The sequence below is a fragment of the Pseudomonas sp. NyZ201 genome (assembly GCF_049860765.1).
GTDB lineage: Bacteria > Pseudomonadota > Gammaproteobacteria > Pseudomonadales > Pseudomonadaceae > Aquipseudomonas > Aquipseudomonas bharatica.
On sequence record NZ_CP187557.1, the window covers coordinates 1568500 to 1626170 of the forward strand.

The 57671-nt window shown below is 63.3% G+C and carries 51 protein-coding genes (1 of these 51 running past the window's edge); 30 read left to right on the plus strand and 21 right to left on the minus strand.

From position 1 onward, the window contains the following. Positions 1-640, plus strand: partial view of a UTRA domain-containing protein gene (locus tag ACPFMA_RS07225; protein WP_064304978.1) — the 3' portion only. The gene continues 74 nt to the left of window position 1, outside the view; the window shows 640 of its 714 coding nt (coding positions 75-714); its start codon lies off the left edge, out of view; its stop codon occupies positions 638-640. Here the strand turns inward: ACPFMA_RS07225 and ACPFMA_RS07230 are convergent. The 7 genes from ACPFMA_RS07230 to minC form a co-directional block, all read right to left on the minus strand. After that, entirely contained in the window at positions 637-2790 is a 2154-nt protein-coding gene (locus tag ACPFMA_RS07230) for a mechanosensitive ion channel family protein (protein ID WP_009407477.1), read from the minus strand. The genes ACPFMA_RS07225 and ACPFMA_RS07230 overlap by 4 nt on opposite strands. A gap of 49 nt (positions 2791-2839) precedes the next feature. After that, positions 2840-3010 (minus strand): hypothetical protein, encoded by a 171-nt coding sequence (locus ACPFMA_RS07235; RefSeq protein WP_009407479.1) that lies wholly within the window; start codon positions 3008-3010, stop codon positions 2840-2842. Positions 3011-3140: 130 nt separating this feature from the next. Beyond that, positions 3141-4430 carry a M18 family aminopeptidase gene (locus tag ACPFMA_RS07240; protein ID WP_009407481.1) on the minus strand — a complete coding sequence of 430 codons (1290 nt, stop codon included), beginning with the start codon at positions 4428-4430 and terminating at the stop codon, positions 3141-3143. Positions 4431-4581: 151 nt separating this feature from the next. Beyond that, positions 4582-5217 carry an RluA family pseudouridine synthase gene (locus tag ACPFMA_RS07245; RefSeq protein ID WP_425929905.1) on the minus strand — a complete coding sequence of 212 codons (636 nt, stop codon included), beginning with the start codon at positions 5215-5217 and terminating at the stop codon, positions 4582-4584. Between the two features lie 93 nt (positions 5218-5310). Beyond that, positions 5311-5568, minus strand: coding sequence for a cell division topological specificity factor MinE (gene minE, locus ACPFMA_RS07250; protein ID WP_009407485.1), 258 nt, complete (start codon positions 5566-5568; stop codon positions 5311-5313). A gap of 3 nt (positions 5569-5571) precedes the next feature. After that, entirely contained in the window at positions 5572-6384 is an 813-nt protein-coding gene (minD, locus tag ACPFMA_RS07255; RefSeq protein ID WP_009407487.1) for a septum site-determining protein MinD, read from the minus strand. A gap of 102 nt (positions 6385-6486) precedes the next feature. Further along, positions 6487-7245 carry a septum site-determining protein MinC gene (gene minC, locus ACPFMA_RS07260; RefSeq protein WP_279897992.1) on the minus strand — a complete coding sequence of 253 codons (759 nt, stop codon included), beginning with the start codon at positions 7243-7245 and terminating at the stop codon, positions 6487-6489. Between the two features lie 122 nt (positions 7246-7367). On the opposite strand from minC, the gene ACPFMA_RS07265 reads away from it, so the two are divergent. Next, entirely contained in the window at positions 7368-8294 is a 927-nt protein-coding gene (locus tag ACPFMA_RS07265; protein WP_009407491.1) for a lipid A biosynthesis lauroyl acyltransferase, read from the plus strand. A 33-nt stretch (positions 8295-8327) separates the two neighbouring features. Further along, positions 8328-9491, plus strand: coding sequence for a patatin-like phospholipase family protein (locus tag ACPFMA_RS07270; protein ID WP_064304974.1), 1164 nt, complete (start codon positions 8328-8330; stop codon positions 9489-9491). Positions 9492-9601: 110 nt separating this feature from the next. Here the strand turns inward: ACPFMA_RS07270 and ACPFMA_RS07275 are convergent, their stop codons facing one another. Continuing rightward, positions 9602-10387 carry an MlaA family lipoprotein gene (locus ACPFMA_RS07275; protein WP_420057330.1) on the minus strand — a complete coding sequence of 262 codons (786 nt, stop codon included), beginning with the start codon at positions 10385-10387 and terminating at the stop codon, positions 9602-9604. Beyond that, a complete protein-coding gene (locus ACPFMA_RS07280; RefSeq protein WP_009407497.1) occupies positions 10380-11678 on the minus strand; it encodes a lipoprotein in 1299 nt (432 codons plus the stop codon). The genes ACPFMA_RS07275 and ACPFMA_RS07280 overlap by 8 nt, the downstream gene beginning before the upstream one ends. 239 nt (positions 11679-11917) lie before the next feature. Here ACPFMA_RS07280 and ACPFMA_RS07285 point away from each other — a divergent pair, with 239 nt between their 5' ends. Then, entirely contained in the window at positions 11918-12283 is a 366-nt protein-coding gene (locus ACPFMA_RS07285) for a hypothetical protein (protein ID WP_064304972.1), read from the plus strand. A 101-nt stretch (positions 12284-12384) separates the two neighbouring features. Here ACPFMA_RS07285 and ACPFMA_RS07290 read toward each other — a convergent pair whose 3' ends face one another. After that, positions 12385-13932 carry a beta (1-6) glucans synthase gene (locus tag ACPFMA_RS07290; RefSeq protein ID WP_425929906.1) on the minus strand — a complete coding sequence of 516 codons (1548 nt, stop codon included), beginning with the start codon at positions 13930-13932 and terminating at the stop codon, positions 12385-12387. A 359-nt stretch (positions 13933-14291) separates the two neighbouring features. On the opposite strand from ACPFMA_RS07290, the gene ACPFMA_RS07295 reads away from it, so the two are divergent. From ACPFMA_RS07295 to ACPFMA_RS07305, 3 genes are all read left to right on the plus strand, one after another. Continuing rightward, a complete protein-coding gene (locus ACPFMA_RS07295) occupies positions 14292-15140 on the plus strand; it encodes a glycine betaine ABC transporter substrate-binding protein (RefSeq protein WP_425929907.1) in 849 nt (282 codons plus the stop codon). Positions 15141-15344: 204 nt separating this feature from the next. Beyond that, complete coding sequence (locus ACPFMA_RS07300; protein ID WP_009407505.1) at positions 15345-15656, plus strand: DUF485 domain-containing protein; 312 nt, start codon at positions 15345-15347, stop codon at positions 15654-15656. Then, complete coding sequence (locus tag ACPFMA_RS07305; RefSeq protein WP_009407507.1) at positions 15653-17311, plus strand: cation acetate symporter; 1659 nt, start codon at positions 15653-15655, stop codon at positions 17309-17311. Before ACPFMA_RS07300 ends, ACPFMA_RS07305 begins: the two co-directional genes overlap by 4 nt. A gap of 70 nt (positions 17312-17381) precedes the next feature. On the opposite strand, the gene ACPFMA_RS07310 is transcribed toward ACPFMA_RS07305, so the two are convergent. Next, entirely contained in the window at positions 17382-17534 is a 153-nt protein-coding gene (locus ACPFMA_RS07310) for a DUF3309 family protein (protein WP_009407510.1), read from the minus strand. Positions 17535-17806: 272 nt separating this feature from the next. Between ACPFMA_RS07310 and ACPFMA_RS07315 the strand changes: the two genes are divergently transcribed. From ACPFMA_RS07315 to csrA, 3 genes are all read left to right on the plus strand, one after another. Further along, positions 17807-18622, plus strand: coding sequence for an SDR family oxidoreductase (locus tag ACPFMA_RS07315; RefSeq protein ID WP_009407512.1), 816 nt, complete (start codon positions 17807-17809; stop codon positions 18620-18622). A 48-nt stretch (positions 18623-18670) separates the two neighbouring features. After that, complete coding sequence (locus tag ACPFMA_RS07320) at positions 18671-19006, plus strand: YnfA family protein (protein ID WP_425929908.1); 336 nt, start codon at positions 18671-18673, stop codon at positions 19004-19006. Positions 19007-19135: 129 nt separating this feature from the next. Continuing rightward, complete coding sequence (csrA, locus tag ACPFMA_RS07325; protein ID WP_064304968.1) at positions 19136-19321, plus strand: carbon storage regulator CsrA; 186 nt, start codon at positions 19136-19138, stop codon at positions 19319-19321. Here csrA and ACPFMA_RS07330 read toward each other — a convergent pair whose 3' ends face one another. From ACPFMA_RS07330 to mnmC, 5 genes are all read right to left on the minus strand, one after another. Then, positions 19322-19549 (minus strand): YheU family protein, encoded by a 228-nt coding sequence (locus ACPFMA_RS07330; protein ID WP_009407519.1) that lies wholly within the window; start codon positions 19547-19549, stop codon positions 19322-19324. It lies immediately after the preceding gene. Between the two features lie 155 nt (positions 19550-19704). After that, complete coding sequence (locus ACPFMA_RS07335) at positions 19705-20889, minus strand: osmoprotectant NAGGN system M42 family peptidase (protein WP_420057335.1); 1185 nt, start codon at positions 20887-20889, stop codon at positions 19705-19707. Positions 20890-20914: 25 nt separating this feature from the next. Then, on the minus strand, positions 20915-22660 hold the full coding sequence (ngg, locus tag ACPFMA_RS07340; RefSeq protein WP_009407523.1) for an N-acetylglutaminylglutamine synthetase: 1746 nt from the start codon (positions 22658-22660) through the stop codon (positions 20915-20917). Between the two features lie 3 nt (positions 22661-22663). After that, complete coding sequence (locus ACPFMA_RS07345) at positions 22664-24451, minus strand: N-acetylglutaminylglutamine amidotransferase (protein ID WP_425929909.1); 1788 nt, start codon at positions 24449-24451, stop codon at positions 22664-22666. Between the two features lie 218 nt (positions 24452-24669). Next, positions 24670-26658 carry a bifunctional tRNA (5-methylaminomethyl-2-thiouridine)(34)-methyltransferase MnmD/FAD-dependent 5-carboxymethylaminomethyl-2-thiouridine(34) oxidoreductase MnmC gene (gene mnmC, locus ACPFMA_RS07350; RefSeq protein WP_425929910.1) on the minus strand — a complete coding sequence of 663 codons (1989 nt, stop codon included), beginning with the start codon at positions 26656-26658 and terminating at the stop codon, positions 24670-24672. Between the two features lie 116 nt (positions 26659-26774). On the opposite strand from mnmC, the gene pap reads away from it, so the two are divergent. Continuing rightward, positions 26775-28265 carry a polyphosphate:AMP phosphotransferase gene (gene pap / locus ACPFMA_RS07355; protein ID WP_064304964.1) on the plus strand — a complete coding sequence of 497 codons (1491 nt, stop codon included), beginning with the start codon at positions 26775-26777 and terminating at the stop codon, positions 28263-28265. 248 nt (positions 28266-28513) lie between these two features. Then, the gene (locus ACPFMA_RS07360) at positions 28514-29470 is read left to right on the plus strand and encodes a DMT family transporter (RefSeq protein WP_425929911.1); all 957 of its coding nucleotides are present in this window, start codon (positions 28514-28516) and stop codon (positions 29468-29470) included. A gap of 1 nt (position 29471) precedes the next feature. Here ACPFMA_RS07360 and ACPFMA_RS07365 read toward each other — a convergent pair whose 3' ends face one another. Further along, positions 29472-30866, minus strand: coding sequence for a class II fumarate hydratase (locus ACPFMA_RS07365; RefSeq protein WP_425929912.1), 1395 nt, complete (start codon positions 30864-30866; stop codon positions 29472-29474). A 160-nt stretch (positions 30867-31026) separates the two neighbouring features. On the opposite strand from ACPFMA_RS07365, the gene ACPFMA_RS07370 reads away from it, so the two are divergent. From ACPFMA_RS07370 to ACPFMA_RS07400, 7 genes are all read left to right on the plus strand, one after another. Continuing rightward, the gene (locus ACPFMA_RS07370; RefSeq protein WP_064304961.1) at positions 31027-31554 is read left to right on the plus strand and encodes a DUF2059 domain-containing protein; all 528 of its coding nucleotides are present in this window, start codon (positions 31027-31029) and stop codon (positions 31552-31554) included. A 12-nt stretch (positions 31555-31566) separates the two neighbouring features. After that, positions 31567-31866, plus strand: a complete 300-nt coding sequence (locus tag ACPFMA_RS07375) for a BolA family protein (RefSeq protein WP_064304960.1) — start codon at positions 31567-31569, stop codon at positions 31864-31866. A gap of 115 nt (positions 31867-31981) precedes the next feature. Next, on the plus strand, positions 31982-32917 hold the full coding sequence (locus ACPFMA_RS07380; RefSeq protein WP_009407537.1) for a rhodanese-related sulfurtransferase: 936 nt from the start codon (positions 31982-31984) through the stop codon (positions 32915-32917). A 3-nt stretch (positions 32918-32920) separates the two neighbouring features. After that, positions 32921-33553 carry a DsbA family protein gene (locus tag ACPFMA_RS07385; protein WP_064304959.1) on the plus strand — a complete coding sequence of 211 codons (633 nt, stop codon included), beginning with the start codon at positions 32921-32923 and terminating at the stop codon, positions 33551-33553. Further along, a complete protein-coding gene (locus ACPFMA_RS07390) occupies positions 33546-35378 on the plus strand; it encodes an ABC transporter ATP-binding protein (protein ID WP_064304958.1) in 1833 nt (610 codons plus the stop codon). The genes ACPFMA_RS07385 and ACPFMA_RS07390 overlap by 8 nt, the downstream gene beginning before the upstream one ends. 102 nt (positions 35379-35480) lie before the next feature. Beyond that, on the plus strand, positions 35481-37937 hold the full coding sequence (locus ACPFMA_RS07395; protein ID WP_420057342.1) for an EAL domain-containing protein: 2457 nt from the start codon (positions 35481-35483) through the stop codon (positions 37935-37937). 36 nt (positions 37938-37973) lie between these two features. After that, positions 37974-38762 carry a TenA family transcriptional regulator gene (locus tag ACPFMA_RS07400; RefSeq protein ID WP_009407546.1) on the plus strand — a complete coding sequence of 263 codons (789 nt, stop codon included), beginning with the start codon at positions 37974-37976 and terminating at the stop codon, positions 38760-38762. A 6-nt stretch (positions 38763-38768) separates the two neighbouring features. On the opposite strand, the gene ACPFMA_RS07405 is transcribed toward ACPFMA_RS07400, so the two are convergent. The 4 genes from ACPFMA_RS07405 to ACPFMA_RS07420 form a co-directional block, all read right to left on the minus strand. After that, positions 38769-39509, minus strand: coding sequence for a YciK family oxidoreductase (locus ACPFMA_RS07405; RefSeq protein WP_064304956.1), 741 nt, complete (start codon positions 39507-39509; stop codon positions 38769-38771). Between the two features lie 66 nt (positions 39510-39575). Next, positions 39576-40247, minus strand: coding sequence for an N-acetylmuramic acid 6-phosphate phosphatase MupP (gene mupP, locus ACPFMA_RS07410; RefSeq protein ID WP_420057344.1), 672 nt, complete (start codon positions 40245-40247; stop codon positions 39576-39578). A 2-nt stretch (positions 40248-40249) separates the two neighbouring features. Further along, on the minus strand, positions 40250-40948 hold the full coding sequence (gene ubiG / locus ACPFMA_RS07415) for a bifunctional 2-polyprenyl-6-hydroxyphenol methylase/3-demethylubiquinol 3-O-methyltransferase UbiG (RefSeq protein WP_009407549.1): 699 nt from the start codon (positions 40946-40948) through the stop codon (positions 40250-40252). A gap of 52 nt (positions 40949-41000) precedes the next feature. Beyond that, entirely contained in the window at positions 41001-42332 is a 1332-nt protein-coding gene (locus tag ACPFMA_RS07420) for a TRZ/ATZ family hydrolase (protein WP_425929913.1), read from the minus strand. Between the two features lie 110 nt (positions 42333-42442). Here ACPFMA_RS07420 and mtnA point away from each other — a divergent pair, with 110 nt between their 5' ends. The 11 genes from mtnA (at position 42443) to tviB (ending at position 57611) form a co-directional block, all read left to right on the plus strand. Next, complete coding sequence (gene mtnA, locus ACPFMA_RS07425) at positions 42443-43519, plus strand: S-methyl-5-thioribose-1-phosphate isomerase (protein WP_064304953.1); 1077 nt, start codon at positions 42443-42445, stop codon at positions 43517-43519. Positions 43520-43778: 259 nt separating this feature from the next. After that, entirely contained in the window at positions 43779-46415 is a 2637-nt protein-coding gene (gene gyrA, locus ACPFMA_RS07430) for a DNA gyrase subunit A (protein WP_425929914.1), read from the plus strand. 75 nt (positions 46416-46490) lie between these two features. Then, the gene (serC, locus tag ACPFMA_RS07435; RefSeq protein WP_009407555.1) at positions 46491-47576 is read left to right on the plus strand and encodes a 3-phosphoserine/phosphohydroxythreonine transaminase; all 1086 of its coding nucleotides are present in this window, start codon (positions 46491-46493) and stop codon (positions 47574-47576) included. Continuing rightward, positions 47576-48670 (plus strand): prephenate dehydratase, encoded by a 1095-nt coding sequence (pheA, locus tag ACPFMA_RS07440; RefSeq protein ID WP_009407557.1) that lies wholly within the window; start codon positions 47576-47578, stop codon positions 48668-48670. Before serC ends, pheA begins: the two co-directional genes overlap by 1 nt. A gap of 40 nt (positions 48671-48710) precedes the next feature. Then, positions 48711-50951 (plus strand): bifunctional prephenate dehydrogenase/3-phosphoshikimate 1-carboxyvinyltransferase, encoded by a 2241-nt coding sequence (locus ACPFMA_RS07445; protein WP_064304952.1) that lies wholly within the window; start codon positions 48711-48713, stop codon positions 50949-50951. Next, positions 50948-51637 carry a (d)CMP kinase gene (gene cmk, locus ACPFMA_RS07450; RefSeq protein WP_425929915.1) on the plus strand — a complete coding sequence of 230 codons (690 nt, stop codon included), beginning with the start codon at positions 50948-50950 and terminating at the stop codon, positions 51635-51637. The genes ACPFMA_RS07445 and cmk overlap by 4 nt, the downstream gene beginning before the upstream one ends. A 122-nt stretch (positions 51638-51759) precedes the next feature. Further along, complete coding sequence (gene rpsA / locus ACPFMA_RS07455; RefSeq protein WP_064304951.1) at positions 51760-53442, plus strand: 30S ribosomal protein S1; 1683 nt, start codon at positions 51760-51762, stop codon at positions 53440-53442. 223 nt (positions 53443-53665) lie between these two features. Then, the gene (ihfB, locus tag ACPFMA_RS07460; RefSeq protein WP_064304950.1) at positions 53666-53962 is read left to right on the plus strand and encodes an integration host factor subunit beta; all 297 of its coding nucleotides are present in this window, start codon (positions 53666-53668) and stop codon (positions 53960-53962) included. An 18-nt stretch (positions 53963-53980) separates the two neighbouring features. Beyond that, a complete protein-coding gene (locus tag ACPFMA_RS07465) occupies positions 53981-54244 on the plus strand; it encodes a lipopolysaccharide assembly protein LapA domain-containing protein (protein WP_081263299.1) in 264 nt (87 codons plus the stop codon). Between the two features lie 481 nt (positions 54245-54725). After that, positions 54726-55784, plus strand: a complete 1059-nt coding sequence (locus ACPFMA_RS07470; RefSeq protein WP_064304949.1) for an LPS O-antigen chain length determinant protein WzzB — start codon at positions 54726-54728, stop codon at positions 55782-55784. Between the two features lie 549 nt (positions 55785-56333). Beyond that, the gene (gene tviB, locus ACPFMA_RS07475; protein ID WP_064304948.1) at positions 56334-57611 is read left to right on the plus strand and encodes a Vi polysaccharide biosynthesis UDP-N-acetylglucosamine C-6 dehydrogenase TviB; all 1278 of its coding nucleotides are present in this window, start codon (positions 56334-56336) and stop codon (positions 57609-57611) included. The last annotated feature ends 60 nt before the right edge of the window (positions 57612-57671 follow it).

Here is a 57671-nt window from a genome sequence, read left to right on the forward strand (position 1 = left end):
CCCGCCCGGCGGCAAGCTGCCGGCTGAACGCAAGCTCAGTGAAGTATTCGACACCACCCGGATTACCCTGCGCGAAGCGCTGGTCCAGCTGGAGGCCCAGGGCCTGATCTACCGCGAGGAGCGGCGAGGCTGGTTCGTCGCCCCGCAACGGCTGACCTACGACCTGATCGAGCGCAGTCACTTCCATGCCATGGTGCGCGAGCAAGGGCGCATCCCGGCTACCGAACTGCTCTCGGCGCGCCTGCAACCGGCGGCCGCGGCGATCTGCGCGCGCCTGAAGCTGCCGCCACTGTCCAGCGTGATCCAGATCTGCCGCCTGCGCCGCATCGACGGGCGTGCGGTGCTCTATGCCGAGCATTACCTGAACCCGGACTACTTTCCCGGCATCCTCGAACACGACCTGGGCCAGTCGCTGACCGAGATCTATGATCGTCACTATGGCATCCGCTACGGGCGGGTGTGCTTCGAGATCCTGCCAACCGCGCTGCCGACCGCGGCGGCCTCGGCATTGAAGGTGTCACCGGGCAGCGCCGGCCTGCATATCACCCGGGTCAACAGCGACCAGTCGGGGCGACTGATCGACTGCGACCTCGAGTATTGGCGGCACGATGCGATCCGCATCCGCGCCGATGCGGGCTAGGCCTTTTCGCTACCCTCGGCCGCGGTGCCGCCGGCGGTGGTCAGCACCTGTACCGACAGACGCGGGGTGGCGAGGTCCAGCCCGGCCTCGTCGAGCTGGCGCTTGAGCGCCAGGTTGAAGGCCCTCGATACCTCCCATTGCTTGATCGGCGCGGTCTTGAAGCGCGCCCGCAGCACCGCCGAGCCGGATTCGAAACTCTCCACGCCCTGCAACTCCAGCGGCGACCAGATATTGCGGCGCTGCAACGGGTCGCTGCGCATCTTCTGGCCGACGTCGCGAATCAGCGCGATGGCCTGGTCGATGCCCATGTTGTAGGGAATGGCGATGCGGAAGATCGCGTAGCCGAACTCCCGGGAATAGTTCTTGATGCTCTTGATCTCGCTGAACGGGATGGTGTGGACGATGCCGTCGATATCGCGCAGGCGCACGGTGCGGATGGTCAGGCCCTCGACGGTGCCGAGATGGCCACCGACATCGACGTAGTCGTCGATCGCCAGGGAGTCCTCGATGATGATGAACAGGCCGGTGATCAGGTCGGCCACCAGCGATTGCGCGCCGAAACCGATGGCCAGGCCGATCACACCGGCACCGGCCAGCAGTGGGGTGACGTTCATGCCCATGTTCGCCAGGGCGATGATCAGGGCGATGATGGCGATGGTCACGAACAGTACGTTGCGGATCAGCGGCATCATGGTCTGCGCCCGGGCGTTGGCCAGGCCCTTGCGGGAGCGGGTCAGGGCGTGGTGCACGGCGGTATCGGCGAGGATCCACACCAGCCAGGCGGCGATCAGGGTGCCGGCCAGGCCGCCCATGCGGATCGCCACTTCATGGCCTTCGCCTTCGGCGAAGCTGATCAGCGACAGGCCCCAGACCCGCAGGCCCAGCTCGATGAATACCAGCCAGACGCCCAGGTGCACCAGGGTGTAGGCGAAGCTGCGCAGGCGCTCGGCGTACACCGCCTGGCGCCGGTTGTTGCGCTGCTGCCGGAGTGCGTGGCGACGGACCAGGCCGTTGATCACCATGCACAGGATCACCAGTACCGTGCACATCAACGACTGGCGCAGGGCTGTGCTGGTATCGCCTGCGGAGACGAAGGTGGCGAACAGCGAGATGCCCACCAGCACCAGGGCCGGCAGGTACCAGAAACTGCCAAGGACTTCGATCGTGTCGCTCAGGGCACGGCGCTTGAGCCGATGGGCCAGCGGCTGGTTGCGGATCAGGTGGGCGATGGGGCGGCGGAAACGCAGGATGAACAGCGCCGTGGACAGGGCCGCGAGGATATTGGCCAGGGTCGCCAGGGCATGGGCCAGGTGGGTGCCGAGGGCCAGGTACAGGCGCGGGTCGTTCATCGCCTCGCCGAAGGCGGCGAAGCTGCCGATCAGCCACAGCGGGCGGAAGGCCCGGTGCCGCAGGATATGCAGGGCACGGTGGCGGTGCGGGCCGTCGAGCAGGGAGAAGGCGATCACGCAGATGGCCGAGAACAGGGTACCCACCACCAGGGCGTAGGCGATGACCATGGCCATCGATTTGCCCAGCGAGGAGGGCAGGGCGAAGCTCAGGTACACGGTGATGATCAGCGCCACCAGCCAGGGCCCCAGCTTGCGCAGGGCGAAGCGCACCAGGTCCCAGGTGCGCGGATGCTGGGGCAGTTCCTCGGTCAGGCCGAAGCGCACGCGCAAGCGGTGGCTGGCCCAGTTCAGGGCGTAGGCCAGCAGGCTCCACAAGGCGAGGATGGCGATGAAGCCGAACAGCAGCCCCGGCAATTGCTGCACCGGGACTTTCAGCGCCGCGAGTTCGACGCCCGCCAGTTCCATTTCGTCGGCCCAGCGCTTGAACGGGCTGGCGTCGCCGCTGAACTGCTTTTCCAGTTCGGCGAAGGTGCCGCCGATCAGGCCCAGCACGCCCTGCTCAGGGTCCGGCTGGGCCTGGCGGGTGCTGTCGCGGAGCTTCTTCAGGTCGTTGAGCAGGCGCGTGCGTTGCTGGTCGTTTTCCAGCGTGGTGATGACTTCGTCGAGGGACTTGCCCAGGGGTTCGCTGGCCTGGGGCTGGGCCGGCGTGCTGCCGCCGAGCAGGCTCGGCAGGCCGGCGGCCTGGGCCTGGGCAGCGAAGATCAGCAGTAGCAGAGTGAAACAGCGCAGAAGGGCGGACACTGGACGATCAACCTCGAACACAGGTAATCGGCGCAGTGTAGAGCATCCGTCAGTCGAGTTTCTCGAGGATCTTCCAGACCATGATGCCAAGTATGGAAAGCATGCCGAGCCACATCATCAGCACACCGGAATTGTTTTCCCGCTTGTTGAAGCCGATGGTCAACAGAATCAGGCCCGCGAGGACCGGCAGGAACATCGACTGGAACGTGGACAGACTCAAGATCCTTCTCCTTGCTGCGAAAAGTCTGGCTTGAGCATAGGCGCTAAATGACAGCGCGAGGTTGACTGGCGTCACAAAGCGCCGGCTCCGCCAGCGGGGGCGTGGCGGGGCAGAGCGCCCCGCCACGGTTTCATGGCAGCTCGCGGCTGCGATAGAACGCGGTCAGTACCTTGACCAGATGGGCCAGGTCCTGGCTGCCGCACAGCTCGCGGATCGAGTGCATGGCGAAGGTCGGCAGGCCGATATCGACGGTGCGCACGCCCAGGTGGCTGGCGGTGATCGGGCCGATGGTCGAGCCGCAACCCATGTCGCTGCGCACCACGAAGCTCTGCACCGGGACTTCCTCGGCCATGCACAGGTGGCGGAAGAACCCGGCGGTTTCGCTGTTGGTGGCGTAGCGCTGGTTGTTGTTGACCTTGATCACCGGGCCGGCGTTGAGCTTGGGACCGTGGTTGCCGTCGTGCTTCTCGGCATAGTTGGGGTGCACGCCGTGGGCGTTGTCCGCCGAGACCAGCAGCGAGCGCTGGATGGTGCGGACGAACTCGTCGCCGTCCGGCAGCAGGCGGCGCAGGGTCTGTTCCAGCATCGGGCCGTCGGCACCGCAGGCCGAGCAGGAGCCGACTTCCTCGTGGTCGTTGCACACCAGCACGCAGGTTTCGTCGCTGTCGGCGTCGAGCAGGGCACGCAGGCCGGCGTAGCAGGACAGCAGGTTGTCGAGGCGCGCGCCGGCGATGAATTCGCCGTGCAGGCCGACCAGGGCGGCGTCCTGGGTGTCGTAGAAGCTCAGTTCGTAATCCAGCACCACATCGGCGTTGAGGCCGTGTTCGCGGGCCAGTTGCTCGGTGAGCAGGGCGCGGAAATCGACGCGCTCGTCACCGGCCACCTGGGCCAGGATCGGCGGCAGCTCGGTCTGCGGGTTGATCGCCCAGCCTTCGTTGGCGGTACGGTTGAGGTGGATCGCCAGGTTGGGGATCACCGCGATGGGCAGCTTGAAGTCCACCAGCGCGCTTTCCACCTTGCCGTCGCGGCGGAAGGTGACGCGGCCGGCCAGCGACAGGTCGCGGTCGAACCAGGGCGCGAGCAGGGCGCCGCCGTAGACCTCCACCCCCAGTTGCCAGAAACCGTGGCGCTGCAGCTCGGGTTGCGGCTTGACCCGCAGGCACGGGCTGTCGGTATGGGCGCCGACCAGGCGGATGCCGTCCAGCAGCGGCGAATGGCGGCCGAGCTTGATGGCGATGATCGAGGAGTCGTTGCGGGTCAGGTAATAGCGACCGCCAGGCACCGTGGCCCAGCTGTCGCGCTCGTCCAGGCGCTGGTAGCCGGCCGCCTCGAGGCGCTGGGCCAGGCTGGCGGTGGCATGGAAGGGCGTGGGAGAGGCTTTGAGGAAATCAATCAGGCCTTGGTTCAGGGCATCGCGCATAAGTCACTCCAGACAGCAGTGGGCGCGAGTTTAGCGCAGATGTTGCGCTCGTTGGGACCGCTTTGCGGTCCATCGCCGGCAACGCCGGCTCCCACAGGGGCGCGGTGCACACGATCCTTGTGGGAGCCGGCGTTGCCGGCGATGAGGCCCGTCAGAACGGCGCCGGGCACTCGAACGTAAGGCGCTCGCCCGTCACCGGGTGGGTGAAGCTCAGCATCGAGGCGTGCAGGCACAGCCGCTCATGGGCTGCCAGTGCCTCGGGATTGGCATACAGCCGGTCACCCAGCAATGGATGACCGATCGACAACATGTGCACGCGCAACTGGTGCGAGCGCCCGGTGATCGGCGTCAGTTCGACCCGGCACCAGTCGCCGCAGCGCTCGACGATGCGCCAGAAGGTCAGGGCATGCTTGCCCTGTTCGTGGTCCACCACGTGCCGCGGCTTGGTGGGCGGGTCGTAGCGCAGCGGCAGGTCGATGCTGCCACTGTCGCGCTCCGGCTGGCCCCAGCACAGGGCGGTATAGGCTTTCTCGGTCTCGCGGTCGTGGAATTGCCGGGACAGTTCGCGGTGGCTGTCGGCGTCGCGGGCAAGCAGGATGATCCCTGAGGTTTCCCAATCCAGTCGGTGGACGATCAGCGCATCGGGGTAGCCGTTTTCCTGCAGGCGGGTGATCAGGCAGTCCTTGTTGTCCTCGGCCCGGCCAGGCACGGAGAGCAGCAGGGTTGGCTTGTTGACCACCAGGATGGCGGCATCCTGGTGGAGGATCTCGACGTTGGACAGCGGCATTGCGTGTTCTCTGCAAACGCCAACGGCGACGGTCGGGCCCGGGCATGTGCAGCCCGGGCCCGGCCGTCGCCGTGGCAGGTTACCCGCAGACGCTCAGGGGCGTTCGGGCAGGGTGATGTTGAGTTCGAGTATCGAGCAACTGCCCTGGTTCTCCAGCGCCACCTGCACGTCATCGTTGCCGATGTTGACGTACTTGCGGATCACTTCCAGCAGTTCTTTCTGCAGGGCCGGCAGGTAGTCCGGGGTGCTGCGCTGTCCGCGCTCGTGCGCCACGATGATCTGTAGACGCTCTTTCGCAACCGACGCGGAACTCTGTTTTTTGCTGGCACGAAAGAAGTCAAAAAGGTTCATGGTTCAATTGCCTCCAAACAGGCGCTCGAAGAATCCCTTCTTCTGTACGTCGAGGAACCGGTGTTCCACGGTTTTGCCCAGCAGGCGGTCGACAGTGTCGCTGTACGCCTGGCCGGCATCGCTCTGGTCGTCGAGGATGACCGGGACGCCCTGGTTGGAGGCCTTGAGCACGGCCTGGGATTCGGGGATGACACCCAGCAGCGCGACGGAGAGGATTTCCTTGACGTCTTCGACGCCCAGCATCTCGCCCTTGCTCACGCGCTCGGGGTGGTAACGGGTGATCAGCAGGTGTTCCTTGATCGGGTCTTCGTTGCGTTCGGCGCGGCGCGACTTGCTGGCCAGCAGGCCGAGCATGCGGTCGGAGTCGCGTACCGAGGACACTTCAGGGTTGGTCACGACGATGGCTTCGTCGGCGAAGTACATCGCTAGGTGCGCGCCCTTCTCGATGCCGGCCGGGGAGTCGCAGACCACGTAGTCGAAGTTCTCCTTCAGCTCCATCAGGACCTTCTCCACGCCTTCCTGGGTCAGCGCGTCCTTGTCCCGGGTCTGGCTGGCGGCCAGCACGTAGAGGTTCTCCAGGCGCTTGTCCTTGATCAGGGCCTGCTGCAGGTTGGCCTCGTTGTTGACGACGTTGACGAAGTCGTACACCACGCGGCGCTCGCAGCCCATGATCAGGTCGAGGTTACGCAGGCCGACGTCGAAGTCGACGATCACTGTCTTGTGCCCGCGCAGCGCGAGGCCGGTACCGATGGCGGCACTGGTGGTGGTCTTGCCCACACCACCCTTGCCGGAAGTCACCACGAGAATCTTGGCCAAGGTGTATCACCCCTAAAAATGATGAAAAAGGACGTGCGGTCCCTAAATGCAAAAACGGCAACTAACTGACTAAAGTTGCACGGAAAATGGCGGCAGTATCCGTTAAAGGCGGGTGATGTTCAACACGTCCCCGGACAGGCTGACCTGCACGCCGGCCCCCCACAGCGGATCGCGGCGCAGGTCTTCGGAGACCTTGTACTGCCCGGCGATCGAAACCAGTTCGGCGGTCATCTGCTGGCAGAAGATCCGTGCCTTGGTGTTGCCCTTGATACCGGCGAGGGCGCGACCGCGCATTGGCCCGTACACATGGATATTGCCATCGGCGAGAAGTTCCGCACCCGGGCTGACCGCCGACACCACGACCAGGTCGCCCCCCTGAGCATAGATCTGTTGGCCGCCGCGTACAGGCGTGGTGATGATCCTGGTCGGGCGTACCGTCGGCTCCGGTGGCGGCGGCGGTGGCGCCGGGGCGGGTTCGGCTTTTTTCGCCGGCTCGATTTCCACCGGGTCCACCGGGCGCTCGCGGGCGCCGGACGGCGGCAGCACCGGCAGGTCGATGGCGATGGCGGCGGCGATGTCCTCGATGCGGCTGGCACGGATCGCCAGGGTGCGCAGGCCGTGCTGGCGGCAAATGCGCATCATCCCCGGCAGGTCGACGCTGCCTTCGTTGGCCGGCAGCTTGTCCAGCGCCAGCACCAGCGGCGTGTTGCTGAAGAAGTTCGGCGCCTGGGCGACCTTGGCCGCCAACTGCCGGTCGAGACCATCGAGGTCGTTGCGGGCAAGCTCGAGCACGGTGATGGCGAGCATGCTGCCCTTGAGCTGGAACACGGGGGCTGGGTCTGGCGTCTGGCTTTGGCTCATGGTCTGCGTCGAAGCGGCTTTCGTTGCGAAAAGTGCCCAGACTTATAACGAGAACGCCGGTTAGCCGCAACCCGCGCCGAACCGTTGTAGAATGCCCGGCCTTTTTCTTTCCGGAATCTTGAATGGATCGCCCGCGTTTTCGTCCGTACTTCCTGCACCCGCGTTTCTGGCCGCTGTGGCTGGGGCTCGGCCTGCTCTGGCTGATCGTTCAGCTGCCGTACCCGGTTTTGCTGGGGATCGGCCGTGCCCTGGGGGCGGTGATGTACCGCGTGGCCGGAGCGCGCCGGGCGATCGCCGCACGCAACCTGGAGCTGTGCTTCCCGCACTTGCCGTCCGTCGAGCGAACCCGCCTGCTCAAGGAAAATTTCGCTTCCACCGGTATCGCGTTCTTCGAAATGGCCATGAGCTGGTGGTGGCCAAAGGCCCGTTTGGCGCGCTTGGCGCACATCGAGGGGCTGGAGCATCTGCAGGCGGCGCAGCGTGATGGCCAGGGTGCCATCCTGATGGCCCTGCATTTCACCACCTTGGAAATCGGCGCCGCGCTGCTCGGCCAGGTCCACACCATCGACGGCATGTACCGCGAACACAAGAACGCCCTGTTCGACTTCGTCCAGCGCCGTGGCCGCGAGCGGCATAACCTCGATTCCCTGGCGGTGGAACGCGAGGACGTGCGCGGCATGCTCAAGCTGCTGCGCGCCGGACGCGCCATCTGGTACGCACCGGACCAGGACTACGGTGCCAAGCAGAGCCTGTTCGTGCCGCTGTTCGGTATTCCGGCGGCGACGGTCACCGCCACCACCAAGTTCGCCCGCCTGGGCCGCGCCCGGGTCATTCCGTTCACCCAGGAGCGCCTGGCCGACGGCAGTGGCTATCGCCTGGTGATCCATCCGCCGCTCGAAGACTTCCCGGGCGAGACCGAGGAAGCCGACTGCCTGCGCATCAACCAGTGGATCGAGCAGGCCCTGCGCGAGTGTCCCGAGCAGTACCTGTGGGCGCACCGGCGCTTCAAGTCGCGGCCGCCGGGCGAACCGAAGCTGTACAAGAAGTAACCCGCTTTTTCCGTCATTCCAGGGAGTGCGTGCATGGCAGCAGAACCGGTCACCGGCTTGATCCTTTCCGGCGGCGGCGCCCGTGCCGCCTACCAGGTGGGGGTTTTGGCGGGCATTGCCGACCTGCTGCCGCAAGGCGCGGCCAATCCCTTTCCGGTGATCGTCGGCACCTCGGCCGGTGCGATCAATGCCGTCACCCTGGCCAGCGGCGCCCTGCATTTCGCCGAGGCGATACGCCGTCTCACCGGCTTCTGGCAAGGCTTTCGCAGCCACCATGTATTGCGCAGCGACTGGCCCGGGGTAGTGCGCCAGGCCAGTCGTTTCGTCGGCCACAGCCTGCTTGGCCTGGGGCGCCAGGTGCCGGTGGCCCTGCTCGACAGTTCCCCTCTGCGCGGGCTGCTTTCCGAGCATCTGGACCTGAGCGGCATCGGCCATGCCATCGAGCAGCGCCACCTGCGGGCGGTGGCAGTGACAGCCTTCGGCTATGAGTCGGGCCAGGCGGTGACCTTCTACCAGGGGCGCGGCGCCATCGATCCGTGGTTGCGCCATCGTCGTATCGGCTTGCCGACCCGCCTGAGCATCGAACACCTGCTGGCCAGCTCGGCGATCCCGCTGCTGTTCGCGCCGGTCAAGCTGGGCCACGAGTACTACGGTGACGGTGCGGTGCGCCAGTCGGCGCCGATCAGCCCGGCGCTGCACCTGGGAGCCAACCGCATCCTGGTGGTGGGCGTCAGCGGCAATCCGCGCGGGCCGGCGGACACCATGCCGCATGCCCGGGTCTACAGCGGCCAGCCGCCCAGCCTGGCGCAGATCGGCGGACATCTGCTCAACAGCACTTTCATCGACAGCCTGGAAGATGACCTGGAGCTGCTCCAGCGACTCAACCACCTCAGCCACCTGGTGCCGCCCCAGGATCATCCCCAGCGCCTCGGCCTGGCGCCGGTCGAGGTGCTGGTGGTAGCGCCCAGCCAGCCGCTGGACGAGATCGCCGCGCGCCATCGCCGTGAACTGCCGCCGGCCTTGCGCATGTTCCTGCGCGGGCCGGGGGCGACCAAAACCAGTGGGGCAGGGGTGCTCAGCTACCTGCTGTTCGAGGCAGGGTATTGCAGCGAGCTGATCGAACTGGGGCGGCGGGATGCGCTGGCCAAGCGGGCGCAGCTTTGCGGTTTCCTGGGGTTGTCTGGAAATCACCCGTAACAAGCGGACGCGGTCTCTGTGGGAGCGGGTTTACCCGCGATTGCGTCAGTGAATCCACCATCGCAATCGCGGGTAAACCCGCTCCCACAGGTGACTGTGTCGTGCTTTGATCACTCGGCTATCTGAAGCTTGCGCGACTCCGTATACACATACCGCACCTTCTCGTATTCGAACGGCGAGTTCATCTGCCCGTAACGGAAGTTGGTGGTATAGCGCTTGTCCACGGCCCGCAGCACCCAGATTTCCGGGTGATCGCTGCTGACTTCCGCGACATTGAGGAAGTTGATCTGGTTTTCCGCGCCATAGTCCACTACCAGCCCGCCGGTATCGCGCAGGTTCGACGGGCCGAGAATCGGCAACACCACATACGGCCCGCTCGGCACGCCCCAGACGCCCAGGGTCTGGCCGAAATCCTCGTTCTGCTTGGGCACGCCCATCATGGTTGCCGGGTCCCACAGGCCGAAGACGCCGATGGTGGTGTTCACCAGCAGCCGCGCGGTGATGTCCAGCGAACGCTTGCCCTTGAACTGCAGCAGGCTGTTGAGCAGGTTCGGCACGTCGCCGAGGTTGCTGAAGAAGTTGCTGACCCCGCTGCGCACGAATTGCGGGGTGATATAGCGATAACCGTTGACCACCGGCAGGAATACCCATTGGTCGAAGCGGTAGTTGAAGTGGTAGACGCGGCGGTTCCACGACTCCATCGGGTCGTAGACTTCCAGGGCGTCGAGGGTGGCGCGCTCGAATTCGCGCTGGTCCAGCCCTGGGTTGAATTTCAGTTCCTTCAACGGCTCGGTGAAGCCGTCGGTATCCAGGGCACTGGCCGCAGGCGCGGTTTCGTCGGCGAAGGCCGGGGCGGCGGACAGCAGCAGGGCGGTGATCAGCAGACGTTTAACCACGGAAGAACTCCAGCATGGCGTCGCTGTTGACGCGGTAATTGATGTTGCCGCAATGGCCGCCATGGGGGTACAGGGTCAGCCGGTCGCCAAAGGTCTTGCGCAGGAAACCGATATCGCCAGGGCCGAGTATCAGGTCGTCGGCGTTGTGCATCACGGCGATCTTCGGTGACTGGCTCAGGTAGTCCTTCAGCGCGTAGAGGCTGACCTGGTCGATCAATTGCAGCAGGCTGCCGCCATCGGTGCGGGCGCGCCACATCGGGATCACCTGCTCGGTCAGGTAGCAGTCGAAGTCGCATTGCAGGGCGCGCTTGAAGAAGGGCGTCAGGCTGCTGCTTTCGGTGATCGGGAATTTCGGCGGGATTATCAGGCCGCGGCGGTTGATCAGGTCCGAGGTAAAGGCGATATCGGCGGCGGAGAAGCGGAACGAACTGCCGATCAGCATGGCCATCTGCTCGTTGCTCAGGTGCTGGCGCGATTGCTGGAAGTCGTAGAGCAGGGCGTCGTTGAGGTCGATATAGCCTTTCTGCTGGAAGTAGCGGGTCAGCTTGGCGAGGATCAACTCGTAGAAGGTGGTATGGCTGGTCACCCCCTTGACCTCGGTCTGCACCAGGCGGTCGAGGTTGGTGATCGAGGTGTACAGGTTCACCGGCGGGTTGAGCAGCAGCACACGCTTGAAATTGAAGCTGCGCCGGGTCTCGTCGAGGTGGGCGACGAACGCCGCGTCGAGGGCGCCGAGGCTGTAGCCGCTGAGGTAGAACTCCTTCACCGCCAGGCGCGGATGCTGGGCGCGCACACCCTGCATGACCCGGTACAGATCCTCGGCGTCCTCGCTGCTGACGCCCGGCGTGGCGAAGCGCGAGGCGGCGCTCATGAAGTCGTAGCTGGTCGGCGAGGACAGTTGCACGACATGGAAGCCGGCCTTGTAGTACAGGCGCTTGAGGTACTCGTTGATGCTCGAGTTGAAGGGGGCACCGGTACCGGCGATCAGGAAGATCAACGGCGCCTCGTGGTCCTGCCGGGCCAGGCGGTAGGTGAGCTTCTTCACCGGCCAGAAATTGTCCGGCAGGATGAACTCCCGTTCCGGACGCATGTTCAGGGTGTAGTCGCTCTGGGTGATGTCATCGTCGGTGGGCAGCTCGGGACGCAGGTCCGGCGGCGTGGTGGCGATGGTCGCCTCGAAGGGGTTGGTCAGCGGGTAGCCATAGCTGGCGGCATCGATATCCGCCGCCGACGCGGCCGCACACAGCAAAAGGCCACCCAGCAAGGCAGCAAGGCGCAGAGGTCGAAACATGACGGGTCCCCGGAAAAAAGGCTAAAGCACGATGCAGCCTAGGACACTTGCATGACGAAAGAAGTTGCCAAGTGCCACTGTCTTTGTTGCTTCGAATGTTGCCGCCCCTGCTTTGGTCGTTGCAACAATTGGTTCCATTTATCCTGAGGATAAAAGTAGCCCAGGGCCGCGCTTTCGCCTTGCGCCCACGGTCCGAGGGATTATGCTGGCCGGCGATTTTTCTAACTTTGGAGTTCCTGATGTCCCAGCGTTTGCCGTTGATCGCACTGCTGCTGTTCATTCCGGCGTGGCTGGCTGCCAGTTATGCCGTGCGCTACGGCTTCATGGAGGACCCGCAGTGGGTAGGGGTGTGCTCGGCGCAGGTACAGGTGTGGGAGTGCTCGGTGCGCTCGATGCTGGGGCTGACCATTCACTTCCGGATCCTGGCCTGGATCGGCCTGGGGCTGGCGCTGCTGGCGACCGTGATACCACGCAAGGCTGGCTGGTGGCTGGCGGTGCTGGCGCTGGTGGCGGGGATACCGGCCTTGGTGCTGTACACCGCGAGTATTGCGGTGTTTACGGTGGTGCTGGCGGGGTTGCGGCTGGTTCGCCGGTCTCTGCGGTGAACTTTAGGCCCTCATCGCCGGCAACGCCGGCTCCCACAAGGTTCTGCGGTGCATACAATACCTGTGGGAGCCGGCGTTGCCGGCGATGAGGCCCGGAAGCGTTAGCGGGTTCTCAGGCAGCGCCACAAGGCAGCAGTCATCACCACACTGACCCCCGCCCAGATCCACGCCTGCTGACTGACCAGCCCTTCGCGATACAACTGCGGCGCGATCCCTGCACCCACGATCAGGGTCAACAACGCCACCTCGGCCCGCGCCACCCTGACCGGCCGCACCACGTAAACCAGCGCCGGCACCACGAACGCTGCACTCGGGAAACTCCGGTAGCGCGGATCGAACACCAGCGCCAGCATGCTTACCGCTGCCGCGAAGCCTGCCGCGATCACCCACCAGGCGCCGCGTGCCTCCAGCCAGGCGAACGCCCGCTGGCGCCAGCCGTCCCGTGCCGCCAGGGCCAGTGCGCCGTGGACGAGGACGATCAGGTTCAAGCACGTCAGCAACACCACCCAGGTCCACTCGCCGACGAAACGTGCGTTGGTCCGCGCCAGTTCGCCCCACAAGCCGATGCTCGCCGCGCCGATCGCCGCCAGCAGCGGCAAGGCCAGCGCATTGCGCGTGGTACGCACCGGCCCGGCCACCAACAAGGTGGCGAAGAACAGCACACCACTGGCGACCAGCCACTGCGGCCAGAACGGCAGGTTGCTCACCGGGCCTTCCAGCACGCCCTTGTCCTGGCGATCGGCGTCATACAGGCCCCAGTAACCGCCAACGGCCCCTTCGCTGGCACGCTTCCACGGCTGGTCGAAGGCTTCGATCAGGTTGTAATGCCAGCCATGCTCCTCGGCCATGGCCACGAAGCCGCGAATGAAGCGCGCCTCGTTGACCCGGCTCGGCACTGCGGTTTCGCGCTGGCGGCCTTCGCTGGGCCAGCCGGTCTCGCCGATCAGGATGTCCTTGGGGGCGAATGTGTTGCCGAACACCTGGCGGATCTCGCCGACATGGGCCAGGGCATCGTCGATGCCGCGCGGATCATCTTCCCAGTACGGCAGCAGGTGGATGGTCAGGAAGTCCACGGCCGGGGCGATCTGCGGATGCTGCAGCCAGAACTCCCAGACGTCCGCATAGGTCACCGGTACCTGCACCTGGCTTTTCACCTGGCCGATCAATGCAGCCAGGCGGTCGCCGGTGACTTCCTTGCGCAGCAGGGTCTCGTTGCCGACGATCACCGCGCGGACCACGTCCGGGTTGGCGTTGGCCGAGGCGATCAGGGCGCGGACTTCCTTGTCGGTATCCACCGGATTGCCGTTGACCCAGGCCCCGAGCATGACTTTCAACCCATGTTTGCGAGCAATGGCCGGGATGTCTTCAAGCCCGGTCATGGAATAGGTGCGAATGCACTCGAAACGCTTCGAAAGCAGCGCCAGGTCGGCATCGATACGCTCCGGACGCAGGGTGAAAGGCTGGTCGAACGGCGACTGGTCCTTGTCGAACGGCGTATAGGAAGCGCATTGCAATTTATGCGTGGCGCTGGCGGCGTCAGGCAGCAGCACCGGCTTGCCGAGCCCGTACCAGAGCCCGGCGAGGGCGAGCAGGCCGAGCAGGCAAGCGAACAGGTAGGGCGGCAGCGCAAAGCGGGCAGTCGAGGACATGGAACGATCCGGCTGAGGAAACAAAGCTGCCAATACTACCTGCAAACGCCCGGGGATTTTTCCTTGGCATGCAAAGTTCGGGCGGGTTTTCCCGCAAGCCCGGCAGGCCGGGGCACTGCTGGCCAGCTGATGTCGTTTCTCGGTGTTTCAAGGTCGCAGACAAAACAGGATCGTGGCGGTCCGGGGTTGATGATGACAGCCATCAGTGCTCCGCTGATGCGATTCCGGTCCCGTTCCTGCTGTAGAGAATCCAGGCGTGAAGGGGGCGCCTTGCACCAGAACAAGACATGGCCCGATTTCTGTCGGGCACGTGACGTCCCGTGAAGTGACTATCCGTTTAAGCGACAAGGGGAAGCTTGATGAAAATGCGACGACTCCTGGGGGCGGGTGCCGCCCTGGTATTGGCGATGAGCGCCGGGCAGGCGATGGCCAAGGAAGTGAGCATCGGCTATGTCGATGGCTGGTCCGACAGTGTGGCGACCACTCATGTGGCGGCCGAGGTCATCAAACAGAAACTGGGCTATGACGTGAAGCTGATGCCCGTGGCGACCGGGATCATGTGGCAGGGCGTGGCCACCGGCAAGCTGGACGCCATGCTTTCCGCCTGGCTGCCGGTCACCCACGGTGAGTACTGGGCCAAGAACAAGGATGAGGTCGTCGATTACGGCCCCAACTTCAAGGACGCCAAGATCGGCCTGATCGTGCCGGAATACGTGAAGGCGCAATCGATCGCCGATCTCAAGACCGATGACAGCTTCAAGAAAAAGATCGTGGGTATCGACGCCGGCTCCGGGGTGATGCTCAAGACCGACCAGGCGATCAAGGACTACGCGCTGGACGGCTACAAGCTGCAGGCCAGCTCCGGCGCGGCGATGACCGCCGAACTGGGCCGCGCCTATGCCAAGCAGCAATCCATCGCGGTGACCGGCTGGGTACCGCACTGGATGTTCGCCAAGTGGAAACTGCGCTTCCTCGAAGACCCGAAAGGCGTGTACGGCGCCGCCGAGACCGTCAACAGCATCGGCAGCAAGGAACTGGCGACCAAGGCGCCGGAAGTGGCCGATTTCCTGAAGAAGTTCTCCTGGCAGTCGAAAGACGAGATCGGCGAGGTCATGTTGGCCATTCAAGAGGGCGCAAAACCCGACGCCGCCGCCAAGGACTGGGTTGCCAAGCACCCCGAGCGCGTCGCCGAATGGACCGGTAAATAAGGCCAGTATGATGGCTTGATGCCTCTATCCTGAGCCTCGCCAGGGCCGCCCCCGGTTTTTCCGGTGGGCGGCCTTTGCATTTCAGGGTTGTTACCATTTCGCAAAAGCCTTTTACATCTAAGACTAAGGTCGTCTGGAGCGCGTTCATGGGCAGCATAAAGTGGTGACGGGTTCTACCTAATCTGTGCTGCGAGGACAAAAACAATGAACGACAGCATTTACCTATCGATACAAAACAGCCCGCGGTTCAAGGAGCTGGTGTCAAAACGGGAACGATTCGCCTGGATTCTCTCGGTGATCATGCTCGGTCTCTACTCTGCTTTCATTCTCCTGATTGCCTATGGCCCGCAAGTACTGGGCGCCAAGATCAGTCCCGGCTCGTCGATCACCTGGGGTATTCCCCTCGGCGTCGGCCTGATCCTGTCGGCTTTCATTCTCACCGGCATCTACGTACGTCGTGCCAACGGTGAGTTCGACGAGCTGAACAACGCAATCCTCAAGGAGGTTCAGCAATGATCCGGCGTGTACTGGCAACCCTGGCCATCGGCGCGTTCGCACCCGCCGTCTGGGCCGCCGACGCCCTCACCGGCGAGGTGCAGAAACAACCGCTGAACGTAGCGGCGATCCTGATGTTCGTCGCCTTCGTCGGTGCCACCCTGTGCATCACCTACTGGGCCTCGAAGAAAAACAACTCGGCGTCCGACTACTACGCCGCCGGCGGCAAGATCACCGGCTTCCAGAACGGCCTGGCGATCGCTGGCGACTACATGTCCGCAGCGTCCTTCCTGGGGATTTCCGCCCTGGTGTTCACCTCCGGCTACGACGGCCTGATCTACTCGATCGGCTTCCTCGTCGGCTGGCCGATCATCCTCTTCCTGATCGCCGAACGCCTGCGCAACCTGGGTAAATACACCTTCGCCGACGTGGCTTCCTACCGCCTCGGCCAGAAGGAAATCCGTACCCTGTCCGCCTCCGGCTCGCTGGTGGTGGTGGCCTTCTACCTGATCGCCCAGATGGTCGGTGCCGGCAAGCTGATCCAGCTGCTGTTCGGCCTCGACTACCACATCGCGGTGATCCTGGTCGGTATCCTGATGTGCCTGTACGTGCTGTTCGGCGGCATGCTGGCGACCACCTGGGTACAGATCATCAAGGCAGTGCTGCTGCTCTCCGGTGCCAGCTTCATGGCGTTAATGGTGATGAAGCACGTCAACTTCGACTTCAGCCAGCTGTTCTCCCAGGCCATCGCCGTGCACCCGAAAGGCGAGGCGATCATGAGCCCCGGCGGCCTGGTGAAGGACCCGATCTCGGCCTTCTCCCTGGGCCTGGCGCTGATGTTCGGTACCGCCGGCCTGCCGCACATCCTGATGCGCTTCTTCACCGTGAGCGACGCCAAGGAAGCGCGCAAGTCGGTGTTCTACGCCACTGGCTTCATCGGTTACTTCTACATCCTGACCTTCATCATCGGCTTCGGCGCGATCCTGCTGGTCAGCACCAACCCTGCCTTCAAGGACGCTGCCGGCGCCCTGATCGGCGGCAACAACATGGCGGCGGTGCACCTGGCCGACGCAGTAGGCGGCAGCGTCTTCCTCGGCTTCATCTCGGCCGTAGCCTTCGCCACCATCCTCGCGGTGGTAGCAGGCCTGACCCTGGCCGGTGCCTCGGCGGTATCCCACGACCTGTACGCCAGCGTCTGGCGCAAGGGCAAGGCCAACGAGAAGGACGAGATCCGCGTTTCGAAGATCACCACCATCGCCCTGGCCGTGCTGGCCATCGGCCTGGGCATTCTCTTCGAAAGCCAGAACATCGCCTTCATGGTCGGCCTGGCGTTCTCCATCGCGGCGAGCTGCAACTTCCCGGTACTGCTGCTCTCGATGTACTGGAAGAAGCTGACCACCCGCGGCGCCATGATCGGCGGCTGGATGGGCCTGATCAGTGCGGTCGCGCTGATGATCCTCGGCCCGACCATCTGGGTGCAGATCCTGCATCACGAGAAGCCGATCTACCCGTACGAATACCCGGCGCTGTTCTCGATGATCATTGCCTTCATCGGTATCTGGTTCTTCTCGATCACCGACAAGTCCAAGGCCGCTGAAGACGAGCGTGCGCTGTTCTTCCCGCAGTTCGTGCGTTCGCAGACCGGCCTGGGCGCCAGTGGTGCGGTTTCCCACTGAGTCCTGAGCGTCAATGAAAAACGGCCCTTCGATGAAGGGCCGTTTTTTTTGCCTGCGATTCAGTCGCGGGTCATATGTAGCCGAGCAATAGCAGGATCAGCAGCACGATCAGCACGGTCCCGATAACGCCGGATGGCCCGTAGCCCCAGCTCCTGGAGTGCGGGAAGACCGGCAGGCCGCCGATCAGCAGCAGGATCAGGATGATGATGAGAATTGTGCCCATGACGGATTCCTCTGGTTTCGGTCGGATGGGCAGACCTGCTGGTCAGGTCCGCTTACTTAGTGTGATTGCGGGCCTGGGCAGAAAGTTTAATCGGGTCGCTCTCGCGGGCGCTATCGCTGGCAAGCCAGCTCCCACAGGGGGCTGTGGGAGCTGGCTTGCCAGCGATAGCGCCCGCGAGGTCACCACCATTCAGCAACCTGATACCCCTCCGGCCCCCGCAAACCCTTCGCTACACTGCCCGTCACCATCACGAAACACACAAGGCAGGCGCTATGCAGAACCGCATGATGATCACCGGCGCGGGCTCCGGACTGGGGCGCGAGATCGCCCTGCGCTGGGCGCGCGAAGGCTGGCAACTGGCATTGAGCGACGTTAACGAGGAGGGCCTGAAACAGACCCTGGCCCTGGTTCGTGAAGCCGGCGGCGACGGCTTCACCCAACGCTGCGATGTGCGCGACTACAGCCAGCTGATCGCCTTGGCCCAGGCCTGCGAGGAACACCTGGGCGGCGTCGATGTGATCGTCAACAACGCAGGCGTCGCTTCCGGCGGCTTCTTCGCCGAGCTGTCGCTGGAAGACTGGGACTGGCAGATCGCAATCAACCTGATGGGTGTGGTCAAGGGCTGCAAGGCCTTCCTGCCGTTGCTGGAGCGGAGCAAGGGAAGGATCATCAACATTGCCTCCATGGCCGCCTTGATGCAGGGCCCGGCCATGAGCAACTACAACGTGGCCAAGGCCGGGGTGGTGGCGCTTTCGGAAAGCCTGCTGGTGGAACTGCGCCAGCTCGAAGTCGATGTACATGTGGTCTGCCCGTCGTTCTTCCAGACCAACCTGCTCGACTCCTTCCGCGGCCCGACGCCGGCAATGAAGGCCCAGGTCGGCAAACTGCTGGAAAGCTCGCCGATCAGCGCGGCGGATATCGCCGATTACATCTTCCGGCAGGTCGCCGCTGGCCAGTTCATGATCCTGCCCCACGAACAGGGGCGCATGGCCTGGCACCTCAAGCAGCATGACCCGCAGGCGCTCTACGACGAGATGGCCAGCATGGCCGAGAAAATGCGCGCCAAGGGCCGTTCGAGCCAATCCTGAGCCGCACCATCAGGTATCCTCGGCGTTTTGCCAGCTCCGGGGATACCTGTGATCAATTACCTGCTGTTTTTACTCGCTGCCGTGTTCGAGATCGCCGGGTGCTACGCCTTCTACATGTGGCTGCGGCTGGACAAGAGCGCCTGGTGGATCGCCCCGGCACTGTTCAGCCTGACCCTGTTCGCCCTGCTGCTGACCCGGGTCGAGGCCGCCTACGCCGGTCGCGCCTATGCCGCCTACGGCGGAATCTATATCGTCACCTCGCTGCTGTGGCTGGCCTTCGTCGAGAAAGGCCGCCCCTTGACCAGCGACTGGCTCGGTGCAGCGCTCTGCGTGCTAGGCGCGACGGTCATCCTGCTGGGCCCGCGGTTGCAGAGCGCAGGCTGATTTTGTAGGAAATTTCAGTAGGTCACTTCCTGCGCTGTTGTAGGGCAGCTCTATTTGTCTGCCAGACCATTGAAGCGGACTACGCCGACAGACAGTCTCCAGATTCACCCGGATATGGAGGATTTGGCGATGCTGGTCATAGGACGCGAGATTGGCGAAGTCATCAACATCGGTAACGACATCAAGCTCAAGGTGATTGCCGTGGACGGCGGTACGGTGCGCTTCGGCATCAGTGCACCGCGCGACGTGGAAATCCACCGCGCCGAAATCTACCGGCGCCTGGCGGAGGAAGCGCAGAAGCAGAAGGCGGGCTGATCAGTCGAACAGCTCCTTGGGGATATCGTGCCTGGCCAGCAATTGGCATTGCTGGCTGTCCATATCGAAGAGGATGAACGCCTGTCCCTTGGCCAATGCCTGGCGTACCCGCAGGACGCGGGTTTCCAGCGGGGTATCGTCGCCGTTGTCGGTGCCGTCGCGGGTGACGAAGTCCTCGATCAGGCGGGTCAGGGTGTCGGCTTCGAGCTGGTCGTAGGGGATGAGCATGGGGCTGGGTCTGCTTTGAATTGATGGCATATGCTACCTGCTTTTGCGGATCACCGCGGACCCTGTGGGAGCGGGTTCACCCGCGATTGCCGTGGTGAATTCACCATCGTAATCGCGGGTGAACCCGCTCCCACAGGGTCCGCGGCGCTCTTAGATCAATCTCTTCGACCAAGCACCTCATCCACCGTCGGCACCCGGGTATCACTCTCCATCTGAGCATCATGCTCAAGCTGATGACTGAACCTCTCCAGCGAACTCCCCGCCGGGTGCGAATCCGCCGCGAATACAGGCGGGCTCAGCAGGTAGGCGCCGAGCAGGCGACTCAATGCCGCCAGGCTATCGATATGGGTCCGCTCGTAGCCATGGGTCGCGTCGCAGCCGAATGCCAGCAACGCGGTGCGGATATCGTGCCCGGCGGTGATCGCCGAGTGCGCATCGCTGAAGTAATAGCGGAACAGGTCGCGCCGCACCGGCAGGTTGTGCTCGTTGGCCAGATGCAGCAGGTGGCGCGACAGATGGTAGTCATAGGGCCCGGACGAGTCCTGCATCGCCACGCTGACCGCGTGCTCGCTGGAATGCTGCCCCGGCGCGACCGGGGCGATATCGATGCCGACGAATTCGCTGACATCCCAGGGCAGGGCACCTGCCGCGCCGGAGCCGGTTTCCTCGGTGATGGTGAACAGCGGATGACAGTCGATCTCCGGCGTCCGGCCGCTTTCCACCACCGCCTTGAGCGCCGCCAGCAGCGCGGCCACGCCGGCCTTGTCGTCCAGGTGGCGGGCGCTGATATGCCCGCTTTCGGTGAACTCGGGCAACGGATCGAACGCGACGAAGTCACCGATATTGATCCCCAGCGATTCGCAGTCGGCCCGCGTCGCGCAATAGGCGTCCAGGCGCACCTCGATGTGTTCCCAGCTCACCGGCATCTGGTCGATGGCGGTATTGAATGCATGACCGCTGGCCATCAGCGGCAACACACTGCCGCGCAGCACGCCGTTGTCGGTGAACACGCTGACCCGGCTGCCCTCGGCAAAACGGCTCGACCAGCAACCCACCGCCGCCAGCCCCAGGCGGCCATTGTCCTGCAGGGCGCGGACGCTGGCACCGATGGTGTCGAGGTGCGCTGAGACGGCGCGATCGGGTGAATTCTTGCGGCCCTTGAGGGTGGCGCGGATGGTGCCGCGCCGGGTCAGTTCGAAGGGGATGCCCAGTTCCTCCAGGCGTTCGGCGACATAGCGCACGATGGTGTCGGTAAAGCCGGTGGGACTCGGGATCGCCAGCATTTCCAGAAGGACTTTCTGCAGGTATGTCAGGTCCGGTTCGGGTAGCGGGGCAGTCATGGATACTCCTGGTGCACGGTTTGGATCAGTTCGTCGTCCGGCTCAGGGGAAACAGCAGGTCGACGAAGCGTTCGGCAACGGGTTGCGGTTCGTGGTTGGCCAAGCCGGCGCGTTCGTTGGCCTCGATGAACACATACTCCGGCTGGTCGGCGGCGCGCACCATCAGGTCGAGGCCGACCACCGGGATATCCAGGGCGCGGGCGGCCTGGACCGCGGCCTCGGCCAGGGTCGGGTGCAGGCGCGCGGTGACGTCTTCCAGGCAGCCGCCCGTATGCAGGTTGGCAGTACGCCGTACCGCCAGGCGCTGGCCGGCGGGGAGGATGCTGTCGTAATCGAAGCCGGCGGCCTGGAGCGTGCGCAGGGTTTCCTCATCCTTGGGAATCCGGCTTTCCCCGCCGGTGGCCGCCTGCCGGCGCCGGCTTTGCGCGTCGATCAGGCGCCCGATGCTGTGCTGGCCATCACCGATCACCTGGGCCGGATGCCGGATCGCCGCCGCCACCACTTCGAAGCCGATCACCAGGATGCGCAGGTCATGGCCTTCGTGGAAGCTCTCCAGCAACACCCGGCTGTCGAAGCGCCGAGCCTGCTCGATGGCCTGGGTGACCTCGTCCAGGGTGGTGAGGTTGACCGCCACGCCATGGCCCTGTTCGCCATCCACCGGCTTGACCACCACCGCGCCGTGGTCCTCCAGAAAGGCCAGGTTGTCGTCGGCATTGCCCGCCAATTGCTGCGCCGGCACGTTAAGCCCGGCAGCGGCGAGGGTGCGCTGGGTCAGGCGTTTGTCCTGGCACAGGGTCATGCTCACGGCCGTGGTCAGGTCGCTCAGCGACTCGCGGCAACGCACCCGGCGTCCGCCATGGCTGAGGGTGAACAGGCCGCTGTCGGCATCGTCCACCTGAACGTCGATTCCGCGCCGGTAGGCTTCCTCGACGATGATCCGCGCATACGGGTTGAGCCCGTCCTGCGGCCCCGGGCCGAGGAACAGTGGCTGGTTGATGCCGTTCTTGCGCTTGACCGCGAAGGTTGGCAGGTTGCGGAAGCCGAGCTTGGTATAGAGCCGCTTGGCCTGGCGGTTGTCATGCAGCACAGAGAGGTCGAGGTAGTTGAGGCCGCGGCTCATGAAATGCTCCACCAGATGGCGCACCAGCACCTCGCCCACGCCAGGCCGGGTGGTGTTGGGGTCCACCGCCAGGCACCAGAGGCTGCTGCCGCCCTCGGGGTCTTCGAAGGCCTTGAGGTGGTTCAGGCCCATCACGCTGCCGATCACCGCGCCAGTGTCCTCGTCCTCCGCCAGCCAATACACCGGACCGCCCAGGTGGCGCGGCGTCAGCAGCTCGGTCTTGACCGGCAGCATGCCGCGGGTCTGGTACAGGGTATTGATCGCCTGCCAGTCCTCGTCGCTTTGCGCCCGGCGGATGCGGAAGCCGCGAAACACCCGGCTGGCCGGGCGGTAGTCGCTGAACCACAGGCGCAGGGTGTCGGAAGGATCGAGGAACAACTGCTGCGGGGCCTGGGCCAGGACCTGCTGTGGTGCGGCGACATACAAGGCGATATCCCGCTCGCCCGGTTGTTCCTCCAGCAGCGCCCGGGCCAGTTGGCCAGGCTCGGCATAGGTATGGCCGATCAGCAGGCGTCCCCAGCCGCAGTGCAGCGAACGCGGCTCTTCATGGGGCTCGCTGCCTTCATCGGCCAGGCGCGCCTGCAGGCGTTCATAGGACGGCACCTGGCCGCGCAGCAGGCGCTGGCCATAGGTGGATGGATGGGCTTTCATCGGTCAGATTCCTTGTTCGCTGAGCCACAGGTTCAGGGCCGCCAGTTGCCACAGTTTCGAACCGCGCAGCGGCGTGAGCTGGCCGTGCGGGTCGCTCAGCAGGCGGTCGAGCATTGCCGGGTTGAACAGGCCGCGGTCCTGGCTGGGGTCCAGCAGCAGTTCGCGCACCCAATCCAGGGTCGCGCCTTGCAGGTGCTTGAGGCCGGGTACCGGGAAGTAGCCCTTCTTGCGATCGATCACCTCGTTGGGAATGACCAGTCGCGCCGCTTCCTTCAACACCTGCTTGCCGCCGTCCGGCAGCTTGAAGCGCGCCGGAATGCGTGCCGACAGCTCCACCAGGCGGTAATCGAGGAACGGCGTGCGCGCCTCCAGGCCCCAGGCCATGGTCATGTTGTCGACGCGCTTGACCGGGTCGTCCACCAGCATCACCGTGCTGTCCAGGCGCAGCGCCTTGTCCACGGCTTCGCGGGCGCCCGGCTGGGCGAAGTGCTGGCGGACGAAGTCGCCGGCCACGTCGCTGTCCACCAGCCATGGCAACTGCACGGTGTCGCGGTATTCCTCGAAACTGCGGTCGAAGAATGCCGCGCGATACGCCGCCACCGGGTCGGCGGCGCCATCCACCTGCGGGTACCAGTGGTAGCCGGCGAACAGCTCGTCGGCGCCCTGGCCGCTCTGCACCACCTTGCAGTGCTTGGCCACTTCCCGCGACAGCAGGTAGAAGGCGATGCAGTCGTGGCTGACCATCGGCTCGCTCATGGCACGGAAGGCTGCCGGCAACCGGGTGATGATCTCGCGTTCGTCGATGCGCAACTGGTGGTGGCGGGTGCCGTAGTGCCGGGCGATGAGATCGGAGTACTGGAACTCGTCGCCGCGCTCGCCGCCGGCATCTTCGAAACCGATGGAGAAGGTCGACAGGTCTTCCACACCGACCTCGCGCAGCAGGCCGACCAGCAAACTGGAATCGACGCCGCCGGACAGCAGCACACCGACATCGACCGCTGCTCGCTGGCGGATGGCCACGGCTTCGCGGGTGCTGTCGAGCACGCGGTCGCGCCAGTCCTCCAGGGTCAGGTCCTGTTCATCGGTGCGTGGCCCGTAGTGCAGGCTCCACCATTGCTGCTGCTGGCTTCGGCCCTGGGCGTCGATGCGCATCCAGGTGGCGGGCGGCAGCTTTTCAATGTTGGCCAGCAGGGTGCGTGGCGCGGGGACCACGGCATGGAAATTCAGGTAGTGATTGAGGGCCACCGGATCCAGCACCGGATCGATATCACCGCCCTTGAGCAGGGCCGGGAGGGTCGAGGCGAAGCGCAGGCGCTCGTTGGTACGCGACAGGTACAGCGGCTTGACGCCGAGGCGGTCGCGGGCGAGGAACAACTGCTGCTTGTCGCGTTCCCAGATGGCCAGGGCGAACATGCCGTTCAGGCGTGGCAGCAATTGCTCGCCCCAGGCGTGATAGCCCTTGAGCAGCACTTCGGTGTCGCCGCCGGAATAGAAGCTGTAGCCGAGGCTTTCCAGCTCGGCGCGCAGTTCCGGGAAGTTGTAGATGGCGCCGTTGAAGGCCAGGGACAGACCGAGTTGCGGGTCGGCCATGGGCTGGGCCGAGCCGTCGGACAGGTCCATGATCTTCAGGCGACGGTGGCCGAGGGCGATCGGGCCCTGGCTATGGAAGCCCCAGGCATCGGGGCCGCGAGGGGCCAGGTGATGGGTGATCCGCTCGACCGCGGCGAGGTCTGCCGGGCGCGAGGGGGTTGCTACAGGGGTGAAACGAAACTCTCCAGCTAATCCGCACATAAGTCCTTACCGGTTTTGCCGTTGGGGAAAGTGCCCGAATAGGGGGCACTCAGAAACTGACCGGGTGAGGTTGTGGGAGTTTTAGATCGATATGGAATAAGGGAGGTCGACGGCCGGAGCGACTCGGCCTCTGTGGGAGCGGGTTCACCCGCGATTGCGGTAGTGAATTCACCTACGCAATCGCGGGTGAACCCGCTCCCACAGGGGCCGAATCAGCTTCAGGATTTGTTGCGCTTCAGCTCACGCAACATGAAGCGGTTCGGGTGACAGACCTCCGCGATCTCCCGCGGCACTGGCAGGGCGTCGCCATTGACCCAGGCGGCCAGCAGCTCGCCGCACAGCGGTGCGGTGATCAGGCCCCGCGAGCCATGCCCGCTGTTGATATAGAGCCCCTCCAGCCACGGGCAGGGTTCATCGGGCACCTGCCGCGCATTCTTCGCCAGCGCCGCGTAGGTCTCGGCAAAGGCCGCGGCATCTGCCAGTGGCCCGACCAGCGGCAGGTAATCCGGGCTGGTGCAGCGAAACGCCGCCCGGCCTTCCAGGTGCTGCGTATCCAGCCGGTCGATCTCCAGCCGTTGGGCCAGGTCCGGCGAGATTTCCCGCAGCAACTCGAGATTGCTGCGGTGTTCCTCGACGGTCGGCACGGTATCGCTACTGTGGAAATCGAAGCTGGCGCCCAGGGTGTGTTCCCCCTGGCGCGGCGGGGCCACATAGCCGTCGGCGCACACCACCGTGTGCAAGGCCCGGCTGGCGGCAGTCGCCGGCAATTTGCTGATCTGCCCGCGAATGCGCTTGAGCGGCAGGCCGGCACAGGCTTCGAACTGCCGAATCTCCGCCGCCCCGGCCAGCACTACCACCGGCGCTTCGGCCAGCACTCGCTCGCCGTCCAGCGCCTGCCACAAGCCATCGACCCGGCGCAGTTGCAGCACGTTGTGATGGGGCAGCAGCTTCACCTTGGCCTGTTCCGCCTGCCAGCGACACAGCGCCGGAGGATGCACCCAGCCGCCTTCGGGATAGAACAAGCCGCCGGCGGGCAGGGCGACGCCGGCAATGGCTTCGGCCTGCTGGCGATCCAGCCGTTGCAGCAACTCATCGCTGAACGCCCCGGCCAGCTGTGCCTGGCGCTGGTCTTCCTGGTCATCGAACGCCAGTTGCAGTACACCGCAAGCGTCCCAGTCGGTGCCCCGCTGCAGGCGTTCGAGCAGGCGCCGGGTATGGCCGAAACCGCTGACGATCAATTGCGACAACAGCGTGCCATGGGCGGAAAGCTTGAGGTAAAGCACGCCCTGGGGGTTGCCCGAGGCCTCGCTGGCCGGTTGCCCGTGGCGCTCAAGCAGGCTGACCTGCCAACCCCGCGCAGCGAGGCTGGCGGCGCTGGCACAACCGGCCAGCCCGGCACCGACCACCAGTGCATGACGAGGACCGCCTGGCGGCGCAGGGCGTCGATACCAGGGCGGTACTGCCCCTGGCAGCGCCTGTTGTTCCGGGCCGGCGCTATACAGGCCGCGCAGGATCTCCCATTTCTTGCCGATCCCCGGGATCCGCTTCATGGTGAAACCCACCGCGATCAGGGCGCGGCGTACCCAGCCGGTGCTGGTGAAGGTGCCTAGGGTGGTCCCCGGCACCGACAGCCGGCCCAGTTGGGCGAACAGTTCCGGGGTCCACATGTCCGGGTTCTTCGCTGGCGCGAAACCGTCGAGGAACCAAGCGTCGATGCGCCCGTCGAGCTTTTCGAACTGCTCCCGGGCGTCGCCGATCATCAGCGTCAGGCTGACCCGGCCATCCTCGAACAGGAACTGCTGGTAGCCCTCGTGCACCGCCACATAGCGCTCCAGCAGTGCCTGGCCCTGGCTTGCCAATTGCGGCCACAGGGCCAGGGCACGGGCCAGGTCGCTGCGGGTCAGGGGAAACTTCTCGGCGCTGATGAAGTGCAGGCGGGCGCCGGTCCGGGCGTGCTTGTCGAACAACTGCCAGGCGCAGAGGAAATTCATCCCGGTACCGAACCCGGTCTCGCCGATCACCAGGCACTCGCCGGCAGCCAGCGCGGCGAAGCGCTGGCGCAGGTCGTTCTGCTCGATGAACACGTGGTGGGTTTCCTCCAGGCTCTGGTCCTTGGAGAAATAGATGTCGTCGTACTGCCGCGAATGGGGGCGGCCCAGTTCATCCCAGTCGATCTGGGCATGGCGTGGAGCAGGTGAGTCGGTCATGAAAGGGCTCGGCAACAGCGGAACCGGCATTCTAGCCGATCGCCGAAACGCTGTTTGATCCCGGACAAAACCCGTGGCGATCCGCTAGTCTTGCTTATCCATGAAGGGAGCCTGGTATGTTCGAATCCGCTGAAATCGGTCACTCGATCGACAAAGAAACCTACGACGCCGAAGTGCCCGCGCTACGTGAAGCCTTGCTCGAAGCCCAGTTCGAACTCAAGCAGCAGGCACGCTTCCCGGTGATCGTGCTGATCAACGGCATCGAAGGTGCCGGCAAGGGCGAGACGGTCAAGCTGCTGAACGAATGGATGGACCCGCGGCTGATCGAAGTACGCACCTTCGACCAGCAGACCGATGAAGAACTGGCGCGTCCGCCGGCCTGGCGCTATTGGCGGGCGTTGCCGGCCAAGGGGCGGATGGGCGTGTTCTTCGGCAACTGGTACAGCCAGATGCTCCAGGGCCGGGTCCACGGGCATTTCAAGGACGCCGTGCTGGACCAGGCCATCAGCGGCGCCGAGCGCCTGGAGCAGATGCTCTGCGATGAAGGCGCGCTGATCTTCAAGTTCTGGTTCCACCTGTCCAAGAAGCAGATGAAGGCGCGGCTCAAGGCGCTCAAGGATGACCCGGTGCACCGCTGGCGCATCAGCCCGCTGGACTGGCAGCAATCGGAAACCTACGACCGCTTCGTGCGCTTCGGCGAGCGGGTGATCCGCCGCACCAGCCGCGAGTACGCGCCCTGGCACATCATCGAAGGGTTCGATCCGCATTACCGCAGCCTGGCCGTGGGCAAGCTGCTTCTGGAAGGGCTGCAGAATGCCTTGAAGGCCAAGACCCTCAAGGAGCCGACGCCGATCGCCCCGCTGGGGGCCAGCATCGACGACCGCAGCCTGCTGGAAAGCCTCGACCTCAGCGTCCACCTCGACAAGAACGACTACCAGGAACAACTGCTGACCGAACAGGCGCGCCTGGCCGGTTTACTGCGCGACAAGCGCATGAGGCATCACTCGCTGGTGGCCGTTTTCGAAGGCAACGACGCGGCGGGCAAGGGCGGGGCGATCCGCCGGGTGGCGGCAGCACTGGACCCGCGCCAGTACAACATCGTGCCGATCGCCGCACCCACCGAGGAAGAGCGGGCGCACCCGTACCTGTGGCGGTTCTGGCGCCACTTGCCGGCGTTCGGCAAGTTCACCATCTTCGACCGCTCCTGGTATGGCCGGGTGCTGGTGGAGCGGGTCGAGGGCTTCTGCAGCCAGGCCGACTGGATGCGTGCCTACGGCGAGATCAACGATTTCGAAGAGCAGATCAGCAACGCCGGGGTGGTGGTGGTCAAGTTCTGGCTGGCGATCGACCAGCAGACTCAGCTTGAGCGTTTCCAGGAGCGCGAGAACATTCCCTTCAAGCGCTTCAAGATCACCGAGGAAGACTGGCGCAACCGCGACAAATGGGACCTGTATGCCCAGGCGGTCGGGGATATGGTCGACCGCACCAGCACCGAGATCGCGGCCTGGACCCTGGTCGAGGCCAACGACAAGCGCTGGGCGCGGGTGAAGGTGCTGCGCACCATCAACGAAGCGCTGGAGGCGGCGTTCCGCAAGCACAAGAAGTAAAAGCCAGGACGTTGCGTACCCTGTGGGAGCGGGTTCACCCGCGATTGCGGTAGTGAGTTCACAATAGCAATCGCGGGTGAACCCGCTCCCACAGGGTACGCGTCGTTTCCTCCATTGGAGTACGTCGCGTTCCGGCTCCCTCATGCCTCTACCAGACCAGCACAGTTATTCCCCCAACTGTCACTGTGTAATCCAATTCCTACCCACTAGACTCTCGCCATCCACCACCCCGGGTTATCGAGGCCGCAATGCATATCTCTTCCGGACGCTGGGCCTACGGGCTGTTCCTGGCGCTGTTGACCGCCGTGCTGTGGGGCATCCTGCCGGTCAAGCTCAAGCAGGTATTGCAGGTGATGGACCCGGTCAGCGTCACCTGGTACCGCCTGCTGGTGTCCGGCGGCCTGCTGTTCGCCTGGCTCGGGGCGCAGCGCAGGCTGCCTTCCTTCTCCGTCCTGGGGCGCCGTGGCAAATGGCTGGTGGCGGTGTGCGTGCTGGGGCTGACCGGCAACTACGTGCTTTACCTGGTCGGCCTGAACCTGGTCAGCGCCGGCACCGCGCAACTGGTGGTGCAGATCGGTCCGGTGCTGCTGCTGATCGGCAGTGTCTTCGTGTTCAAGGAATCCTTCACCGTAGGCCAGGCCATCGGCCTGGCCTTGCTCATGGTCGGCTTCGGCCTGTTCTTCAACCAGCGTCTCGATGAGCTGCTGACCTCCCTGGGCGCCTATACCACCGGTGTGCTGGTTATCCTCGCGGCGTCTTCGGTCTGGGTGTTCTACGCCCTTGGCCAGAAACAGTTGCTCACGGTGTGGAGTTCCAGGCAGGTGATGATGGTGATCTACCTGTTCTGCGCCTTGCTGTTGACACCTTGGGCCAAGCCGCTGGAAGTGCTGCAGCTCAGCGCCCTGCAAGGCTGGCTGCTGCTGGCCTGCTGCCTGAATACCCTGGTGGCCTACGGCGCGTTCGCCGAGGCGCTGGCGCATTGGGAGGCGTCGCGGGTCAGCGCGACGCTGGCGATCACGCCATTGGTGACTTTCGGCACCGTGGCCCTGGCCGCCTGGATCTGGCCCGCCTGGGTCAGCGCCGAGCAGATCAATGGCCTGGGCTATGTCGGCGCACTGGTGGTGGTCGCGGGCTCGGCACTGACCGCCCTGGGCCCGTCGATCAGTGCCGGCTGGAAGGCCAGGCGCGTGCGCCCGGCCCCTTGACTCAGCCCTTGCCGCCGGCTTCGAGCATCTGTTCCGGACGCACCCACTCATCGAACTGGGCATCGGTGAGATAGCCCAGGGTCAGGGCCGACTCGCGCAGGGTGATGCCTTCGGCATAGGCCTTCTTGGCGATTTCCGCCGCCTTGTCGTAGCCGATATGCGGGTTCAGCGCGGTCACCAGCATCAGCCCCCGCTCCAGGTGCGCGGCCATCTGCCGGGCATCCGGCTCGATACCGGCGACGCAATGGCGCTGGAAGTTCTGGCAGCCATCGGCGAGCAGCTCGATGGATTGCAGCAGGTTATGAATGATCACCGGCTTGAACACGTTCAACTGCAAGTGTCCCTGGCTGGCCGCGAAGCCGATGGCAGTGTCGTTGCCCAATACCTGGCAGGCCAGCATCGACAGGGCCTCGCATTGGGTCGGGTTGACCTTGCCAGGCATGATCGAACTGCCCGGCTCGTTGGCCGGCAGGCGTACTTCCGCGAGTCCGGCGCGTGGGCCGGAGCCGAGCAGGCGCAGGTCGTTGGCGATCTTCATCAAGGCCACGGCGAGGGTTTTCAGGCCCCCGGCCAGGGTGGTCAGCGGTTCATGGCCGGCGAGGGCAGCGAACTTGTTCGGTGCGGTGACGAACGGCAGTCCCGACAGCGCAGCGAGTTCCGCCGCGATGGCTTCGGCAAAACCGTGCGGCGCGTTGAGCCCGGTGCCCACCGCCGTGCCACCCTGGGCCAGCTCGCACACCGCCGGCAAGGCGCCGCGAATGGCGCGCTGGGCGTAATCCAGCTGGGCCACCCAGGCCGAGACTTCCTGGCCGAACGTGATGGGCGTGGCGTCCATCATATGGGTGCGTCCGGTTTTCACCAGGTCGGTATGGCGCGCCGACAACTCGGCCAACCCCGCAGAGAGCTCGGCGATGGCCGGCAGGAGCTTTTCCTGGACGGCCTGTGCCGCAGCGATATGCATCGCCGTGGGGAAGCAGTCGTTGGAACTCTGCGAGCGGTTGACGTGGTCGTTGGGGTGTACCGGGTCCTTGCCGCCGCGGCCCTTGCCGGCCAGCTCGTTGGCACGCCCGGCAATCACTTCGTTGACGTTCATGTTGCTCTGGGTGCCGCTGCCGGTCTGCCAGACCACCAGCGGGAACTGGTCGTCATGCTCGCCGTCGAGCACCTCGTCGGCGGCCTGCTCGATCAGCCGGGCGATATCGGCGGGCAGGTCGCCATTGCGGTCGTTGACCCGCGCCGCCGCCTTTTTCACCAGGGCCAGGGCATGCAGCACGGCCAGCGGCATGCGTTCCTTGCCGATGGCGAAGTTGATCAGCGAGCGCTGCGTTTGTGCACCCCAGTAGACCTGATCAGGAACTTCGACCGGTCCGAGGCTGTCAGTTTCGATGCGGCTCATGTGTTACCCACTCCTTTGCAAGATGCAAGTTTGACCAGACAGTTTAGGTCTTGATTCACCAGGCCGGTTCCATAGCCCACTCGTCCTATTGAGCGGCTGCGCCCGTCGGCGCAGAATGCTCTACGCTGGAAACACTCACTTACTCTTTTAAGGAATTCCGATGACCCGTCTCCGCGCCCTTTGCACGGCCGTCGCCTTGGTTTGCGCAAGCGGCCAGGTATTCGCTGCCGGTCCGAGCCACAATGCTGCGGCCGAGAAGTTTCTGACCCTGGCTCATGCCGACAAGCTCGGCACGCCGGTGTACATGCAGGTGCAACAGATGTTCGCCCAGCGCTTCGAGCAGACCAAGGCGCCTGCCTCGAAGAAATCCGTGCTCGACAGCTACCAGGCCAAGGCCAACGCCGCGCTGGACAACGCCATCGGCTGGAACAAGCTCAAGCCGGACATGATCAACCTCTATACCAGCACCTTCACCGAGCAGGAGCTCAAGGACCTGGTGGCCTTCTACCAGTCGCCGCTGGGCAAGAAAGTCCTGGAGAAAATGCCGCAGGTGACCCAGCAATCCGCCCAACTGACCCAGCAGAAGCTGGAAAGCGCGGTGCCGGTGGTCAACAAGCTGCTGTCGGACATGACCAACGAACTCGACCCGAACGCCGGCAAGGCCGCCGCGCCGGCCAAGAAGCCATAAGCGGAGCCGCCGATGTCGATGCAACAGAAGATCGAACAGAGCCTGTCGGCGCTGGAACCCCGGCACTTGCAGGTCCTGGACGAGAGCCATATGCATAGCCGTGGCACCGAGACCCACTACAAGGCGGTGCTGGTCAGCGAGCAGTTCGAGGGCCTTAACAGCGTCAAGCGGCACCAGAAAGTGTACGCCACCCTCGGCGACCTGATGGGTCAGTTCCATGCCCTGGCGTTGCATACCTACACCCCGCAGGAATGGGAAAAGGTCGGCGTTGCGCCGGCTTCGCCCACTTGCGCCGGAGGCAGCAAGCACTGATTTCACCATCAGGTTTTGGTAAACTCCGCACCCGCGCCGCTTGTCGGCGCGTTTTTATTTGTATTTTCGAACCCGGTCCGCCCTTTGCGAGGGTGACCACTGGAGAGTTGCAAGCATGACCCAATCCATCGTCGTGGCGGCGCTGTACAAGTTCGTCACCCTCGAAGACTACGTCGAACTGCGCGAGCCACTGCTGGCCGCCATGGAAGCCAACGGTGTCAAGGGCACCCTGCTGCTGGCCGAGGAAGGTATCAACGGTACCGTTTCCGCCACCCGCGAAGGCATCGACGGCCTGCTCGCCTGGCTGCGCAACGACCCGCGCCTGGCAGATGTCGACCACAAGGAGTCGTATTGCGACGAGCAGCCGTTCTACCGCACCAAGGTCAAGCTGAAGAAAGAGATCGTTACCCTCGGCGTACCGGGCGTGGACCCGAACAAGGCGGTCGGCACCTACGTCGAGCCGCAGGACTGGAACGCCCTGATCAGCGACCCGGAAGTCCTGTTGATCGATACCCGCAACGACTATGAAGTGGCCATCGGCACCTTCGAGGGCGCCATCGATCCGAAGACCACCACCTTCCGCGAGTTCCCCGAGTACATCAAGGCCAACTTCGACCCGGCGCGGCACAAGAAGGTGGCGATGTTCTGCACCGGCGGCATCCGCTGCGAGAAGGCATCGAGCTACATGCTCGGTGAGGGCTTCGAAGAGGTCTATCATCTGAAAGGCGGGATCCTGAAATATCTTGAAGAAGTGCCTCAGGACCAGAGCAAGTGGCAGGGCGACTGCTTCGTTTTCGACAACCGGGTCACCGTGCGTCACGACCTCAGCGAAGGCGACTACGACCAGTGCCATGCGTGCCGCCATCCGGTCAGTGTCGAGGACCGGGCCTCGGAGCACTATTCGCCAGGCATCAGTTGCCCGCATTGCTGGGACAGCCTGAGCGAGAAGACCCGCCGCAGTGCCATCGACCGGCAGAAGCAGATCGAACTGGCCAAGGCCCGCAACCAGCCGCACCCGATCGGGTTCAACTACCGCAAAGCCGAGGTGTGATGCATGACCGCCCGCCTGCTCTATGTGATGGACCCGATGTGCTCCTGGTGCTGGGGGTTCGCGCCGGTGGCTGCGGCCCTGATCGCCCGGGCGCGCGAGGCCGGGGTTGAGACCCGCCTGGTGGTCGGCGGCCTGCGCACCGGCAGTTCGGCGCTGGACGCCTCGACCCGGCGCTATATCCTTGAGCATTGGCAGGCGGTCAACGAGGCGACGGGGCAGCCGTTCCTGCTTGATGGCGCCATGCCCGACGGCTTCGTCTACGACACCGAGCCGGCCTGCCGCGCCCTGGTGACCGCGCGCAGCCTGGACGGCGACAAGGTCTGGGGGCTGCTGGCGCTGATCCAGCAGGCGTTCTACCAGCGGGCCGAGGATGTCACCCTGGCGCCGACCCTGGTCAACCTGGCGGAGCAAGCCGGTCTGGATCGCGCCAGCTTCGCTGCGGCCTTCACCAGCCCCGAACAGCGCAGCGCCACCGCCGCCGACTTCACCTGGGCCCAGGACCTGGGCATCGCTGGCTTCCCCACGCTGCTGGCCGAGCGCAACGGCCAACTGGCCTTGCTGACCAACGGCTACCAGCCGCTGGCGTCCCTTGAACCCTTGCTCGGCCGCTGGCTGGAGCGGGCTGCCCATGCTTGATCTGCCAGGCTCGCCCGACCCGGTTCCCGGGCCTGCGGCGGCGTCTGCCGATCGCTTGAGCTGGGCGGAAATCCGCCGCCTGGCGCTGCATCACAAGAAGTCCCTGTGGACGGCCAACGCGGTCGCCGTACTGGCGGCCCTGTGCAGCGTACCGATTCCGCTGCTGTTGCCGCTGCTGGTGGACGAAGTGCTGCTCGGGCATGGCGATGCCGCCTTGAAGTGGATGAACCGTTTCCTGCCGGAGAACTGGCAGGTGGCGGCCGGCTATATCGGCCTGATGCTGCTGGTAACCCTGCTGTTGCGCTGCAGCGCGCTGCTTTTCAACGTGGTCCAGGCCAAGCTGTTCGCCGGGCTGGCCAAGGATATCGTCTATCGCCTGCGTATCCGCCTGATCGAGCGGCTCAAGCGCATTTCCCTGAGCGAGTACGAAAGCCTCGGCAGCGGCACGGTTACCACGCACCTGGTTACCGACCTCGACACCCTGGACAAATTCGTCGGCGAAACCCTCAGCCGGTTCCTCGTGGCGATGCTGACCCTGACCGGCACCGCCGCGATCCTGATCTGGATGCACTGGCAACTGGCGCTGCTGATCCTGCTGTTCAATCCGCTGGTGATCTTCGCCACGGTGCAATTGGGCAAGCGGGTCAAGCACCTGAAGAAGCTGGAGAACGACAGCACTTCGCGTTTCACCCAGGCCCTGGCCGAAACCCTGGACGCCATCCAGGAAATCCGCGCTGGCAACCGCCAGGGCTATTTCCTCGGGCGCCTGGGCCTGCGCGCCCAGGAAGTGCGCAACCATGCGGTGGCCTCGCAGTGGAAAAGCGACGCCAGTAGCCGCGCCAGTGGCCTGCTGTTCCAGTTCGGCATCGATATCTTCCGCGCGGCGGCGATGCTGACCGTGCTGTTTTCCGACCTGAGCATCGGCCAGATGCTCGCGGTGTTCAGCTACCTGTGGTTCATGATCGGGCCGGTGGAACAACTGTTGAACCTGCAATACGCCTATTACGCGGCCGGTGGCGCCCTGAGCCGGATCAACGAGCTGCTCGCCCGTGGTGACGAGCCGCAGTTCGCCGGCGGCACCGATCCGTTCCACGGGCAGACCACGGTGGGCATCGAGGTTCGTGGCCTGCGCTTCGGCTATGGCGAGGAGCCGGTGCTGGACCAGTTGAACCTGGCCATCGCACCGGGAGAAAAGGTCGCCATCGTCGGTGCCAGCGGCGGCGGCAAGAGCACCCTGGTGCAACTGTTGCTCGGGTTGTACAGCGCCCAGGCCGGGACCATCCGGTTTGGCGGGGCGACCCTGCAGGACATCGGCCTGGATACCCTGCGCGAGAACGTTGCGGTAGTGCTGCAGCATCCTTCGCTGTTCAACGACACGGTGCGCGCCAACCTGACCATGGGCCGCGACTGCAGCGACGAGGAGTGCTGGCAGGCCCTGGCCATCGCCCAGCTCGACGAGACCATCGATGCCCTCCCGCAAGGCCTGGACAGCGTGGTCGGTCGCTCCGGGGTGCGACTTTCCGGCGGCCAGCGCCAGCGCCTGGCGATCGCCCGGATGGTCCTGGCAAAGCCCAAGGTGGTGATACTCGACGAGGCCACCTCAGCCCTCGACGCAGCCACCGAATATAACCTGCACCACGCCCTGGCCCGCTTCCTCAGCGCGCGTACCACCCTGATCATTGCCCACCGCTTGTCGGCAGTGAAACAGGCCGACCGCGTGCTGGTCTTCGACGGCGGTCATGTCGCCGAGGATGGCGGCCATCAGCAATTGATCGCCGAGGGCGGCCTGTACGCCAAGCTGTACGGTCACTTGCAGCAAAGCTGAGCCTTTATTGTGCGAAATCACTTATCTGCATGAAGGCAAATGGCCTAGTCTGTATCGGAACAGAGTGAGGCCACTCACCGATGTGCTGCCGCAAGGGATTTCATGAAGGGAAAACGGACGCTCGAAACGCCCAGGCTCCTGGGGCTCATCTGGCCATTCATTGCCGTGGTGCTGTTCCAGGCGCTGCTCGGCAGCATGAGCCTGTACGCCCTGTCGGCGATGCGCGCCTACGTGGCAGGGGAGAGCCTGTGGTCCAAGGGGCAGAAAGACGCCATCTATTACCTCAGCCTCTACGTCGATAGCCGCGACGAAGAGAATTTCCGCAAATATCGGCAAGCCTTTGCCATTCCCGAGGGCAGTCATCGCCTGCGCCTGGCCCTGGATCGCGATCCGCCGGACCTGGAAGGTGCGCGCCAGGGCATCCTGGCCGGCGGCAACCACCCGGACGATGTCGCCAGCGTGATCTGGTTCTACCTGAATTTCCGCCATGTCAGTTATCTGGAAAAGGCCATCGATCGCTGGCAGGTGGGCGACAGCTTCCTGCAGGAACTGGACACCCTGGCCCGGGAAATCCACGCGGGCATTTCCGCTAACCGCGCCACGGCCCGGGACCTGGTGGACTGGAAGCAGCGCATCGTGGCCATCAACGACAACGTCACGCCTGCCGCCCGGGCCTTCAGCGACGCCCTCGGCGAAGGTTCGCGGATGCTCCTGCGCTTGCTGCTGCTCACCAACCTGGCGACCGCCGCGTTCCTGATCGCCCTGGCCTGGCTGCGTTCGAGCAAGCTGCTGGCCCAGCGCCAGGCCTTCGCCAGCGCCCTGCAGGTGGAAAAGGAGCGGGCGCAGATCACCCTGGCCTCGATTGGCGACGGGGTTATTACCACCGACGTGGACGGGTGCATCCTTTATATGAACCCGGCCGCCGAACAACTCACCCACTGGGATGCGCTGCATGCCCAGGGCCTGCCCCTGGCGGCGCTGTTCAGCCTGCTCGACGACAATGCCGAAAAAGACAGGCTGACCCTTACCGAGCACATCCTAAACGGTGCGTTGAGCGGCGGTTCCGAACATGTCCGGCAGATCCAGCGCCTGGATGGCAGCACGGTGGCGGTGGCCCTGGTCGGCGCGCCGATCATCAGCGAAGGGCGCATCAGCGGCACCGTGCTGGTGCTGCACGACATGACCCAGGAGCGCCAGTACATCGCCAATCTGTCCTGGCAGGCGACCCATGACGCACTGACCGGGCTGTCCAACCGTCGCGATTTCGAGTATCGCCTGGAGCAGGCCCTCGCCGAACTGGCCCGGCATAGCGGCCGGCATTCATTGATGTTCCTCGATCTCGACCAATTCAAGCTGGTCAACGACACCAGCGGCCATGCGGCCGGCGACGAATTGCTGCGGCATATTTGCGCAGTGCTGCAATCGGCGCTGCGCGAGGGCGATGTGCTGGCGCGGCTGGGCGGCGACGAGTTCGGCGTGCTGCTGCATGATTGCCCGCCGGAACAAGCCGAGCGGATTGCCGAGAACCTGCGCCAGTCGGTGCAGAGCCTGCATTTCGTGTGGAAGGGCCGGCCATTCATGAATACCGTGAGCATCGGCCTGGTGCACCTGAACCAGGCGCCGGAAACCCTGGAGGCGGCCCTGCGGGCGGCGGACATGGCCTGCTACATGGCCAAGGAAAAAGGGCGCAACCGGGTTCAGTTGTACCAGGCCGACGATACCGAGCTGTCGGTGCGTTTCGGCGAGATGGCCTGGATCCAGCGCCTGCATATCGCCCTGGAAGAAAACCGCTTCTGCCTGTACGCCCAGGAAATCGCCGCCTTGCATCCGGAGGATGGCGGCGGACATCTGGAAATTCTCCTGCGCCTGCATGATGAAAGCGGGCGGATCATCCTGCCGGACAGTTTCATTCCCGCCGCCGAGCGCTTCGGCCTGATCACGGCCCTGGACCGTTGGGTGGTCGGCAGCGTGTTCAAGGTGATCCGCCAGTGTCTCGACGAGGGTGCCGAAGGGCCGCTGGCCATATGTTCGATCAACCTTTCAGGCAACAGCATCGGTGATGACAAGTTCCTCGACTATCTGCGGCGGCAGTTCATCGACTACGCCATCCCTCCTGAATTGATCTGTTTCGAAATTACTGAAACCAGCGCGATTGCCGATCTCGGCAGTGCCATTCGTTTTATCAACGAATTGAAAGGATTGGGCTGCAAGTTTTCCCTTGACGATTTTTGCGCCGGAATGTCGTCGTTCGCATATCTGAAACATTTGCCTGTAGACTTCCTCAAGATCGACGGAAGTTTCGTCAAGGATATGCTCGACGATCCGGTTAACCGGGCAATGGTCCAGGTGATCAATCACATTGGCCATGTCATGGGCAAGCGCACCATCGCCGAGTTTGTCGAAACACCGCTGATCGAACAGGCTTTGCGGGAAATCGGTGTCGACTACGCCCAGGGCTTCCTGATCGAGCGGCCCCAGGCCTTTTCCGCCGCCAGCCTGAGGCGTCAGCGCGATGCGGCCAGGCCCATGCTGTTCGGCTCGCCGGGGACATTACGCTGACGCTTCCATCCAGATCACAAGGACAAGGAGCTGACAGTGATTGATACCTTTACCCGGACCGGTCCATTGATGGACGCCACCAGTTATCCCCTCTGGGCCCAGCGCCTGATCCAGGAATGCGCACCGCACAAGCGTCGTGTGGTCGAGCATGAGTTCTACCAGCGCTTGCGCGACGGCCAGGTTTCCAGCCGGACCATGCGCCAGTACCTGGTGGGCGGCTGGCCCGTTGTCGAGCAATTCTCGGTGTACATGGCGCAGAACTTGACCAAGACCCGTTACGCCCGTCATCCCGGCGAGGACATGGCGCGACGCTGGCTGATGCGCAATATCCGTGTCGAACTCAACCACGCCGATTACTGGGTGCACTGGTGCGAAGCCCACGGCGTCAGCCTCGAGGAGCTGCAGGCGCAGGAGGTGCCGGCGGAACTTCAGGCGCTCAGTGACTGGTGCGTGCATACCTGTGCCGCGGACTCGCTGGTGGTGGCCATGGCGGCGACCAACTATGCGATCGAGGGGGCGGTGGGCGAGTGGTCGGCGGTGGTCTGTTCGACCGACACCTATGCACAGGGCTTCCCCGAGGAAGGCCGCAAGCGCGCGATGAAGTGGTTGAAGATGCATGCCCAGTACGATGATGCCCACCCGTGGGAAGCGCTGGAAATCATCTGCACCCTGGCGGGCAACAGCCCGGGCAAGGCCTTGCAGAACGAGCTGAAACGGGCGATCTGCAAGAGCTACGACTATATGTTCCTGTTCCTCGAACGCTGCATGCAGTTGGAACACAGTGAGTCTGGCCAGGACGACCGCCGTCGCGGGGCCCTGGCCTGAGGCGTCTTACTGGGCGTTGAACGCCTGACCGTTGACCCCGGTGCTGTCCGGGCCCATCAGGTACAGATAGACCGGCATGATGGCCTCGGGCAGCGGGTTGTCCTGCGGATTTTCCGCAGGATAAGCCTGGGCCCGCATGCTGGTGCGGGTCGCGCCCGGGTTCACGCTGTTGGCCCGCACCGGGGCCACGCCTTCCAGTTCGTCCGCCAGGGTCTGCATCAGGCCCTCGGTGGCGAACTTCGACACGCCATAGGCACCCCAGTAGGCCCGGCCCTTGCGTCCGACGCTGCTGGAGGTGAATACCACCGAAGCATCTTCCGACAGCTTGAGCAACGGCAGCAGGGCCTGGGTCAGCATGAACATGGCGTTGACGTTGATGTGCATGACGCGCATGAAGTTATCGCCGCTCAGCTGTTCCAGCGGCGTGCGCGGGCCGATGATCGAAGCGTTGTGCAGCAGGCCGTCGAGGCGGCCGAATGCGTTCTCCACCATCACTGCCAACTCGTCGTACTGGTGCGGCAGCGCGGTTTCCAGGTTGAACGGGATGACCACCGGTTGCGGATAGCCGGCAGCCTCGATCTCGTCGTAGACCGCAGCCAGGTTGGCCTCGGTCTTGCCCAGCAACAGCACGGTGGCGCCATGGGCGGCGAACGCCTTGGCCGCCGCCGCACCGATCCCGCGACCGGCGCCGGTGACCATGATGACCCGGCCTTTGAGCAGCTCTGGACGGGCGGTGTAGTCGAACATGGGAATTGCCTCGAAAAGGAAATGGCTTCAGGCCACGCCGTCGCGGCATGGCCTATGGGCGGGTGATCAGCAGCCGCAGAGGGCGCCGTCGAGCACCTTGCGCAGTTCCAGCGGGTGGTCGACCACCACGTCCGCGCCCCAGTTGTTGGGGTTGTCCTCGGGATGAATATAGCCGTAGCGCACCGCCGCGGTGCGGGTGCCGGCGTCGCGGCCCGACTCGATGTCGCGCAGGTCGTCGCCGACGAACAGGACGCTGGCCGGATCCAGGCCGAGGGTCGTGCAGGCGAGGATCATCGGCTCCGGGTCGGGCTTGCTGTTCTTCACGTGGTCCGGGCAGATCAGCAGCGAGGAGCGCTCGGCCAGGCCCAGGCGCTGCATGATCGGCTCGGCGAAACGTACCGGCTTGTTGGTCACCACGCCCCACAGCAGCTTGCCGCGCTCGATGTCTTCGAGCAGTTCCTGCATGCCGTCGAACAGCTTGCTGTGCACCGCGCAGTCACGTTGGTAGCGTTCGAGGAATTCCAGGCGCAGGGCTTCGAAGCCAGGTGCGTCCGGGTCCATGCCGAAGGTCGCGGCGACCATCGCCCGGGCGCCGCCGGAGATCACGTCGCGGATGACCTTGTCGGGTACCGCCGGCAGCCCGCGCTCGGCCAGCATCGCCTGGCTGATGGCGATGAAGTCCGGCGCCGTGTCGAGCAGGGTGCCGTCCATGTCGAAAAGTACTGCTCGCAAACGCATGCTCATTCCTCGCGCAGGGTCTGGATCATGTAGTTGACGTCAACGTCGGCGGCCAGCTTGTAGTGCTTGGTCAGCGGGTTGTAGGTCAGGCCGATGATGTCCTTGACGCTCAGGCCCGCCGCGCGACTCCAGGCGCCGAGTTCGGAAGGGCGGATGAATTTCTTGAAGTCGTGCGTGCCGCGGGGCAGCAGCTTCATGATGTATTCGGCGCCGATGATGGCGAACAGATAGGCCTTGGGGTTGCGGTTGATGGTGGAGAAAAACACCTGGCCACCGGGCTTGACCATCCTGAAGCAGGCACGGATCACCGAGGAGGGGTCGGGGACGTGCTCGAGCATCTCCAGGCAGGTAACCACGTCGAACTGCCCGGGCATCTCTTCGGCCAGGGCCTCGGCGGTGATCTGCCGGTACTCGACCTTCACTCCGGATTCCAGCTGGTGCAACTGGGCCACCGCCAGCGGAGCCTCGCCCATGTCGATGCCGGTGACGGTCGCACCGCGCAGGGCCATGGCTTCGCTGAGGATGCCGCCGCCGCAACCGACGTCGAGGACCTTCTTGCCGGCCAGGCTGGCCCGCTCGTCGATCCAGTTGACCCGCAGCGGATTGATGTCGTGCAGCGGCTTGAACTCGCTTTCGCGGTCCCACCAGCGATGGGCCAGGGCCTCGAACTTGGCGATTTCGGCGTGGTCGACGTTGCTCATGGAACTGTCCTCTGAAACGGTGAAAATTCTGTGCGGCAGCATGGCTGCCGGGTCATTCGGCGAGGCCGGCGATACGTTTGCCCCAGGCCACGGCGCTGGCATGCAGGGCCTGCTCGTCCAGGCGGGTCAGGCGGCGCTCGTCGAGCAGCGCATTGCCCGCGACCCAGACATGCTTCACGCAGTCGCGGCCGCTGGCGTAGATCAGTTGCGACACCGGGTCGTAGACCGGTTGCTGGGCCAGGCCGCTGAGGTCGAAGGCGACCAGGTCGGCTGCCTTGCCGATTTCCAGGGACCCGGTAATGGCTTCGATTCCCAGGGCGCGGGCGCCATTCAGGGTGGCCATGCGCAGGGCGCGATGGGCATCCAGGGCGCTGGCCGAGCCGGCCACGGCCTTGGCCAGCAGAGCGGCGGTGCGGGTTTCGCCGAGCAGGTCGAGATCGTTGTTGCTGGCGGCGCCATCGGTGCCGACGGCGACGTTCACCCCGGCCAGCCACAGGCGTTCCACCGGGCAGAAGCCGCTGGCCAGCTTGAGATTGGATTCGGGGCAATGCACCACGCTGGTGTTGCTTTCTACCAGCAATGCCAGGTCGTCATCGCTGACCTGGGTCATGTGCACGGCCTGCAGGTTGGGCCCGAGCAGGCCGATGCGGGCCAGGCGCTGCAAGGGCCGCTCGCCGCGCTGCTGCACGGCATCGTGGACTTCGCTGGCGGTTTCGTGGACATGCATCTGCACCGGCGCGTCCAGTTCGTCGGCAACGACCCGGACCTTTTCCAGGTTTTCGTCGTTGACCGTATAGGGCGCATGAGGGCCCAGGGCGATGCGGATGCGCGGATGATGGCGCAGGCTGCCGAACAGCTCTATGCCCAGGTGCAGCGCTTCGTCGAAGGTGCGCGCACCTGGGATCGGGAAGTCCAGCAGCGGCACGCAGATCTGCGCGCGTATGCCGCTGTCGTGCACGCATTCGCTGGCGATCTTCGGATAGAAGTACATGTCGCTGAAACAGGTGATGCCGCCCTTGAGTTGCTCGGCAATCGCCAGGTTGGTGCCGTCGCGGACGAAATCCTCATCGACCCAGCGGGCCTCGGCGGGCCAGATGTGCTCCTCGAGCCAGGTCATCAGCGGCAGATCGTCGGCCAGGCCACGGAACAGGGTCATGGCCGCGTGGCCGTGGGCGTTGATCAGGCCGGGGGCCAGCAGGCAGCCGGGCAGTTCGCGGACTTCGGTCGCATTGAAGCGGCTGGTTTCGCTCCGCGGGCCAAGGAGCACGATCCGGCCGTCGCGCACGCCCAGGGCGTGATCCTCCAGGACCACACCGGCCGGTTCGACAGGCACCAGCCAGGTTGGCAGGAGCAGCAGGTCGAGAGGAGTGGTGGGCTTGGGCATTTGCACGGATTTTCCCTGGTGCTTGGGCGGATGGCGAAGTATACCCGAGCGTCCGCGCTTGGGGCTCGTTATAATCGCCGGTTTTTGATGTCCGAATGACGGGGTGAGGCATGCGCGATCGACTTCTGGCTGCAGAGAAAGCGAAGGCCATCGATTGGCGTGATGGCACTCTTTACTTGCTCGACCAGCGCGCGCTGCCTTTCGAGGAGGTGTGGCTGGCTTGCGCTGACGCTGCCGGTGTGGCTGAAGCGATCCGCTCGACGGTGGTGCGCGGGGCCATGGCTATCGGCATCAGCGCCGCTTATGGCGTGCTGCTGGGGTTGCGTCGGCGCCTGGCCGAGGGGGGCAACTGGCGTGATGCGCTGGAAGCCGATTTCACCTTGCTCAGCGAGGCACGGCCGAACGGCGTGGGTTTTTCCTGGGCCCTGAATCGCATGCGCGAGCGCTTGCAGCGGCTACGCGAGGGCGACGATCCGTCGCAGGCGCTGGAGGCCGAGGCCCGCGCGATCCACGAAAGCGATCGCGAAGCCAACCTGACCATGGCCCAGCTGGGCATGGAACTGATCCGCAAGTACCAGGGCAGCGAGCAGACCGTGTTGACGCACAACAGCACCGGCGCGCTGGCTACCGGCGGCTTTGGCACGGCGCTGGGGGTGATCCGCGCGGCCTGGCTGGACGGCATGATCGAGCATGTCTACGTCGATGAGACCCGTCCTGGCCTGCAGGGCACCTGCCTGGCGGCCTGGGAATTGGCCAGCGAGGGCGTTCCGGCAATCGTCAGCGTCGATTCGGCCGCAGCCCACCTGATGAAGACCAAGGGCATTACCTGGGTGGTGGTCGGTGCCGACTGCATTGCCGCCAATGGCGACGTGGTCAGCAGGATCGGTACCTACCAGCTGGCGGTCAATGCGATGCATCACGGGGTGCGCTTCATGGTGGTGGCGCCGAGTGCGGCCATCGACCTGGGCCTGGCCAGTGGCGAAGACGTCGTGCTCGAGGAAGGTGAGGGTGCTGAGTTGCTGGGGATCGCCGGAGAGCGCATCGCAACTGGCGTCGAGGCATGCAACCCGTTGTTCGATGTGACCCCGGCGGACCTGATCGACGTGATCGTTACCGAGAAGGGGATCGTGGAGCGGCCGGATACGGCCAAGCTGGCGCAGTTGATGTGCCGCAAGCGCTTGCATTGAGTTCCATGCCGCAGGTGGCGCAGAGCCATTTTCGCCCGCGCCAGGCGGCGCTTTGCCATACTCCCATGCCCCCGCCGACTGTGATAACATCCGGCGGTTTCCAAGGGCGCCCAGCGGGGTGCTCTTCAGTACGCAGATCCATGGCATAACTCGTTGATTTGTCGTAAGTCGTCGCGCAGGAGGCCCTTCGCGGCGGCGAGCTTCGTTCGTCCCATATGGATGTGACGAAGTTTCACCAGAAAAAGGAATCAGGCTTCTCATGGGCGAACTGGCCAAAGAAATCCTCCCGGTCAATATCGAAGACGAACTGAGACAGTCCTACCTCGACTACGCGATGAGCGTCATTGTCGGGCGTGCACTGCCCGATGCGCGTGATGGCTTGAAGCCCGTGCATCGCCGCGTTCTGTATGCGATGAGCGAACTGGGTAACGACTGGAACAAACCGTACAAGAAATCCGCCCGTGTGGTCGGTGACGTGATCGGTAAGTACCACCCTCACGGTGATACCGCTGTCTACGACACCATCGTGCGCATGGCCCAGCCTTTCTCCCTGCGCTACCTGCTGGTCGACGGCCAGGGCAACTTCGGTTCGGTCGACGGCGACAACGCTGCGGCGATGCGATACACCGAAGTGCGCATGGCCAAGCTGGCCCACGAGCTGCTGGCCGACCTGCACAAGGAAACCGTGGACTGGGTGCCCAACTACGACGGCACCGAGCAGATCCCCGCGGTCATGCCGACCCGGATCCCCAACCTGCTGGTCAACGGCTCCAGCGGTATCGCCGTGGGCATGGCGACCAACATCCCGCCGCACAACCTCGGCGAAGTCATCGACGGTTGCCTGGCGCTGATCGACAACTCCGAGATCACGGTCGATGAACTGATGCAGTTCATCCCGGGCCCGGACTTCCCGACCGCCGGCCTGATCAACGGTCGCCAGGGCATCATCGAGGCCTATCGCACCGGTCGCGGACGCATCTATATGCGCGCCCGCTCCAACGTCGAGGACATCGACAAGGTCGGTGGCCGCCAGCAGATCGTCATCACCGAACTGCCGTACCAGTTGAACAAGGCCCGTCTGATCGAAAAGATCGCCGAGCTGGTGAAAGAGAAGAAGCTGGAAGGCATCACCGAGCTGCGGGACGAGTCCGACAAGGACGGCATGCGCGTGGTCATCGAGCTGCGCCGTGGTGAAGTGCCGGAGGTAGTGCTCAACAACCTCTACGCCCAGACCCAGCTGCAAAGCGTGTTCGGCATAAACATCGTCGCCCTGATCGACGGTCGTCCGCGCCTGCTCAACCTCAAGGACCTGCTCGAAGCCTTCGTCCGCCACCGCCGCGAAGTGGTAACCCGGCGTACCGTGTTCGAGCTGCGCAAGGCTCGCGAGCGTGGGCATATCCTCGAAGGCCAGGCGGTTGCGCTGTCCAACATCGACCCGGTCATTGCCCTGATCAAGGCTTCGCCGACGCCTTCGGAGGCCAAGGAAGCGCTGATCGGCACGCCATGGGAATCCAGCGCCGTGCAGGTGATGGTCGAGCGTGCCGGTGCCGACTCCTGCCGTCCGGAAAACCTCGACGAGCAATACGGCCTGCGTGATGGCAAGTACTACCTGTCGCCGGAACAGGCCCAGGCCATTCTTGACCTGCGCCTGCACCGCCTGACCGGCCTGGAGCACGAGAAGCTGCTGGCCGAATACCAGGAGATCCTCAACCAGATCGGCGAGCTGATCCGTATCCTCAGCAGTGCCGAGCGCCTGATGGAAGTGATCCGCGAAGAGCTGGAACTGATCCGCGCCGAATACGGCGATGCGCGCCGCACCGAGATCATCGACGCGCGCCTCGACCTGACCCTGGGCGACATGATTCCGGAAGAAGATCGCGTGGTAACCATTTCCCATGGTGGCTACGCCAAGACCCAGCCGCTGGCGGCCTACCAGGCCCAGCGTCGCGGTGGCAAAGGCAAGTCGGCGACGGGTGTAAAGGACGAAGACTACATTTCCCACCTGCTGGTGGCGAACAGCCATACCACCCTGCTGCTGTTCTCCAGCAAGGGCAAGGTGTACTGGCTGAAGACCTACGAGATTCCCGAAGCGTCCCGTGCGGCCCGTGGTCGCCCGCTGGTCAACCTGCTGCCGCTGGACGATGGCGAGCACATCACCACCATGCTACCGGTCGAGGAATACACCGAGGGTCACTACATCTTCATGGCCACTGCCAACGGCACCGTGAAGAAGACCCCGCTGGAGCAGTTCAGTCGTCAGCGCAGCGTCGGCCTGATCGCCCTGGAGCTGGATGAAGGCGATATCCTGATTTCCGCTGCGATCACCGATGGCGAGCGTGAGGTCATGCTGTTCTCCGATGCTGGCAAGGTGACACGCTTCAAGGAATCCGATGTTCGCGCCATGGGCCGTACCGCTCGTGGCGTGCGCGGCATGCGCCTGGCCGAAGGGCAGAAGCTGATCTCGATGATCATTCCGGAGGAGGGCAGCCAGATCCTCACCGCTTCCGAGCGCGGCTACGGCAAGCGCACCGCGATCAGCGAGTTCCCCGAGTACAAGCGTGGCGGCCAAGGCGTGATCGCCATGGTCAGCAACGAGCGTAACGGTCGTCTGGTCGGCGCTGTCCAGGTGCAGGAAGGTGAGGAGATCATGCTGATTTCCGACCAGGGCACCCTGGTTCGCACCCGTGTCGGCGAGGTTTCCAGCCTGGGTCGCAATACCCAGGGTGTTACCCTGATCAAGCTGGCCAGCGACGAAACCCTGGTCGGCCTGGAGCGGGTCCAGGAGCCTTCCGAGGACGACGAGGACGACGAACTGCCGGATGCCGAGGCAGGCGACGACAACATCGAGGCGCCGCAGGCGGATGCTGCCGGCGAGGAAGACGTCGTACAGGATTGAGTGGTAGATGTGTGGAATACGGAAGCGGGGCTCGTCCCCGCTTCTGCCGTTATCTTGAGCAGAGCGAGAGTGGATGTGAGCAAACGAGCCTTTAACTTCTGCGCAGGCCCTGCTGCGCTTCCGGACGCTGTTCTGCAGCGCGCCCAGGCCGAAATGCTGGACTGGAACGGCAAAGGCCTGTCCGTCATGGAAATGAGTCACCGTAGCGACGACTACGTGGCCATTGCCCAGCAAGCCGAGCAGGACCTGCGCGACCTGTTGTCCATCCCCTCCAACTACAAGGTGCTGTTCCTCCAGGGCGGCGCCAGCCAGCAGTTCGCCGAGATCCCGCTGAACCTGCTGCCCGAGAACGCTACCGCCGACTATATCGAGACCGGCATCTGGTCGAAGAAGGCCATCGAGGAAGCGCGCCGCTTCGGCAACGTCAATGTCGCCGCCTCGGCCAAGCCCTACGACTTCCTGGCCATTCCCGGCCAGAACGAGTGGAAGCTGACCCCGGGCGCCGCCTACCTGCACTACGCCTCCAACGAAACCATCGGCGGCCTGCAGTTCGACTGGGTGCCGCAGGCCGGTGACGTGCCGCTGGTGGTGGACATGTCTTCCGACATCCTCTCCCGTCCGATCGACGTCTCGCAGTTCGGCCTGATCTACGCCGGGGCGCAGAAGAACATCGGCCCGAGCGGCCTGGTGGTGGTGATCGTCCGCGAAGACCTGCTGGGCCGCGCCCGCAGCGCCTGTCCGACCATGCTCGACTACAAGATCGCGGCCGATAACGGCTCGATGTACAACACGCCGGCTACCTATTCCTGGTACCTCTCCGGCCTGGTCTTCCAGTGGCTGAAGGAGCAGGGCGGCGTGGCTGCGATGGAGCAGCGCAACCGGGCCAAGAAAGACCGCCTGTACGGCTTCATCGACAAGAGCGATTTCTACACCAACCCGATCAGCGTCAATTCCCGTTCGTGGATGAACGTGCCGTTCCGCCTGGCCGACGAGCGTCTGGACAAGGCGTTCCTCGCCGGTGCCGACGCCCGCGGCCTGCTCAACCTCAAGGGACACCGTTCGGTCGGAGGCATGCGTGCCTCGATCTACAACGCGCTGGGCCTGGAAGCCGTCGAAGCCCTGGTGGCCTACATGGCCGAATTCGAGAAGGAACACGCCTGATGTCCGAACAGGAACTCAAGGCGCTGCGGGTACGCATCGACAGTCTCGACGAGAAGATCCTCGAGCTGATCAGCGATCGCGCTCGCTGTGCCCAGGAAGTCGCGCGGGTCAAGATGGGCTCCCTGGCCGAGGGCGAGGTTCCGGTTTTCTACCGGCCCGAGCGCGAGGCGCAGGTGCTCAAGCGGGTCATGGAGCGTAACCAGGGGCCGCTCGGCAACGAGGAAATGGCCCGGCTGTTCCGCGAAATCATGTCCTCCTGTCTGGCGCTGGAGCAGCCGCTGAAAGTGGCTTACCTCGGCCCCGAGGGTACCTTCACCCAGGCTGCGGCGATGAAGCACTTCGGCCATGCCGTGATCAGCAAGCCGATGGCGGCGATCGACGAAGTGTTCCGCGAGGTGGCAGCCGGTGCGGTCAACTTCGGTGTAGTGCCTGTGGAAAACTCCACCGAGGGCGCGGTCAACCACACCCTCGACAGCTTCCTCGAGCACGACATGGTCATCTGTGGCGAGGTCGAGCTGCGTATCCACCATCATCTGCTGGTGGGCGAGAACACCAAGACCGACAGCATCACCCGCATCTATTCCCATGCCCAATCCCTGGCCCAGTGCCGCAAGTGGCTGGATGCCCATTACCCGAATGTGGAGCGCGTCGCGGTGGCGAGCAATGCCGAGGCGGCCAAGCGGGTCAAGGGCGAGTGGAACTCGGCCGCCATTGCCGGCGACATGGCTGCCGGCCTGTATGGCTTGACCCGACTGGCCGAGAAGATCGAGGACCGTCCGGACAACTCCACCCGGTTCCTGATGATCGGCAACCAGGAAGTCCCGCCTACGGGCGACGACAAGACTTCGATCATCGTGTCCATGAGCAACAAGCCGGGCGCGTTGCACGAGTTGCTGGTGCCGTTCCATGAGAACGGAATCGACCTGACGCGCATCGAGACCCGCCCTTCGCGCAGCGGTAAATGGACCTACGTATTCTTCATCGATTTCGTCGGCCATCACCGGGATCCGCTGATCAAGGCCGTGCTGGAGAAGATCAGCCAGGAGGCGGTTGCCCTGAAAGTGCTGGGTTCCTACCCGAAAGCGGTGCTTTGAGGCGTAACGATGGTGATGTTTTGAACAGGGTCCTGGCTCAGTGATTGAAATCGAAACGCAAAAGAGCGGAACCGTGCTTGGCCGGCTTGTTGTAGTGGGCCTGGGCCTGATCGGCGGTTCCTTCGCCAAGGGCGTGCGTGAAAGCGGCCTGTGCCGCGAAGTGGTCGGTGTCGATCTGGACCCGCAATCGCGCAAGCTGGCGGTCGAGCTGGGCGTGGTCGACCGCTGTGAGGAAGATCTTGCAGCGGCCTGCGTCGGTGCCGACCTGATCCAGCTGGCGGTACCGATCCTGGCGATGGAGAAGGTACTGGCCAGGCTGGCCGGAATGGACCTGGGGCAGGCGGTGCTGACCGATGTTGGCAGTGCCAAGGGCAATGTCGTTCGTACGGCTCGTGCGGTCATGCCGGAGCGACTCGCGCGCTTCGTGCCGGGGCACCCGATCGCCGGTTCCGAGCAGAGCGGGGTGGAGGCTTCCAATGCCGGGCTGTTTCGTCGGCACAAGGTGATCCTGACCCCGCTGGCCGAGACCGATGCCGAGGCCCTGGCCCTGGTTGACCGGCTATGGCGTGCGCTGGATGCGGATGTCGAGCACATGCAGGTGGAGCGTCACGACGAAGTGCTGGCGGCTACCAGTCATCTGCCTCATCTGCTGGCGTTCGGCCTGGTCGATTCCCTGGCCAAGCGCAATGAAAACCTCGATATCTTCCGTTACGCTGCCGGCGGCTTCCGTGATTTCACGCGGATCGCCGGCAGTGACCCGGTAATGTGGCATGACATCTTTCTCGCCAACCGCGAGGCTGTCCTGCGCATACTGGACACTTTTCGCAGCGACCTCGACGCCTTGCGCGATGCGGTCGATGCAGGGGACGGGCATCAGTTGCTGGGCGTGTTCACGCGCGCCCGGGTTGCCCGCGAGCATTTCAGTAAAATCCTGGCCCGACGGGCCTATGTGGACGCTATGAACTCCAACGACCTGATTTTCCTGGCACAACCTGGTGGCCGTCTGTCCGGGCGCATTCGCGTTCCCGGCGACAAGTCGATCTCCCATCGCTCGATCATGCTCGGCTCGCTGGCCGAGGGCACCACGGAAGTCGAAGGCTTCCTCGAAGGCGAGGACGCCCTGGCGACCCTACAGGCGTTTCGTGACATGGGCGTGGTGATCGAAGGTCCGCATCACGGTCGCGTGACAATTCACGGCGTCGGCCTCAATGGCCTGAAACCGCCACCTGGCCCTATCTACCTGGGCAACTCCGGTACTTCGATGCGCCTGCTGTCCGGCCTTCTGGCTGCGCAGGCCTTCGACACCGTGCTGACCGGCGATGCCTCGCTGTCCAAGCGTCCGATGAACCGTGTCGCCAATCCGCTGCGCGAAATGGGTGCGGTGATTGAAACCGCCGAGCAGGGCCGTCCGCCGGTTACCATTCGTGGCGGGCACAAGCTCAAGGCGCTGACCTACACGCTGCCGATGGCCAGCGCCCAGGTCAAATCCTGCTTGCTGCTTGCCGGCCTGTACGCCGAGGGCAAGACCACGGTCACCGAGCCAGCACCGACCCGCGACCACACCGAGCGCATGCTGCGTGGTTTCGGCTATGAAGTGAGTGTCGAGGGGCCGACCGCCTCGCTGGTCTCCGGCGGCAAGCTGAAGGCGACCCATATCGAAGTGCCTGCGGATATTTCCTCGGCGGCCTTCTTCCTGGTGGCTGCGTCGATCGCCGAAGGCTCCGAATTGCTCCTGGAGCACGTCGGCATCAACCCGACCCGTACTGGTGTGATCGACATCCTGCGCCTGATGGGCGGTGACATCACCCTGGAAAACCAGCGTGAAGTCGGTGGCGAGCCGGTTGCCGACCTGCGCGTGCGTGGCGCCAGGCTCAAGGGCATCGAAATTCCCGAGCACCTGGTTCCACTGGCCATCGACGAGTTCCCGGTGCTGTTCGTTGCTGCAGCCTGTGCCGAAGGCCGTACCGTCCTGCGTGGCGCCGAGGAACTGCGGGTCAAGGAATCCGATCGCATCCAGGTCATGGCCGACGGCCTGCTGGCCTTGGGTGTCAAGTGCGAGCCAACCGCCGATGGCATCATCATCGATGGTGGCGAGATCGGTGGTGGTGAGGTCCATGGCCACGGTGACCACCGGATCGCCATGGCCTTCAGCGTGGCTTCCCTGCGCGCAACTGCGCCGATCCGCATTCATGACTGCGCCAACGTCGCTACTTCCTTCCCGAACTTCCTGGCCTTGTGCGCAGAGGTCGGGATTCGCGTCGCTGAAGAGGGCAAATCGTGAACCTGCAAGCGCCGGTCATCACCATCGACGGGCCTAGCGGTTCGGGCAAGGGTACGGTAGCGGGCCTGCTGGCCCGGCGCCTGGGCTGGAACCTGCTGGACTCTGGCGCCCTGTATCGTCTACTCGCGTTCGCTGCGGGCAACCATGGCGTCGACCTGACCAACGAAGAGCTGCTCAAGGCCCTCGCCGCCCATCTGGACGTACAGTTCCTTGCGGCCGAGGAAGGCCAGTTGCAGCGCATCATTCTGGAGGGCGACGACGTCAGCAATGACATCCGCAACGAGCATGTCGGTGCCGGTGCCTCCCAGGTGGCTGCCCTGCCGGCGGTACGCGAGGCGCTGCTGCAGCGTCAGCGCGCGTTCCGCGAGGCGCCGGGCCTGATCGCCGATGGCCGGGACATGGGCACGGTGGTATTCCCCGATGCGCCGTTGAAGATATTCCTGACGGCCAGCGCCGAGGAGCGGGCGCGGCGCCGTTACCTCCAGTTGAAGGCCAAGGGCGATGATGTTAATCTGTCGAGTCTGCTGGATGAGATTCGTGCGCGCGATGAGCGCGATACCCAGCGCTCGGTAGCCCCGCTCAAGCCGGCAGCCGACGCGATACAGCTGGATTCTACCGAGCTGTCCATCGAGCAGGTGCTGGAACGCATTCTGAGTGAGGTCGCCCTGCGCGATATCACCGGATGACCCGGGAAGGCTGCAGGATTACCAGTCAACGTCCTGCAGCCGGCCCTTACTATGAACGAAACCCACATTGTCTGGAGTGTGGCTGTTGGGCGGATTTATCGCCCGAATCTACAGGAATTAAAATGAGCGAAAGCTTTGCAGAACTCTTTGAAGAAAGCCTGAAAACCCTCAACCTTCAACCAGGTGCGATCATCACCGGTATCGTTGTCGATATCGATGGTGACTGGGTTACTGTCCACGCTGGTCTGAAGTCCGAGGGCGTCATCCCGCTCGAGCAGTTCTACAACGAAGCTGGCGAGCTGACCATCAAGGTCGGTGACGAAGTTCACGTTGCGCTGGACGCGGTGGAAGACGGCTTTGGCGAAACCAAGCTGTCCCGTGAAAAAGCCAAGCGCGCCGAGTGCTGGATTGTTCTGGAAGCAGCTTTCGCCGCCGAAGAAGTGGTCAAGGGCGTTATCAACGGTAAGGTTAAGGGCGGCTTCACTGTCGACGTTAACGGTATCCGTGCGTTCCTGCCGGGCTCCCTGGTTGATGTCCGCCCAGTGCGCGACACCACTCACCTGGAAGGCAAAGAGCTGGAATTCAAGGTCATCAAGCTGGACCAGAAGCGCAACAACGTTGTCGTTTCCCGTCGCAGCGTCCTGGAAGCCGAAAACAGCGCCGAGCGCGAAGCTCTGCTGGAATCGCTGCAGGAAGGCCAGCAAGTCAAGGGTATCGTCAAGAACCTCACCGACTACGGCGCATTCGTGGACCTGGGCGGCGTAGACGGCCTGCTGCACATCACCGACATGGCCTGGAAGCGTATCAAGCATCCATCGGAAATCGTCAACGTTGGCGACGAGATCGATGTCAAGGTCCTGAAGTACGATCGCGAGCGCAACCGCGTTTCGCTGGGCCTGAAGCAACTGGGCGAAGACCCATGGGTTGCTATCAAGGCTCGTTACCCAGAAGGCACCCGCGTCATGGCGCGCGTCACCAACCTGACCGACTACGGCTGCTTCGCTGAGCTGGAAGAAGGCGTCGAAGGTCTGGTGCACGTTTCCGAAATGGACTGGACCAACAAGAACATCCACCCGTCGAAAGTCGTTCAGGTTGGCGACGAAGTGGAAGTCATGGTTCTGGACATCGACGAAGAGCGTCGTCGCATCTCCCTGGGCATCAAGCAGTGCAAGTCGAACCCATGGGAAGACTTCTCTGGCCAGTTCAACAAGGGCGACAAGATCTCCGGCACCATCAAGTCGATCACCGATTTCGGTATCTTCATTGGTCTGGACGGCGGCATCGACGGTCTGGTTCACCTGTCCGACATCTCCTGGAACGAAGTGGGCGAAGAAGCCGTACGTCGCTTCAAGAAAGGCGACGAGCTGGAAACCGTCATCCTGTCCGTTGACCCTGAGCGTGAGCGCATCTCCCTCGGTATCAAGCAGCTGGAAGATGATCCGTTCTCCAACTACGTTTCCGTGAATGACAAAGGCGCCATCGTCAAGGGTGTTGTCAAGGAAGTCGACGCCAAGGGCGCCGTCATCACCTTGGCTGACGATATCGAAGCCACTCTGAAAGCTTCCGAAATCAGCCGTGACCGTGTTGAAGACGCGCGCAACGTCCTGAAGGAAGGCGACGAGATCGAAGCCAAGATCATCAGCGTTGACCGCAAGTCCCGCACTCTCAACCTCTCCATCAAGTCGAAAGACGTTGAGGACGAGAAAGAAGTCATGCAGAACATCGCCAAGGCTGCTCCTGAAGCTCCTGGCGCTACCCTGGGTGACCTGCTGCGTGCGGCGCAGGAAGCGGCCAAGCAGAACTAAGTTCAGCTTGATCAAAAAAAGGCGACTTCGGTCGCCTTTTTTTATGCCTGAAATTTCAGTCGGTTAAGCGCGAGCCCCGTGGGCGTTGGCTTTGCGGGGTGTGTCGGTATTTCTCGCTCCTTGGATTTTCGTACAAGTCAAGAAGCGCACTGTTCAAATTCATCAAGCCGTGCTACAACCAATGGAGGCAATGACCTAGCTGCTTGATACAGAAGGGAAAAACATGACGAAGTCGGAGCTGATCGAACGTATTGTCACCCACCAGGGGTTGCTCTCGTCCAAGGACGTGGAGCTGGCAATCAAGACCATGCTTGAGCAGATGTCCCAGTGCCTGGCGACCGGGGATCGTATCGAGATCCGGGGGTTTGGTAGTTTTTCATTGCATTATCGTGCTCCCCGCGTGGGGCGTAACCCGAAGACCGGGCAGTCCGTCGAGCTCGATGGCAAGTTCGTGCCGCATTTCAAGCCCGGGAAGGAGTTGCGGGATCGGGTGAATGAAGATGAGCATGAGTCTACCTAGCAATAGAGGAGGTATCTGATGCATAAGCTCAAGCGCGCTCTGGTAGCACTATTTATCTTATTGCTGTCGGCTTTTGTACTGTTATTCGTAATGGAAAATCAGCAGGCTGTATCAATTGTGATACTTGGCTGGTCGATGCCAGCTATTCCTATGGCGGTGTTGGTGCTGCTTGTTTTAGTTGTTGGTTTGGTGGTGGGTCCTGTCCTGGGAAGTTGTAGCATGATGCTCCACAGGTCCAGGCGTCGTGCTTCTGCTCAAGATACAACCCATTCTGGCGGTTAGGAAATTTCCTGTCCTGGTTGAGAATTTGCCTGTTTTCGAGATCCCCGGATGATGAGATAAAGGCACGGCAGGCTTTGATTGTTGAGTGATGACGCCCGGCTTCGGGCTTCCCCCGGGTTGCAAGACTGTCTCTGGAGCATGAGTGGCGTCCCGGCGGGTCGGGTCTCGCGCTCCTCGACGATCAATCGTTTCACGGGGTGATCGCTTCTGTCTTGTCCCGATGGGGATCGGAAATCCCGTCCAGATACGTATGAGCAGGCGGCTGTATGGCTGTTTCAGTTGTTTTTATCGTGGCTTAAAGTCAAAGAGGAAGAAGCGACAAAAAAGGGAACTTTTCGGAGTGGCGAGTGTCTAACTGTATTTTTTGATATCTTTCAGGCTTGCTATTATTTCTGAAGAGGAATGGCTGTAAAACTGTATTGCCCTGTTGTCATGAATTTTCATTAGTCCGTGATAGACCGATTTTGGGGAATTATAATAAATGAGCAATGACCGTGAGAGGCTTGCTGCTGCGAGTGAGATCGACGTAATAGAGCTCCTGGAGAGATTGTGGCATCGCAAGTCGCTGATTCTTGGTACTGCGCTTGTGGTGGTTCTGTGCGCCGCGGCGTACGCGTTTCTTGCTCCGCAGGTGTACCAGGCAAAAATATTTGTGCGAGCGCCCACGCAGAATGATATAGCTAACCTGAATTATGGTCGCGACGATAGTCAGGGTCTGCGGCGGCTGACTGTGCAGGGGGTCTACGACATCTACCTGCGTAACCTGCTCTCCGAATCTCTGCGGCGGGAGTTTTTCCGTGAAGTCTACCTGCCTACGCTGGGTCAGAGCGCTATCGGGGTCGGGCCGGAAGAGCTCTACAATCGCTACACGCGGATCCTGCAGGTTGCTGTTGTTGGTAAGGAAGCTCCTGTGCGCTATGCGATTACAGCGGACCTGCCTGATCCGCAGCGAGCCGCGGATTGGGTCGTCCTGTACGCGAATATGGCGGGGAAAAACGCGAAGCAGGAGGTGCTCAAGGACGCTCGGAGTGAAGTGATTGTCAAGGCTGCCAATCTGAAGCAGCAGATAGTCGCGGCCCGGGAAGAGGCGGAAAGACGCCGCGAGGATCGGATAGTTCAATTGCAGGAGGCACTTGCCGTGGCTCAGTCGATCGGCCTGGAGAAACCTCCGATAATTTCTGGGACTCTTTCCAGTGAGGTGTCGGCAGGTATGGATGGATCGCTAACCTATATGCGTGGAGCCAGGGCGCTGGAGGCCGAGATTGATAATCTGCAGAAGCGCGCGTCGGATGATCCATTTATTTCCAGCCTTCGAGCCCAGCAAACGAGTTTGGCGTTCTATCGTACTTTGGAGATCGCACCGGAAACGGTCAGTGTTTACCGTCTGGATGGCGAGGTGGAGTTGCCTGATGAGCCGATTCGTCCGAAAAGATTGCTGGTCATGATTTCGGGTGCTGTGTTCGGCTTGCTTCTGGGTTGCATCCTTGCAAGCGTAAGTCATCTGGTTGGTGTCAGGGCATCTAAACGCTCTGAGCGTTAGGCTGAGTACGAAAACTGCCGGTACGACAATCACGCTGCGTTGAAAGCAACTCTGCAATACTCAATTTACAACCAGTGAAGCCGGGTGCGCTCCCCCGCCCCGGTCGCCCCTCGCCGGTTTTTTGCGTTGCCTGACCACCGCAAGGTAGTATTTCCTGCAAGCCTGGATCTGCAAGTTGGGCGGTTGTGAGGTGGCGAAAGCAGCCCGAAACGGGCTCGATCCCATGCTGGTAGATGAGAGCTTGAGCCTTTTTTCGGCGCGCAACCTGCATTTTCGCGAGCGCTACTCCCTAAGCTTAATACAATTCTTTTCCACTTATCGGTGCAGGCTCCTCCCTCGCAGGGCTGGTCGTCAGCGCCTCGCCGTGGTGTTGCGACGTGCCGCAGGTGTAACCCGGGCTCGCCAGTGTTTACCGGTTGAAAATTGAGTATGGCTCCGTGTAGCGATTTCGGTGTAATCTTTGGCGCGCGCATTTGTGATGTTTGAGCTCAGCGCGCGCGATGCATGACTTTTGATTGAATTAACATTGATGAATGGCAAGGGAAAATAATGCTTAAACTCGAAGACGTAAAGTTGGCCATAGTAGGTCTCGGTTATGTGGGCTTGCCATTGGCAGTTGAGTTTGGCAAAAAAATGCAGGTTGTAGGCTTTGATATAAACCTGCGCCGGGTCGAGGCGCTGAGGGCTGGTCACGACGCGACTCTTGAGGTTTCTGATGATGAGCTTGGGGGAGCATCGGGGTTGAGCTTCACCTCTGCCTTGGACGATTTGTCCGCATGCAATATCTATATCGTTACCGTTCCGACGCCCATCGATGAGCACAAGCAGCCAGATCTGACTCCGCTGATCAAGGCGAGCGAGTCTATCGGGCGGGTATTGAAAAAAGGTGACATTGTTATCTATGAGTCAACAGTTTATCCGGGTGCAACCGAAGAAGACTGCGTTCCGGTACTGGAGAAAGTCTCCGGGCTGAAGTTCAATATCGATTTCTATGCGGGCTACAGTCCGGAGCGTATCAATCCGGGCGATAAAGAACATCGCGTTACTACCATCAAGAAAGTGACGTCTGGCTCGACCGTAGAGGTGGCAGATCTGGTAGACGAACTCTACAAGACCATCATTGTGGCGGGTACCCACAAAGCTACGAGCATCAAAGTAGCCGAGGCTGCCAAGGTCATTGAAAATACACAGCGCGACTTGAATATCGCACTGATCAACGAACTAGCCCTCATTTTCAACAGGCTGGGGATCGATACTCAGGCAGTTCTGGAGGCCGCAGGGACGAAGTGGAACTTTTTGCCGTTCCGTCCAGGATTGGTCGGTGGCCATTGCATTGGTGTGGATCCTTACTACCTTACCCATAAGGCACAATCCATAGGTTACCATCCAGAAATTATTCTGGCCGGACGTCGACTGAACGACAACATGGGCGCCTATGTCGTATCGCAGTTGGTGAAGGCTATGCTCAAGCGCAAAATTCATGTGGATGGTGCGAGAGTGCTGATCATGGGGCTGACATTCAAGGAAAACTGCCCTGACCTCCGTAATACAAAAGTCATTGACATAGTCAATGAACTGACAGAATTCAATATCGTCGTGGACGTTTACGATCCTTGGGTCGATTCTGCAGAAGCGATGCATGAATATTCGATTACCCCTGTTAGCCAGCCGCTGGCCGGGTCTTACGACGGTATCATTCTGGCTGTAGCGCATAACGAGTTCGCTGCCATGGGACCTGAAAGTATTCGGAGCCTGGGCAAGGCTGAGCACGTTCTTTATGACCTAAAATATTTGCTCGATGCTTCCCAGTCGGACCTGCGTCTGTAAATGTCAAGCGGGCGAGTTCCTCGCCCATCTGACATCGATTTTAAAATATCAAGACAAGAG

Bases quoted from the DNA above. Each gene is read 5' to 3' on its own strand.
- ACPFMA_RS07270 (WP_064304974.1), top strand. From the start codon at position 8,328: ATGGCAGCAGAACCGGTCACCGGCTTGATCCTTTCCGGCGGCGGCGCC.
- ACPFMA_RS07390 (WP_064304958.1), top strand. From the start codon at position 33,546: ATGCTTGATCTGCCAGGCTCGCCCGACCCGGTTCCCGGGCCTGCGGCG.
- ACPFMA_RS07375 (WP_064304960.1), top strand. From the start codon at position 31,567: ATGTCGATGCAACAGAAGATCGAACAGAGCCTGTCGGCGCTGGAACCC.
- minE (WP_009407485.1), bottom strand. From the start codon at position 5,568: ATGAACCTTTTTGACTTCTTTCGTGCCAGCAAAAAACAGAGTTCCGCG.
- tviB (WP_064304948.1), top strand. From the start codon at position 56,334: ATGCTTAAACTCGAAGACGTAAAGTTGGCCATAGTAGGTCTCGGTTAT.
- mnmC (WP_425929910.1), bottom strand. From the start codon at position 26,658: ATGACCGACTCACCTGCTCCACGCCATGCCCAGATCGACTGGGATGAA.
- ACPFMA_RS07470 (WP_064304949.1), top strand. From the start codon at position 54,726: ATGAGCAATGACCGTGAGAGGCTTGCTGCTGCGAGTGAGATCGACGTA.
- ACPFMA_RS07365 (WP_425929912.1), bottom strand. From the start codon at position 30,866: ATGAGCCGCATCGAAACTGACAGCCTCGGACCGGTCGAAGTTCCTGAT.
- ACPFMA_RS07290 (WP_425929906.1), bottom strand. From the start codon at position 13,932: ATGTCCTCGACTGCCCGCTTTGCGCTGCCGCCCTACCTGTTCGCTTGC.
- ACPFMA_RS07465 (WP_081263299.1), top strand. From the start codon at position 53,981: ATGCATAAGCTCAAGCGCGCTCTGGTAGCACTATTTATCTTATTGCTG.
- csrA (WP_064304968.1), top strand. From the start codon at position 19,136: ATGCTGGTCATAGGACGCGAGATTGGCGAAGTCATCAACATCGGTAAC.
- ACPFMA_RS07310 (WP_009407510.1), bottom strand. From the start codon at position 17,534: ATGGGCACAATTCTCATCATCATCCTGATCCTGCTGCTGATCGGCGGC.
- pheA (WP_009407557.1), top strand. From the start codon at position 47,576: ATGTCCGAACAGGAACTCAAGGCGCTGCGGGTACGCATCGACAGTCTC.
- ACPFMA_RS07280 (WP_009407497.1), bottom strand. From the start codon at position 11,678: ATGTTTCGACCTCTGCGCCTTGCTGCCTTGCTGGGTGGCCTTTTGCTG.
- ACPFMA_RS07300 (WP_009407505.1), top strand. From the start codon at position 15,345: ATGAACGACAGCATTTACCTATCGATACAAAACAGCCCGCGGTTCAAG.
- ACPFMA_RS07370 (WP_064304961.1), top strand. From the start codon at position 31,027: ATGACCCGTCTCCGCGCCCTTTGCACGGCCGTCGCCTTGGTTTGCGCA.
- ACPFMA_RS07385 (WP_064304959.1), top strand. From the start codon at position 32,921: ATGACCGCCCGCCTGCTCTATGTGATGGACCCGATGTGCTCCTGGTGC.
- ubiG (WP_009407549.1), bottom strand. From the start codon at position 40,948: ATGAGCAACGTCGACCACGCCGAAATCGCCAAGTTCGAGGCCCTGGCC.
- ACPFMA_RS07405 (WP_064304956.1), bottom strand. From the start codon at position 39,509: ATGTTCGACTACACCGCCCGTCCAGAGCTGCTCAAAGGCCGGGTCATC.
- ACPFMA_RS07240 (WP_009407481.1), bottom strand. From the start codon at position 4,430: ATGCGCGATGCCCTGAACCAAGGCCTGATTGATTTCCTCAAAGCCTCT.
- ACPFMA_RS07265 (WP_009407491.1), top strand. From the start codon at position 7,368: ATGGATCGCCCGCGTTTTCGTCCGTACTTCCTGCACCCGCGTTTCTGG.
- gyrA (WP_425929914.1), top strand. From the start codon at position 43,779: ATGGGCGAACTGGCCAAAGAAATCCTCCCGGTCAATATCGAAGACGAA.
- ACPFMA_RS07360 (WP_425929911.1), top strand. From the start codon at position 28,514: ATGCATATCTCTTCCGGACGCTGGGCCTACGGGCTGTTCCTGGCGCTG.
- ACPFMA_RS07295 (WP_425929907.1), top strand. From the start codon at position 14,292: ATGAAAATGCGACGACTCCTGGGGGCGGGTGCCGCCCTGGTATTGGCG.
- ACPFMA_RS07245 (WP_425929905.1), bottom strand. From the start codon at position 5,217: ATGCCGCTGTCCAACGTCGAGATCCTCCACCAGGATGCCGCCATCCTG.
- minC (WP_279897992.1), bottom strand. From the start codon at position 7,245: ATGAGCCAAAGCCAGACGCCAGACCCAGCCCCCGTGTTCCAGCTCAAG.
- rpsA (WP_064304951.1), top strand. From the start codon at position 51,760: ATGAGCGAAAGCTTTGCAGAACTCTTTGAAGAAAGCCTGAAAACCCTC.
- ACPFMA_RS07315 (WP_009407512.1), top strand. From the start codon at position 17,807: ATGCAGAACCGCATGATGATCACCGGCGCGGGCTCCGGACTGGGGCGC.
- ACPFMA_RS07345 (WP_425929909.1), bottom strand. From the start codon at position 24,451: ATGTGCGGATTAGCTGGAGAGTTTCGTTTCACCCCTGTAGCAACCCCC.
- ACPFMA_RS07335 (WP_420057335.1), bottom strand. From the start codon at position 20,889: ATGACTGCCCCGCTACCCGAACCGGACCTGACATACCTGCAGAAAGTC.
- mupP (WP_420057344.1), bottom strand. From the start codon at position 40,247: ATGCGTTTGCGAGCAGTACTTTTCGACATGGACGGCACCCTGCTCGAC.
- ACPFMA_RS07305 (WP_009407507.1), top strand. From the start codon at position 15,653: ATGATCCGGCGTGTACTGGCAACCCTGGCCATCGGCGCGTTCGCACCC.
- ACPFMA_RS07330 (WP_009407519.1), bottom strand. From the start codon at position 19,549: ATGCTCATCCCCTACGACCAGCTCGAAGCCGACACCCTGACCCGCCTG.
- ACPFMA_RS07420 (WP_425929913.1), bottom strand. From the start codon at position 42,332: ATGCCCAAGCCCACCACTCCTCTCGACCTGCTGCTCCTGCCAACCTGG.
- mtnA (WP_064304953.1), top strand. From the start codon at position 42,443: ATGCGCGATCGACTTCTGGCTGCAGAGAAAGCGAAGGCCATCGATTGG.
- ihfB (WP_064304950.1), top strand. From the start codon at position 53,666: ATGACGAAGTCGGAGCTGATCGAACGTATTGTCACCCACCAGGGGTTG.
- ACPFMA_RS07285 (WP_064304972.1), top strand. From the start codon at position 11,918: ATGTCCCAGCGTTTGCCGTTGATCGCACTGCTGCTGTTCATTCCGGCG.
- pap (WP_064304964.1), top strand. From the start codon at position 26,775: ATGTTCGAATCCGCTGAAATCGGTCACTCGATCGACAAAGAAACCTAC.
- ngg (WP_009407523.1), bottom strand. From the start codon at position 22,660: ATGAAAGCCCATCCATCCACCTATGGCCAGCGCCTGCTGCGCGGCCAG.
- ACPFMA_RS07380 (WP_009407537.1), top strand. From the start codon at position 31,982: ATGACCCAATCCATCGTCGTGGCGGCGCTGTACAAGTTCGTCACCCTC.
- ACPFMA_RS07395 (WP_420057342.1), top strand. From the start codon at position 35,481: ATGAAGGGAAAACGGACGCTCGAAACGCCCAGGCTCCTGGGGCTCATC.